This is a genomic window from Methylobacter arcticus (genome assembly GCF_050917435.1).
Taxonomy (GTDB): domain Bacteria; phylum Pseudomonadota; class Gammaproteobacteria; order Methylococcales; family Methylomonadaceae; genus Methylobacter_A; species Methylobacter_A titanis.
On record NZ_CP159583.1, the window covers coordinates 346,029 to 402,007 of the forward strand.

Genomic DNA, 55,979 nt, shown 5'->3' on the forward strand with positions numbered 1-55,979 from the left:
ACAACTCAGGAAATGGATAAGCCACGGCTATTGCTGGTGGATGATGATGAGACCTTTTGCAAGGTGCTGAAAAGCGCATTAGAAAAAAGAAATTACGAGGTACTGGTCGCTAACGATGTCAAAACCGGAATAGCATTTGCCGAGCGCTATCTACCCGAATATGCAGTGATCGATTTACGTATTGGCTATGAATCCGGGCTGGAACTGGTGAAAAAATTGATCTCATTAGATGACAATACCACCTGCGTGATGTTAACCGGCTTTGCCAGCATTGCTACAGCGGTTGAAGCCATAAAACTAGGTGCCACTCATTATTTAACCAAACCGGCCAATGCGGATGAAATTGTTAATGCTCTGCATAAAAATGAAGGCGATTCATCGGTCTTGATTAGTGAAAATCCCTTATCGGTAAAGCGCTTGGAATGGGAACACCTGCAAAAAGTGTTGATGCAGCATGAGGGCAATATTTCGGCGGCTGCCAGGGCGTTAAACATGCACAGGCGCACCTTGCAACGGAAGCTGGATAAAAAACCGGTCAGAGCATAATTCGCTTTAATCCCGATGACTTGATTTCAAGTCGTCATGTTCTAGGCTGCAATATTTTGTTGTTGAACATATCTGTTGCTTGTTCAGTTTCTTTGTCCGCCCTAAGAAAATATTGGTATTAATTTTCAATATGTTAGTTTATTTTAAGCATTGCTAATGCCCAATCAAAATTAACTTTCCTGGTATCATGAATGCGGATATGTGCGGTATTTTTTTTTATAGCTTTGACATGATGCTGTATCTCATGATAAAAAGTAGCCTGTCGTTTATTAGTTAATTCGACAAGTTACTCAATAAAGTCATTTATTGAGTAACCCCTTTGAGGAAAGGGAATAAAATAATATAATTAAATACACATTCGAGGATTTTAAAATGGCTGAAGAAAAAGAAAAAGACAACACATGGTTGATCGCTGGTGTTGCTATTGCTGCTGTTATTCTATTAGTTGTACTGCTAAAACAAGATGAAACTAAGCATTTGCAAAGTGGTGCTGTTGCTGAGCTTCAAAAAGAAACATTCTCGAACATAGAGAAGAGAAAAACCAGCAACGTTACTGGTAACGTAGGTAACTAAAAATAATACCCCCCGTCATAAAAAATGACGGGGGGTGTTGTTACATTCCAGTCAACACTCCAGTATCCTGAGTCTGCAACCGCAAGTCTATCCTGTATAAGCCACAAAAGTATCGAGCTTGTATCCTGCAAACGCTTTCAAAAACGCTCCCCTGAATAGTTCAACGTAGCTCGAAATTGAGTCAGTTAGCCTGAGTTCGTGGCATTAACTACACCTCTTTTTCCAATATCTGGATTTTTTCTTCCAGCATTTTTACTCTTTTCAATAGCTCTGGCAGTTTGCTGATTGCGATTTGCTCTTTGTAAGCCGTCTTTTTATCTTTTGCCGGACTGCCAAAAACCTGCATACCCGCCTTGACATCGCCAGCTACGCCGGAACGCGCCATGACTATAGCGCCACTACCAATTGTAACGTGATCGGCAATACCTGAACTGCCGGCCAGAATTGCATAATCTTCAATGTTACATGAGCCGGAAACGCCGGTTAAACCGCACATGATGACGTGTTTGCCGATTTTGTTGTTGTGCCCGATTTGTACCAGATTATCGATTTTGCTGCCCGCTCCAATTGATGTGCTGCCCAATGCGCCCCTGTCTATGCAGGTGTTAGCGCCAATCTCGACATTATCCTCAATGACCACATTACCGACCTGAGGAACCTTAACGTGCTGGTTATTCCTGAACTTATAACCAAAGCCATCGGCACCGATAATGGCCCCGGAATGAATAATGACATTATTGCCCACGACGACGTCGTCATAAATAACGGCATAAGGATGAATCCGACAGTTTTGACCTATCTTTACATTGCTACCAATATAGGCGCCTGCGTGGATTTCGCTGCCATCGCCTAAGTTTGAATCTTCGCCAATGACCGCATAAGGGCCGATATACAGCTTATTGCCCAAGGTCACATTAGCTCCAAGCACTGCTTGCGTTGCAATTTGCCGATCATAAGTTCTGGCAGGATGCAGTAATTCGACAGCCTTAATGAAACTGAGTTCCGGGTCTGAGCAAACTAACAGCGCCATGCCTTCAGGTACATTCTCAACACCAAAACCCTCTGCAATAAAGCAGGCGGAAGCGGTTGAGCCTTTAATGTGCCGAGCATAGCGACTGTTGGTCAGCTGTGTTACTTGACCCTGGTGTGCAGAGGTAATCTCTGCCGCTGATTCGATGGTTGCCGTTGGGTCGCCACCTTCAATTCGCGCGCTACAAAAATCGGCAAGTTCTTTTAATATAATCGGCATAGTTATCTCTGCTGTTATTCATACATAGCGCCAAATTAGTCGGCACGTTGTTGGCAATATAAGTTTAGTGTATCAAATCCAATAAACAAACACATTAGCTGGATTGGTTGCCCATATTGGTTGATAAGGGTTTTAAATGTAGCCGAATCAGTGTTATTTTTCTGCTTTCTAGCAGCCAAATATCACTGTTGATTGCAATGCCAGTGTCCCGATTTGCCACCATCTTTTTCCAGTAATCGGACTGACTGAATAACCATGCCTCTATCTACGGCTTTGCACATATCGTAAATGGTAAGCAAGGTAATCTGCGTGGCATTGAGTGCTTCCATTTCTACACCAGTTTGTCCGTTGGTTTTTACCGTGGTCTGGCAGCGTATCCGGTTGTTGTCGATTTCTGCGCTCAGCTGGATTTCCACATGCGTCAGAGGTAGCGGATGGCAGAGCGGAATCAGCTCCGCCGTTTTTTTACTGGCCATGATGCCGGCAATTCTAGCTATGGCCAGTACATCGCCTTTTTTGTGTCCGCCGTCTACGATCAATTTGAGCGTAGACGGCTGCATGTCAATATAGCCTTCGGTGACGGCGGTACGCTGAGTGATCGCTTTTTCGCCGACGTCAACCATGTGAGCTTCGCCGGATTGATTAAAGTGAGTTAATGCAGTCATTTTTCTGTAAAATTATTAATGAAAGAGGCAAGCACGTTTTATTATCTGATGTTACGCAGCCAGTAATTTTTGCAACTCTTCATAAGCTATCTGGTTCGCTTTGATAAACAGCTTAGTTCTTAGCGCAAAATGATTGGCCTTGTGTTTTATCTTCAGACATTCCAGCTTGAACACCGCATAGATCGACATGAAGACAGGGTTGTTCTGGGTAGTGACCGTACGGGTTGGTGACTTTGCCAACCCCGCATTGGATTTTAATGACTTGTGGAACTCCTCAACTTTCCACCGTTTTTGGTAGATCGTGGCGGCTTGTTCGCCATTGCACGCTAAATCACTGCATACCAGATTCAATAGGCCGATGCTGCCGTCTTTGTTTGTAAAGACCCGGCGGACGAAAAGCACCTCATGAGGAAAACCTTTCATCCAACCGCGCACCGCCTGCTGATCCGCCAATTCCAGCTGACTGATCCGTACAAAACGGCCTTCTTTCTTGTCGTCTTCTGTTAAAGCCACCCAGCGGTTATCCTTTAGGGCGCTGATGAAGTGCTTGTCTTTTTTCAGGATGAACTCAAAGTTTTCCTTGCTGGCAAACCAACTGTCTGTCAACACATAGCGGAACTTGATGGCATTCGCCACACTGGTCGCTATCATCTCCCGCATCAGCTCATTTTTGGTGAACTCACTGGCCCACTTGACCTTGCGGGTCTTCACATCACTGAACTGGTAAGGCTTGCGCACCACTTCAAAGGCGACGGGAATTGAAACTTCCCCACTATAGTATAGGGCGTTCAGCAAATTGATTCCTTTGACCGAACGCCCTTTGCAGTGATCATAGTGCCAGCACATGATTTCGTTCTCATCCGTCCAGGCCTTCTCCTGAATGGTATCGTCAAATATCAAGCAACCATCTTCCCGTTCTATCTGGCGTACTGTCGCTTTAACTTGCCCCCACAGGTCTTTGGAGGTAAATGCTTTCGATGCCAGAAAACGCGTCATCTGGTCATGGCTTATATCCCCTTCCATCATTGCCGACAATCCGGTCGCCGTCGCAAACCCGTTATTGCAGATCAGGTAGTCTGTGTATAATTCTAGTTTTATTTTTTCCATCCCGAAATAATACGCTTTTTGAAGGGTGGGTGCGTAACATCAGTTATTATAACAAAGGTTCAGAGTTCAAGGTTCAAGGCGAAATTATGCGCTTTTTAAAAAAAGCCGTTAATCGGTCTTTTTATACCCACTTTATTTTTTTGTAACTGAGTGATGATTATGTCAATTAAGGTGCGTTATTTTGCCAGTTTGAAAGAAAGTATCGGTCGCTCGAATGACCATCTGGAGATTACCGGTTTGGCTACCGTCGCTGATGTATGGCGCTACGCTAATCCGAATAAAGCATTGCCGGATAATAGTTTGGCGGCGGTGAATATGGACTATGTCGAATTGAATAGTGCCGTTAAGGACGGCGATGAAGTGGCTTTTTTTCCGCCGGTAACCGGGGGCTGATCATGCACATAAAAATCTGCGCAGAAGCGTTTGATCCCTGGAAGGAAATTCAGGCGCATCAGCATTTGGCAAAGGATTTAGCCGGAAAGTTTGGCGCAACCAGCGTTTTTATCGGTACGATGCGCGATTTCAATGACGGTGATGATGTTAAGGGCATGACGCTGGAACATTATCCCGGCATGACCGAAAAGCAGCTGGAAAAAATCGTTGCCGAAGCCTTGCAACAATGGCCGATTATCAATGCGCTGGTGGTGCACCGGGTGGGCGATATTCTGCCTAATGAGCCAATAGTGCTGGTAGCGGTATGGACGTCGCACCGTGGCGATGCGTTTGATGCGAGTCGATACATTATGGAGGCGTTAAAGTCGAGAGCGCCTTTCTGGAAAAAAGAGCGGTTAAAATCCCAAGCCGAGCGTTGGCTAGTAAAGAATACGGACGGTTATCTTTAACCGACCCGTTGTTATGAGTTTTATAGGAACCACCTGAATGCAGGGACCATTAAGAAAAATGCACGCCCGTCTGGAACCAGACAGTTTAAAGCCGGTTCAGTATGAGTTGCCGTTGGGCGTACGATTGATCGCTTTAAATCCGCTGATCGGTAAGCCGATTAAGCTGAGCTATACGGGTAAAATCTGTTGCGTACACTGCAACAGGTCAATTAAAAAGAGTTTTAATCAGGGCTACTGCTATCCCTGTTTTATTTCCTTGGCGCAGTGCGACATGTGCATTATGAAACCGGAAACCTGTCACTATGCAGCAGGTACCTGTCGGGAACCCTCATGGGGCGAGGCATTTTGTTTGCAGCCGCATGTGGTTTATCTGGCTAATTCCAGCAGTATTAAGGTCGGCATTACCCGGCAGACTCAAATTCCGACACGCTGGATAGATCAAGGTGCGGTGCAGGCGATGCCGATTTTTAAAGTGCAGTCGCGCTATATTTCAGGGCTGGTCGAAATCGCCATTGCCAAGCATGTCAGCGATAAAACCAGCTGGCAGCAAATGCTTAAAATGAAGGCCGAGCCCGTTGATCTGATGGTAAAACGGGATGAATTAATGGCTGTATGTGCTGTGGAGTTGGCTGACATTAGCCAACGTTTTGGGGTAGATGCGATTGAATTATTAGTCGATGCGTCGCCTGTGGACATTCATTTTCCGGTGGACAGTTATCCCGTCAAGGTTAAGTCGTTTAATCTTGATAAGAGCCCCGAAGTATCAGGGGTGCTGCATGGCATAAAAGGTCAATATTTATTACTGGATACCGGTGTGATTAATATCCGCAAATTTGCCGGTTACGAGGTTGAATTTTCGGCATAGGACCTGAGTCAAGGCAGCGATTCGTACCAAGCTCAAGATCGGCTTGCGCAAATCCACCGATAACACCGTTTAACAAAAACGAATAATCGGTTGTTACCGGCCAGGCAAGAATGAAAAAGGACAACAGAGGCGTGTACAATCTGACCAAAAACCTAGTAAAATGCTCACATTATGCCGCCTGAAAAGACGGCTGCCAGCAGCAGATTATCTGCCGTCTTTAAAAATTAAACCGGGTATTTGGGTTTTGAATGTTTAAAAACGCAGTTAATCGGCTTAATTCGACAATTTATTTGGGGGGTATTAGCGTGGAGCTAAACGGCGCACAAATCGTAATTCAGAGTCTTAAAAACGAAGGCGTAGAATATATTTTTGGCTATCCCGGCGGGGCGGTATTGCATTTGTACGATGCAATTTTCCAGCAGGACGATGTCAAGCATATTCTGGTTCGCCACGAACAGGGCGCTACGCACGCGGCAGATGGCTATGCCCGGGCCACCGGCAAACCGGGCGTGGTACTGGTCACTTCAGGGCCGGGCGCCACCAATGCGGTAACCGGCATCGCCACTGCTTATATGGATTCAATCCCTATGGTGATTATTTCAGGTCAGGTGCCGTCGCCGGTTATCGGCAGCGATGCGTTTCAGGAAGTCGACATGGTCGGCATTACCCGTCCCTGCGTAAAGCATAATTTTCTGGTAAAAGACGTCACCAAACTGGCTGAAACCATCAAGAAGGCCTTTTATGTGGCGACCACCGGGCGTCCGGGCCCCGTTGTCGTTGATATACCTAAAGATATAACCGATCCCAGGATAAAAATACCTTATAAATACCCTAAAAAAGTCTCTATCCGCTCTTATAACCCGGCGGTTTTCGGCGATAAAGGGCAGATTAAAAAAGCCGTGGATTTATTATTGACCGCACAAAAGCCGATCATTTATTCCGGCGGCGGCGTAGTTCTGGGTGAAGCCAGCAAAGAATTAATCGAATTTGCCCATACGCTGGGTTTTCCGGTTACCAATACCTTGATGGGCTTGGGCGCATACCCTGCAACTGACAAACAGTTCGTCGGCATGCTGGGGATGCACGGCACCTATGAAGCCAACATGGCGATGCACGAGAGCGATGTGATTATTGCTATCGGCGCACGCTTTGATGACCGCGTCACCGGCAAGCTCGACGAGTTTTGCCCGTATGCCCAAATTATCCATATCGATATTGATCCGGCGTCAATTTCCAAGACCGTTAAAGTCGCTATTCCTATCGTCGGCCAAGTTAAGCAAGTATTAGATCAGATGCTTGAAATAATTAGGGAAAGCAAAAAGAAACCCTCTAAAAAAGTCTTAGAAAGGTGGTGGAATCAAATCGACCAATGGCGGGCTGTCAAATGTCTTGAATATGATCGCGAAAGTCGGTTAATTAAACCGCAATATGTGATCGAGCAGTTATACGAAGTCACCAAAGGCGATGCGTATGTCACCTCGGATGTGGGTCAGCATCAAATGTGGGCAGCCCAGTATTACCCGTTCGACAAACCGCGCCGATGGATTAACTCCGGCGGCTTGGGCACCATGGGTTTTGGTTTGCCTGCGGCCATCGGTGTTAAACTGGCGTTTCCCGATTTCGACGTTGCCTGCGTGACTGGCGATGCCAGTATTCAGATGTGTATTCAGGAATTGTCAACTGCTTTGCAATACAAGACGCCGGTAAAAATTATCAATCTCAATAACAGTTACATGGGCATGGTTCGGCAATGGCAGGAATTTTCCTACGAAAGCCGTTACTCGCATTCGTACATGGATACTATTCCGGAATTTGTCAAACTAGCAGAGGCTTACGGTCATGTCGGTATGCGTATCGATAAACCCGAAGACGTCAGACCGGCACTAGAAGAAGCTTTTGCGCTGAAAGACCGCACGGTATTCCTGGACATCCTGACTGACCGAACCGAAAATGTTTATCCGATGATTGAATCAGGCAAAGGCCATCATGATATGACTTTACGCGTCGCACCTGGTACCTCGACCGACAGGGAGTTGGCATAATGAGACATATTATTTCTATCCTGATTGAAAATGAATCCGGTGCGTTATCGCGGGTGGCAGGCTTGTTTTCTGCGCGCGGTTATAATATCGAGTCCTTGACCGTCGCGCCAACCGAAGACCCCAGTCTGTCACGTATGACCTTGGTCACTCGCGGCAGCGAGGATGTTATTGAACAAATTACCAAACAACTGAATAAACTGATTGATGTGGTTAAGCTGATTGACTTGGCTGAGTCCGTTCATATCGAACGGGAACTGATGATGGTTAAGGTTAAAACCACCGAGCACACCCGTGAGGAAGTCAGAAGCTTGGCTGCAATATTTCGCGGCAAGATTATCGATGTGACGCCGACCACTTATGTCGTCGAAATGACCGGTCCCTCCAGCAAACTGGATGCTTTTATAGCGGCTATTGATGGCGACACCATTATTGAAGTCGTTCGCTCCGGGCCTACAGGCATTTCAAGGGGCGAAAAAGGGCTGCATTTGTAAGCGGGCGAAAAAAGCTCCTTGAGCTTTCGTCTAAATTAATTTTAAACACACCAAAAACAGGAAAAACCATGCAAGTTTATTACGACAAAGATGCCGACCTTTCAATCATCAAAGGTAAAAAAGTAGCCATTATCGGTTACGGATCACAAGGCCATGCTCACGCCCTTAATTTAAAAGAATCCGGCGTTTCAGTTGTCGTGGGTTTACGCACAGGATCACCTTCAGTCGCTAAGGCTGAAGCACATGGATTAACCGTACAAGCCGTTGCACAAGCGGTTGCAGGTGCGGACATCGTCATGATTCTGACCCCTGATGAGTTCCAATCTACTCTATATAAAGACGAAATTGAACCGAACATCAAACAAGGTGCAGTATTAGCATTTGCACACGGTTTTGCGATCCTATTCAACCAAGTTGTGCCACGCGCCGATTTGGACGTGATTATGATCGCCCCTAAAGCACCAGGGCACACTGTTCGTTCCGAGTTTGTACGCGGCGGCGGCGTTCCTGACTTAATCGCTATTCATCAAGATGCGTCAGGCACAGCGAAAGCGATTTGTTTATCGTATGCCTCTGCTATTGGCGGCGGTCGCTCAGGTATTATTGAAACCACGTTCCGCGACGAATGTGAAACCGATTTATTCGGCGAACAAGCGGTATTATGCGGCGGCGCGGTTGAACTGGTAAAAATGGGTTTTGAAACCTTGGTTGAAGCGGGTTATGAGCCTGAAATGGCCTACTTTGAATGCTTACACGAATTAAAATTGATTGTTGATTTAATGTTTGAAGGCGGTATCGCCAACATGAACTACTCAATCTCCAACAATGCAGAGTATGGCGAATATGTCACCGGCCCCAAGGTCATCAACGAAGAAAGCCGCAGGGCGATGCGCGAAGCCTTAAAAAACATTCGTAACGGCGAATACGCCAAGAAATTCATTATGGAAGGCATGACCAACTATCCTGAAATGACCGCCAAGCGTCGTTTGAATGCAGAGCATCCTATTGAAGTAGTCGGTGAAAAACTGCGCAGCATGATGCCTTGGATCAAAGCCAACCAGATTGTTGATAAAACCAAAAACTGATCTTAAGTCGGTTTAAGCGTTTAAAAAAGCCCGTCTTTATGATGGGCTTTTTTTTGCCATGCGGTAAATTTATAGGTCAAGTTACTGCTTCTTCCAAACTGGAGCAATCCTCGGTATACGCCAAGCGTCTTCGGGTCACCGTCATACCGGCAGATACCGTCTTAAATTTCGAAAGTTACCGTCCATGGCGCTGGATACCGGCATCCCTGCCAGTATGGACGACTCTGGGGCAGCTTTGTGTTTAGTAATAAAGGCTGGAGCTTAGGAATCGGCGCTAACGGAACTATTTGACCGTCGACTTCAAAAGTAATTACAATGTAATTATATTTTCTCAAGCAACAAAGAGTAGGTCAAATATGGCGCATTTAATCAAAATAGGAAATTCTCAAGGAATCAGGATACCGCAACCGCTTATTAAACAAGCCAATCTTCAAGATCAGGAGTTTGAAATTCACGTTGTCGATAACGGCTTATTAATCACGCCGATCAAAAAAAGCAGACAAGGCTGGGAAGAGCAATTCAAAAGTATTACAGCGGCTCAAATTGAGCAAGATTTTAACAACACCCATAGCAATCTTGACCATAGCGCAGAACTTCCGACCGGCGAGGCGTGGGAATGGTAGTTAAACGATTTGACGTTTATCTGATCGAACTTGATCCGGCTATTGGCAGTGAAATTAAAAAAACCAGACCCTGCGTCATCGTTTCACCCAATGAAATGAATTGCCTAAAAACTGTTTTAATCGCACCGATAACTACTAAAGGGTTTCATGCGCCCTCAAGGGTCGAACTTCAGTTTCAGGATAAGACCGGGCTTGTTTTGCTGGATCAATTAAGGTCGGTCGATAAGTCCAGGCTGGTTAAAAAGCTGGGTACTATAGATGCCAAAACACAAAAAATGATTTCAGCAACGTTGGTTAATATTTTTGAGATGTAAGGCCGATAGGGTGCTTAAACCCGAAATCCGTCACCATATTGAAGCATGGGAATGTCGGGCATAAACAGCATGCCCAACAAGACTTTTTTTTACATGGCGCAAACAGTTTCATCGGCAGCATCTACAAAGGTCCAAAGAATCTGGTATTTGTCCAGAAGCAGACGTTAAATCGACAGTAAATATAGCTGCTTGACAGGCGAAAATCGGCCAATTTCTGCCTGTCACGACCGACCGCTTTATGGAGAAATGTTGATTGAATTTGAGCATAAAAAGCATTATACGAAGTCTTTATGGTCGACTATTGATCGTTAAATCAAAATAAATAATATGACAATTACCATCTGTGGTACAAAAGGACAGCACTACTTACCCTGTCCTTGCGCTTTTGGTGAACTTTAAAAGCTCAGATAATTATATGTAGAGGCGAAAAATGCCAATCACCCCCGAACAATTATGCAAAATAATAGGCAGCGAATCACAACTAGATCTAGAGAGGCGACTCAAGAACTGTAATAAAAAACCAGAATACGCAGAACATATACCTATCATAAAGCAGGTACTTGACTCAAAATTTCCAGAGTGGAACAAACCTAAGCGAGGCCGTGGTGGAAGCAGTAGAACTATCGCGTGTTTTCAAGGGGGAGAAAGAGAGTTCAATACCGCAAAAGAAGCATACATCTGGCTCGTAGAGTGCTTCGGGAAGACAACCCCAACACTCTTCACCGACGACATAGGGCGGAAAACTCGTGAGGTTTTTGCTGGACAAATAACTGCCGAGAACAGTGTTAAACGGATGTTCTTTGCCAAATCAAAGGAAAAACTTTTCATAGAAACCCCAGAACTTGCAGACGATCAAAAAAACTCTCATAAGCTTACAAACGGCTGGTATGCAAACATGGATATAAATACTTGTGAAAACTTCGAGAGACTATGCGGCCTTGCAAAACTGTGCAATCTAAAGCATCCGGATGACTGGGAATTTATGCCATTGAATCCAACAAAACAATTTCTAGATGCGCGATCAAAAAATGAAGAAAATAAGAAGCTGGATGAAATGCTCTAGCAGGTTGTTCAGAATTAGTATTTTCAAATGATTAAAAGCAGTAAAACATAAAAGAAATAACCAAAATAAAAAAGACTTCGCATAATGTAGCCTATGCAAAAAAGCCGGGGTGGTTTTTTATTTTTCACAGGGGGTTTACAAAGCCGGAATGTCAGTAATGGATCGATAGTGCTACTTTGCCAATGACCGCTATTAGGAAGGTTAAATCCATATCCGAATGTCTCAAAGGGGTTACTATGTTAATCTACACATAGCGACCCGTAGCCGTAACCTGAGGTTAACGGCGTTACGTGCATTCCTGAAATTTGCAGCACGTCGCGATGTATCTTCATTCTACGTCATTGAACAGGCGCTAGGTGTACCGATGAAGCGTTTCGAACGACCGATGCTTGGTTTTCTGACGCGAGATGAGATGCTAGCGGTATTGGGGGAACCCGGTAATACTTGGACATCTAAGCGTGATCATCTGCTGTTGACTATGCTCTACAACACCGGGGCGCGTGTCTCCGAAATTATCGGCGTAAAAGTGAGTGATGTGGTTATGGATGAATCAGCCTGTGTTCATCTACGCGGCAAGGGGCGCAAACAACGATCGACACCTTTGTGGAAGAGTACGGTTCAGGAGATTCGCTTTTGGCTGAGACTCAATCCAACATTGGGAGCAGATGCGGCATTATTGCCTAACAGAGATGGTAATGCGATGACGCGTTTCAACGTCACTCAGCGCCTCAACATCGCAGTGAACCGGGCGGTTCAGGTACAAAGTAGCCTTTCCAATCGGAGCATCTCTCCCCATACAATAAGGCATACAACAGCAATGCATCTGCTACAGGCAGGGGTCGCATTTAGCGTGATTGCGCTATGGTTGGGACATGAAAGTACAAACACTACGCATCGCTATGTCGAGGCGGACTTGACTATGAAGGATAAGGCACTGGCTAGGCTACAAGAACCCGAGGTACAAACATGCCGCTATCAGCCACCCGATGATGCGCTGATGCAGTTCCTTAAATCGCTATAACTATGTGAAGATCTAGGTCGGCTCAATGCTTCTAGTATAAGGGCCGACCAAGGAGATGACACTGCAACTTCACATAGTTTGGATCTACACATAGGGGTTGAAATTCGCCCTTCGCATCCCATCGTTCCAGGTGTCCGCTATATGCCCGTAAGCAACTGGTAACGTTTCCATATGCCTTAGATACCCTCAAATAAAATGCTCTGCTAGTTTCCTAACCAGGCATTTTTTAGCCTCAAATCACCCTCAATAAAGCAACACATTTTCAGAGTGATTTGCTTTGTGGTAGGCTTTTTTTGCTGGTTCCGTACAAAAATGAACAAACCAATGCTTGCTTCAAGCCGGAGTATTCCCTATGATTTTACTTTCACTCGATCGATAGCAGCACCACAAGGTTAGTATGATTTCAGCTAAATTATCCAGCAAATTCCAATTGGCAATACCCAAGGCTATCCGGGATCAACTTGACCTGAAAGCGGGGCAACAGTTTACCCTGATCGCTAAAGGCGACATTATTGAGCTGGTTCCGGTTCGCTCTTTAACAGCCGCCAGGGGTAGCTTCAAAGGCAGTAACCCTAACGATTACAGGGATCATCAGGACGGAATCTAATGGCCGGTCTGGTTGACACCTGCGGCTGGATTGAATGGTTAACCGACGGACAGTTAGCAGATGCCTTTGCGCCCTATCTGGCCGATCCGGCTGAATTGATCATCCCCACTACGCTGCAATTTGAACTGTATAAATGGGCAAAGCGGGAAAAAAGCGAGGTTGAAGCCTTGAATGTTATCGCTTTAACCGAACAATGTCGGGTCTTGCCGTTGACTACCCGGCTGTCTCTGTATGCAGCAGACCTGGCTTGCAATATCGATTATCGTTTGCCGACGCGATTATTTATGCTTCCGCAAGACTGGTTGATGTGCCGCTGATAACGGCGGATGACCATTTTAAGGACTTGCCGGAAGTCATTTATTTCTCAAAAAAACGACCCACCGCTTAACCTCGATACAAGAACATCAATGAAACAGAAGATGACTGATGAATAAATTACTGAAAAACGCTGTCTGGATACTGATCGCCGCGCTCGGTGCGGCAGCCGTCGGCGGTATCGCTTTAAATCGCGGCGAGAGCATCAACGCGCTGTGGTTTGTTACCGCCGCGCTGTGCGTATATGCCATTGCCTATCGCTTTTATGCGGCGTGGATTGCCGCCACGGTGCTGGCGGTTGACGAAACGAGGGCGACTCCGGCCGAGCGGCTGGATAATGGCCGCGATTTTGTGCCGACCAATAAATGGATCGTGTTCGGTCATCATTTTGCGGCGATTGCTGGGCCTGGGCCGTTGGTGGGGCCGACGCTGGCTGCGCAGTTCGGCTATTTGCCGGGCACGCTGTGGATTTTGTTCGGCGCGGTATTGGGCGGTTGCGTGCAGGATATGGTGACCTTGTTTTTGTCCACCCGACGCGATGCCAAAAGCCTGGGGCAGATGGCGCGCGACGAGCTGGGCGCATTGGGCGGCACGGCGGCGCTGATCGGTACCTTTGCGATTATGATCATCCTGATTGCGGTGCTGGGACTGGTGGTGGTTAACGCGATGAAGCACAGTCCGTGGGCGACGGCTACGGTGACTGCGACCATTCCGATTGCGATGATCGTCGGTCTGTACATGCGCAGTTTTCGCCCCGGTCAGGTGCTGGAAGCCTCCGCTTTGGGGGTGATTTTATTATTGCTGTCGGTGGTGGGCGGCGGCTGGATTGATAGCAATGAAACTTTGCGGGTCTGGTTCGATCAAGAAGGCTTAACGCTGGCTTGGTGGGTTATGGCTTACGGTTTTGCGGCCGCCATTATGCCGGTTTGGCTGTTGTTGGCGCCGCGCGATTATCTGTCGACTTACATTAAATTGGGCACTATCACCTTGCTGGCGGTGGCGATTATTATGTTGCAACCGGAAGTAAAAATGCCCGCAGTGACGCAGTTCATCGACGGCACCGGGCCTATTTTCGGCGGCAAGTTATTCCCGTTCATGTTTATTACCATCGCTTGCGGCGCGATTTCCGGCTTTCATGCGCTGATCGCTTCCGGCACTACGCCAAAATTACTGACCAATGAACGCGATATCCCTATGCTCGGTTACGGCAGCATGATGCTGGAATCTTTTGTCGCGATGATGGCGATGATAGCGGCAACGGTACTCGATCCCGGCGTATTTTTTGCAATTAACAGCCCGGCAGGCGTGGTCGGCAAGGAAGCTGTCGATGCTGTTGCGGTGATTTCATCGTGGGGTTTTCCGGTTACGGTTGATCAGATGCAGCTGCTGGCCAATCAAATGGGCGAGGCAACCTTGTTCGCCCGTACCGGCGGCGCACCGTCCCTGGCTGTGGGCATGGCGAGTATCTTCGGCAGTGCGTTCGGCGAGAGCATGCTGGCCTTGTGGTATCACTTTGCGATCATGTTCGAGGCTATTTTTATCCTGACCACGCTGGATGCCGGAACCCGGGTCGGTCGCTTCATGTTGCAGGATATGCTGGGCAATATCTGGCCGAAAATGGGCGAAACCTCGTGGACGCCGTCGGTGGTTTTGACCAGTGCGCTGGTGGCGGCGGCTTGGGGTTATTTTCTGTATATCGGCGTGATCGACCCGAACGGCGGGGTCAATATTTTGTGGCCGCTGTTCGGCATTGCCAATCAGATGCTGGCAGCGATTGCGCTGAGTGTCGCGACCGGTATCTTGGTTAAATCGGGCAAACTCAAATACGCCTGGGTGACCGGTTTGCCTTTAGCGTGGCTGGTGACGATTACCAGTGCGGCAGCTTGGGAGAAAATTACCAGCGACAATATTCGCATCGGTTTCTTTGCGGCGGCCAACGATTTGGCGGACAAACTGGCGGCAGGCGTTTTGCCGCCGGAGAAAGCCGCTATTGCACCGCATTTGATCTTCAATTTGCATCTGGACGGTTGGCTGACGCTATTTTTTGTGGCTTTATTGTGGCTGATCGTGCTCGACATGTTGCGCGTTTGCAGTCGTTACCTGACCGGAAAGCCGGTGCTGCCGCTTTCGGAATCGCCACACAGCCCGAGCCGCTTGGTCGAAGATTGGGTGAGGGATTGATGTTAAGCAAAATCAAAGCGTTTTGGCGTGGAGTGCGTCATCTTTCCGGCGACGATGCTTACGAGCGTTATTTACGGCATCATGCAGCGCATCATCAAGCCGATATAGCCTTAAGCAAGGCTGCTTTTTTCAAGCAGTGGCAGGATGAAAAGTGGAATGGGATTAAGCGCTGTTGTTAGAGCGCCGGTAAACAGCATCGTAGGAGCGGGCCATGCCCGCGATTTGTCGCGGGCATGGCCCGCTCCTACGTAGTGATATTTTATTTTTAACAAGGCAGCTTATGACGACTCACACCCGGCAACCCAACCGCCAGACGCTTTATGTCGCTATAGCGCTGGTGCTCGGCATCATCGTTGGTGAGCTGCTTAACCTGACGCTGGGCGAAACTGGAGCCATGAAACAGGTAATCGGGATTTTCGCCGCACTGACGGATATTTTCCTGCGACTGGTCAAGATGATCATCGCGCCGCTGGTTTTCTCCACGCTGGTGGTGGGCATGGCCAAAATGGGCGATATTCACACCGTCGGGCGGGTCGGCATCAAGGCGATGCTGTGGTTTTTCTCGGCTTCTATTTTCAGTCTGTTGCTGGGTATGTTGCTGGTGAATGTGTTTGAACCGGGCAGTTCTTTGCATATGGCGCTGCCTGAGGTGGGAGCCAAGACCGGATTGCCGGAGACTGCGCCGACACTGAGCAATTTTGTCTCGCATATGTTTCCGAAAAGCATCATCGAAGCCATGGCGGCCAACGAAATTTTGCAGATCGTGGTGTTTTCGATGTTCTTTGGCGTGGCCTGCGCCTCGCTGGGCGAATTGGCTCACCCGACCGTCAAGTTGCTCGATTCGTTAACGCACATCATGTTGAAAGTCACCGGTTACGTGATGCACACTGCGCCGGTTGCGGTATTTTCGGCGGTGGCCTCGGTCATCGCGCAAAACGGCATTGGTGTGTTGTTGTCTTACGGCCAATTTATCGGCGAGTTTTATTTAGGCTTGCTGCTGCTGTGCGCTGCGCTGGGCTGCATCGGCTTCCTGTTTTTGGGACACAGAATCCTGTCCCTGATTCGTCATATCCGCGAACCGATGCTGCTGGCTTTCGGCACCGCCAGCAGCGAGAGCGCTTACCCGAAACTGTTGCAGCAACTCGAGCGCTTCGGTTGCGACGAGAAAGTCTGCGGCTTGGTGCTGCCCTTGGGTTATTCGTTCAATCTCGACGGCAGCATGATGTACATGACCTTTGCGGTGCTGTTTATCGCCCAGGCCTACGGCATCGACATGGCGCTGGGCGATCAGCTGATCATGCTGCTGACGCTGCTGTTCACCAGCAAGGGCGTGGCCGGAGTGCCCCGCGCTTCGTTGATCGTCATTGCGGCCACGCTGTCGATGTTCCATATCCCCGAGGCCGGTTTGCTGTTGCTGCTGGCCGTCGATCAGGTTCTGGATATGGGCCGTAGCGCAACCAACGTGTTCGGCAACAGCATAGCCGCCGCACTGGTAAGCCGCTGGGAAAAAGCCCTGCGATAGCGTTTTTAGTGTTGGGCAAAAAGTAAGGGGACAACAGACAAAAGAATATCTTTGTTCAAATAACAAAAAATAGTTACTATCAACCTAATGTTAACTTTGTAGCGGAAAAATATGCCGTATAGATGTTTTAAAACCAGTAAACCAAAATCCACCATTACCATACTTCCTAATTTGGGCATGTCTGAGCAAGACTTTGTGGCCGATTTCAAACGTTATTATAGTCACCGTCTGGGACGTGATGAAAACTGTAGGTCGCCCCATTATGCTTATGAAGCGTTGTCGATGGCTATCAGTGACCGACTCATAGAGCGTTGGAAAAGAACTTACAATACTTATAAAGATACGGATTGCAAGCGGGCCTATTACCTGTCGATGGAATTTTTAATGGGCCGCACCTTAAGTAATGCGATGCTGAATCTGGGCATTACCGAGGCGGTTGAACAGGCCATGTATGATTTGGGCCTAGAGATTGAAGAGTTGGCTGAAAGCGAGCCGGATGCCGGTTTAGGCAATGGCGGTTTAGGCCGTTTAGCGGCCTGTTTTATCGATAGTTGCGCAACCTTGAAGTTGCCGGTGACTGGCTATGGCTTGCGTTATGAATACGGGATGTTTTCGCAGGATATAGTGAATGGCGAGCAGATCGAAAAACCGGATCATTGGCTGCGTAACGGCAATGTCTGGGAAATTGAACGTCCCGAATACACGTTCAGGATTAAATTTGGCGGGCGTACCGAGACCCATATTGATGAGTTCGGCAAGAAGCGAACCAGTTGGGTCGATACGCAAGATATCCATGCGGTTCCTTACGATACGCCGATTCCCGGCTACCAGAACGGCACGGTAAACACCTTGCGTTTATGGAAAGCCACGGCGACTGAAGAATTCAATTTGCAGGAATTTAATGCCGGTGATTACGCAGAATCGGTCGCGGCAAAAAATACTGCCGAAAATATAACGATGGTGCTGTACCCGAATGACGCCAACGAAAACGGTAAGGCATTACGCTTGCGCCAGCAATATCTGCTTGCTTCTGCCAGTTTGCAGGATGTGATCGCTACCTGGGTGGGTCGTCACGGGAGTAATTTTTCCGAGTTTGCGGCGAAAAATACTTTTCAATTAAACGACACTCATCCGAGCATAGCGGTTGCCGAATTAATGCGCCTGCTGTTGGATGTCCATGGTTTAACCTGGAATGATGCCTGGGCTATTACCCGTAAAACTATGGCCTATACCAATCACACCTTATTGCCTGAGGCGCTTGAAAGGTGGTCGGTTAACCTGTTCAAGCAGATGTTGCCGAGGCTGATGGAGATCATCTTCGATATTAACGCCCATTTTATGGCCGAAGTCTCGGCGCATTGGCCGGGTGATGTCGAGCGTTTAGCGCGTATGTCTATTATTGAAGAAGGCGGCGAGCAACACGTCAGAATGGCCTATCTGGCTATCGTCGGCAGCTATTCGGTTAATGGCGTTGCCGCATTGCATTCGAAATTATTGCAGCAAGGTTTATTCCGGGATTTTTATGAATTTTGGCCGGAAAAATTCAATAATAAAACCAATGGTGTTACTCCGCGTCGTTGGCTGGCAGCATGCAATCCCGAACTAGCCGAGCTGATTACGACGACCATAGGCGATGGCTGGCTGACCGAGTTATCGTTATTAAAGAAGCTTGAACCTTTTGCCGAAGACAAGGAATTTCGCAAGCGCTGGCGTGAAATCAAGCAAAGTGCAAAGCAAAAATTGATTGATTTCAAGAAGCTTGAGCATGATGTCGATTTTAATGTGGACGCTATTTTTGATGTGCAGGTTAAGCGCGTTCATGAATATAAACGGCAATTGTTGAATGTGTTGCATGTGATTCATCTGTATGACCGTATTAAGCGAGGTGATACGTCGAACTGGACGGACCGTTGCGTATTGATAGGCGGCAAAGCTGCGCCGGGCTATTATATGGCGAAAAAGATCATCAAGCTGATCAATAATGTTTCGACTGTTGTTAATGCCGATCCTGATGTGGGCAAAAGATTAAAGCTGGTTTTCCTGCCTAATTACCGGGTTTCCGCGATGGAAAAAATCTGTCCGGGCGCCGATCTTTCCGAGCAAATTTCAACGGCCGGCAAGGAAGCGTCGGGCACCGGCAATATGAAGTTTATGATGAACGGCGCGTTGACTATCGGTACCCTGGATGGCGCCAATATTGAAATTCTCGAAGAAGTCGGGGACGATAATTTCTTTCTGTTCGGCTTGACCGAAGAGCAGGTTGAAGCCATGAGTCAGCACTATGATCCTGTTGCGATCATCAATCAGGATGAGGATTTGCAAAGAGTGATTAAACTGCTTGAATGCGGGCATTTTAATCAATTCGAACCGGGGCTTTTCGACGATATATTAGCGTCGATAAAAAGCCCGCATGATCCCTGGATGACGGCAGCGGATTTCCGCAGTTTCATCGATGCACAAAAACGGGTAGAAGCGGCTTATCAGGATCAGGAAAACTGGACCAAAATGAGCATTGTAAACTGCGCCAATAGCGGTAAATTTTCTACCGACAGAACCATCACCGAATACAACGATGAGATCTGGAAGCTGAAGCCGGTCAGTATCGATAACTCGTTTTAAGCGTGTTTCATATTGTTTTGTTTGAGCCGGAAATTCCCGCTAACACCGGCAATATTATCCGGCTTTGCGCAAATACCGGCGTGCAGTTGCATTTGATCAAGCCCCTGGGTTTTGAGTTGGACGACAAAAAATTGCGCAGGGCAGGTCTGGATTACCATGAATGGGTGGCGGTTAAAGAGCACGATTCATTGGCTGAATTTGTCGATAGTGTTAAGCCGGGACGGATTTTTGCACTGACGACCAAAGGTACGCAAATATACAGTGAGGTCAGTTTTCAAGCGGAGGATGCTTTGTTGTTCGGTCCCGAAACGCGCGGCTTGCCTGCTGACGTGTTGGCAGATTTGGGTGTCGAACGCTGTTTATATTTGCCGATGCAGGCGGAAAGCCGGAGTTTGAATTTGTCCAATACCGTTTCTATTGTGCTGTACGAGGCTTGGCGGCAGTTGGGTTTTGCGGGGGCGGCGATAAAATAATGATTGATTGTGGCGGCGATTTTAGTCGCCCCCACAATCAATCATGCCTTAATGGCTGTGACCCTTCGCCTGTATACAGTTGTGTCATCGGTGCTGCTACGACTCGGCTTTTTGTTCGCGGGCCAATAAATTTTGCACAGCCGCCAGCGGGGCTAAGCCTTCATATAAAACCTTGTAGGTTTGTTCGGTAATAGGCATGTCTACGCCGTATTTTTTAGCGAGTAAATAGGTCTCTTTTGCGGCTGAAATGCCTTCTATTTCCTGGCCGATTTCCTGTGCAGCGGCTAGGGTGTTTTTGCCTTGTCCCAAAGCCAAACCAAAACGTCGGTTTCTGGATTGGTTGTCGGTACAGGTTAGGATCAGATCGCCTAGGCCTGCCAAACCCATAAAGGTTTCCTGTTTGCCCCCGAGTTTAACGCCCAGACGAATGATTTCGTTTAGCCCGCGGGTAATTAACGCCGCCCGGGTGTTGGCACCAAAGCCGAGACCGTCGGCAATACCGGCGGCTATCGCCATGACGTTTTTTACTGCACCGCCGACTTCTACGCCAATCAAATCTGAGTTGGTATAGGTTCGAAAGCGCTCACTATGAAGGATGTCGGCTAAATGGTTGGCAAAATCCGGTTGGGACGATGCAATAGTGATGGCTGTCGGTAGATCTGCCGCTACTTCTTTTGCAAAACTGGGGCCTGAAAGCAAGGCCGCTGGGGTTTGTGCAGAAAAAATGTCGGCGACGACTTCGTGTAGCAGGCAGCCATCATCAGGATTAAAGCCTTTGGTTGCCCAAGCTATTTGTACCTCATGAGTTAAATGTGCCTTGAATTTAAGCAAGGTATCTTTAAAGGCATTACTGGGTACGGAAACCAGTATTAGGCTGGAAAAAGCGGCAGCCTCAGCCAAGTCTGACGTGACGCTGAGGTTTTCAGGGAAAACCAAGCCGGGTAAGTAACGTTGGTTTTGGCGATCTTGTGCAAGCAAGGCTATGTGTTCCGGATTATGACCCCATAACAGCGTCCGGCAACCATTTCTAGCTGCCAGAATTGCCAGAGCCGTTCCCCATGAACCTGAACCCAGAACGGCTATTTTTTTATTCATCAAGCGAATTTTTCGACATGCTCAGGACAGTTTAATTGATAGCGTCAGAACCGGGCGCTTGTTGCAATTGTTGTGAGTATAAGGCATCAAAGTTTACCGGGGCTAATAGCATCTGCGGAAAGCCGCCTTTGGTGACGAGGTCGGAAATAGCTTCTCTTGCGTAGGGAAATAAAATATTGGGACAAAAGCTGCCAATCATTGGCCCCATTTCTGCATCGGTAAAACCGCTTAAAGAAAAAATACCTGCCTGATTGACTTCAACAAGATAGGCTGTTGCGTCGCCATTTTTTACGGTGATGGTCACTGTGAGGGCAACTTCGTACATTGAATTTTCTAAGGGCAAAACATGGGTGCCCAGATTAAAGTCGACCGCAGGTTCCCATTTTTCGGTAAAAACTTTGGGCGAGTTGGGGGTTTCAAAAGACATGTCTTTAGTATAAATTTTTTGGATAGAAAATTGTTTTTCTACTTCGTTGTTTTTTTCGCTCATGATGAATTTCTAAGGTTAGGGATTAATGAATGTGAGGTCTACTCGGAACACTGATTTAGCTTTTGTGCTTGCCCGTTGATTTGATGGGTAATTTATAGTCCTTTTCCCAGGCTTGCATGCCGCCGGTAATAACGAAAACCTGCTCGAATCCTGCTTTAGTCAATATTTTTCCGGCTGAGGCAGAGCGCGTTCCGGTTTGGCAGGCAATAAGGACGGGTTTATTTTTGTGAATTTCCAATTTTGGCAGATGGGTGGATAAGTTACCCAGTGGGGTGTTGATCGAGTTTTCAATATGACTTTTAAGAAACTCTTCCGGTTCGCGTACGTCGATAACAAGGGTGTCGGTGTCGTTCATTTTGGCAACAGCGAGTAATGGCGATACGGCACCAAATTTTTTGAATGCGGTATCGAATAATTCCTGGATGAGTAAATAAGTAACGACTGCCAAAGCGAGAGATAATATGTAGTGATTTAAAATGAATTCTAGATAACGGTCCATGGATAGATTTGTTAAGTTAAGTTAAGTGAATGGAGAAAAATAAATTAGTTGTTGGAGCAAAAAACATCCTGCATCATTTTAATCAGCAGCAGCATCCGAGCATCGTCAATAAAGTAATAAACACGGTTGGCCTTTTTTTTAGAGCCGAGAATGTTTTTTTTTCTGAGTATGGCCAGGTGCTGGGAAATGTTGCTCTGGCTGGTACCAACTTGTTCGACAATTTGTTGTACGCAGATTGCATCATTGCCCAGAATGCACAATATTTTTAAGCGCAATGGGTGTGACATTGCTTTTAAGCAGTGAGCCGCTATAGCTATATTGGCATCATCTGTGCTTGTGTACGGGTGTTTAATTTTCATTGGTCTGCTTAATGCTTCTAGTTTGTTGAATTTGATTAAAAACAACCCGTGAAGAATTATTTATACACAACTATACACAACGTGTATTAATATAATGCCTACTTGATTGGGCAGCTGGCATGTTGCCAAAATACAAAAAACCAGTGAATCTGGCAAAATAATACATCACTACGACCATTTTGGGTAATGAAGAATCAAATGGTGTACAAAGTGATTTATTTTGTATGTGAAGTGGTGATGCAGATTTTTTTTAGTATCGGGAGATAAAGATAAACATGTTTAAGCGGCCAAAACCGGTGGTATTACTGATCCTTGACGGGTTCGGTTACTCGTTGGACAAAGAAAATAATGCCATTGCAATGGCTAACACACCTTGTTGGGATCAGTTGCAGAAAGACTGCCCAATGACTCTGCTCAGTTGTTCCGGTGCCGTCGTAGGATTGCCTAGCGGACAAATGGGTAATTCAGAAGTGGGACATGTTCATATAGGCACGGGTCGTTACGTTCCTCAGGACTTTTCTAAGGTCAATGACGCAATAATTGACGGTAGTTTTTATTCTAATCCGGTTCTTTGTCGAGCCGTGGATATTGCCAAAGAAAAAAATAAAGCCCTGCATATCATGGGATTGTTATCGCCTGGCGGTGTACATAGTCATGAAGAACAGATTGCAGCGATGGTCGAGTTAGCCGCCAAACGGGGCCTCGATAAAATTTATTTGCATGCTTTTCTGGACGGACGGGATGTTCCGCCCAAAAGCGCAATGGCATCTCTTGAATTACTGCAGGCAAAATTTGCGGCGCTGGGTGTGGGTCGTATCGCCTCAATTGTTGGGCGTTTCTACGCAATGGACAGGGATAATCGTTGGGACCGGGTAAAGCTGGCTTATGACTTGATTGCAAAAGGTGAGGCTGAGTTTAGTGCTGATTCTGCGCTACAGGGTTTGGCAGCAGCTTATGACCGAGGTGAAACGGATGAATTCGTTTTGCCGACGGCTATTGTGGATGCCGAGCATCAGTCGATCGCTCTTGACCCCGAAGACTCGGTGGTGTTTATGAATTTTCGCGCTGACCGTGCCCGCGAGATTTCTCTGGCATTAACGGCAACAACATTCGACGCATTCGATAGAAACCGTGCGCCTCACACAGGTTATTATTGTACGTTAACGGAATATCAGCAGGATTTTGATTATGACGTGGCCTATCCGCCGACTGACATAAAAAATTGTCTAGGCGAATATCTCTCCAAGTTGGGTATGACTCAATTGCGACTGGCAGAAACTGAAAAATATGCCCATGTGACGTTTTTTCTTAATGGCGGTATAGATGCTGCTTTTCCAGGAGAAGACCGGATATTGGTGCCGTCACCCCAGGTCAGAACTTATGATTTGCAGCCGGAAATGAATGCGGCAGAGGTTACGGATAATTTGGTCAATGCCATAACTGGCGGTAAATATGATGTCATTATCTGTAACTATGCTAATTGCGACATGGTCGGGCATACCGGCATAATTGATGCGGCAATTTTAGCTGTGGAAGCGGTCGACGCTTCATTACAACGCGTAGTTGATGCTTTAAAATCGGTGGACGGGCAAATGTTGATAACTGCCGATCATGGTAATATCGAGCAAATGGTGGATAAAAACAGCGGGCAGCCGTACACGGCTCATACTATAAATCCAGTACCTTTGGTTTATGTCGGTGGTGATCAGTCATTAGACTCCGGTGGTAGTTTGTCGGATTTAGCGCCAACAATTCTGGCAATGCTAGGGCTTGAGCAACCTGTTGAAATGACGGGTCGATCACTTATCAAGATTGCTTAATCTGTGGATGAGAAAGAGATTAATTTGTTGTTTTTTATTGAGTGCATTTGTCCGTGAGGGCAATACAGAAGTCTCGATAACCAACGAGGAACTCAATCAAGTTCAGTCGGGTATTGAAGCGGCGAGCGAAAATAGGCAGCGTATTCAATTGCAAAAGAATACGTTAAACACGCAGTTGGGTGAAGTTGAAACGCTCTATGGAAGGACAGCCGTTTTATTAAGGACATTGCAACAACAGGTTGAACAAAAGCGCCAGAATTTGAATAAAATTCAGCAAGAAATACATGATTCTAAGATTGAAGTCGTTAGGCAAAATAAAGAATTGGCGGGGCAAATAAAAGCGGCCTATGCAATGGGGAAAAAGGAAAAGTTGAAGCTGTTGCTTAATCAGCAAGATCCTGCATTATCCAGTCGAATGTTGGTGTATTACGATTATCTTAATAAGGCTCGTCTGACAAAACTGGCTGTCATTTCGGAGTCTATGCAGCATCTGGAAAGGTTGAATAAGCAACAACAGCTTGAAACCGAACTTTTAGAGAAAGATCTCGAGCGTAAAAAAACAGAGCAGATAGCCATAGACCGTGTTAGGCAACGAAGGTCTGGGTTATTAATGCAATTAAAAAAAGATTTTTCTTCAAATGAGCAACAAATCATTCACTTGAAAGAAAGTGAGAATAAGCTGAAAAATCTGGTATCTTCATTACAGAGATCGACCAGCGATCTTGCTGTTGAGATTGAGCAAACAAAAAAAGCGCATCAGTCTGATGAGGTTTCGTCCGAACCTGCCAAAATTTTGCCGAATTCCGGGGATGATTTTTCTAAACTTAAGGGCGATTTTTCTACGCTTAAGGGACAACTGCCTTGGCCTGTCAAGGGGCGATTGACTAATAAGTTCGGTAGTATTCGAGCAGAGAGCACTCAGACAATTTGGGATGGAGTATTAATTGATGCCCGTGAGGGAACCGAGATTCGGGCAATTACCAGAGGAAAAGTGGTGTTTTCTGATTGGCTGCGCGGTTACGGTTTGTTGATTATTATGGATCACGGTAACGGCTTCATGACTCTTTATGCGTTTAATCAGAGTTTATATCGACAGGTTGGTGAATGGGTGGATGTTGGCGAGGTCATTGCTTCTGTTGGACAAAGTGGTGGTCGTAGCCATTCCGGGTTATATTTTGGAATACGCAGCAAAGGTAAGCCCGTTGATCCGCTTGAGTGGTGCCGAAAGTAATCGGGGATCAAGTTAGTTAGCAGTGTATGAGCCTATTTTTGGAAATCAAGCGTTTGGAGTTATAAGGTACATGTTAAAAAAGAAAAATATTTTCATTTTGTCCTTAGGGATTATGTTGGGTGTTTTTATGGGCATCTGCGCTAGCGTCTTTGCGGAGCAGGAGCCTGTTGGGCCTGTACCGGATACAGAGGTCCTGCCTTATGAGGAATTGCGCGCCTTCACAGAAATTTTTGGCCGAATTAAACGGGATTATGTCGAGCCCATTTCGGATAAAAAATTATTGGAAGATGCTATTCGCGGTATGTTAAGCGGACTCGATCCCCATTCTGCTTACTTGGTTGCCGATGAATATGAACAATTAAAAGAAGGCACAACAGGACGATTCGGCGGTTTAGGTATCGAAGTTACCATGGAAAACGGCCTTGTTAAGGTAGTTTCCCCTATTGATGATACCCCGGCGCAGAGAGCAGGCATTAAAACTGGAGATCTGATTGTCAGGCTTGATGATCAGCCGGTAAAAGGCATGGCCTTGGGTGATGCTGTCAAGCTTATGCGTGGCGAGCCAGGTAGTAAGATTTTACTCACGGTGATTCGTGAGGGGGAAGGCGCTCCGTTAAAAATCACTATAACTCGGGACATCATAAAAGTTAAAAGTGTAAAAAGTCGAATGCTCGAAAAAGGTTATGGCTATGTACGTATTAGTAGCTTTCAATCTGGAACGGGTGACAACCTTAAGGAAGCCCTAACTTCACTGAAAAAGGAAAATACGGGCAATCTAAAAGGCTTGGTGCTGGATTTAAGAAACAATCCAGGCGGGGTGTTGAATGCGGCAGTTGAGGTGAGTGACGCCTTCATAAAGAGCGGTCTCATTGTTTACACCGAGGGCCGTATTGAAAATTCGGAAATGCGCTTTAATGCCGCTCCGGGTGATCTTATAGAGGGTGCGCCGATGGTCGTGTTGATTAATGCCGGATCTGCATCAGCCTCGGAGATTGTAGCCGGAGCTCTGCAGGATCAAAAGCGTGCAGTCATCATGGGCGAGAAATCGTTCGGTAAAGGTTCGGTACAGACTATATTACCAACCAGCAATGGTTCGGCAGTTAAATTGACTACGGCCAGATACTATACGCCTTCAGGGCGATCTATCCAGGCCGAAGGTATTGAACCGGATATCACTTTGGCTCGAGTCAAGCTGGAGACATTGGAAAAATCCGAGTTCAATCCGGTCAAGGAAGCGGATTTGTCGCATCATTTACAAAACGGTAAGGATAAGGAGGCGCTGGATAAAAAGCTGGATAGTGATAAAGATAGCCTAGAAGCGGACTATCCTTTATATCAGGCGCTGACCTTGCTAAAAGGCATCAGTATTATGAGTAAATAAGCTTTAGCTGATAGCGCTAATCAAAACCCGGATTTTGGCAGCCACAGGTGGTTGCTGGGATTCGGGTTTTTTATGTGTTGAAATTTGTTAGGGTGAGATTATTGTTTAGGTTTACCTGAAAGGTTGTTCTTAATTAACCGATATAGCATCATCGCTAACGGATTTCTCGGGTGGCTTTTACGCCCTGGATTGAAAATGAATATGTACCTAAAAAGGTGCTTACTTATAGTTAGGCAGATCGTTTAAGAAATCATTCCACCAAAAGCGAGACGACCTTAGTTTTAAGAAAGAACTTGTATATACCGAAATCTCTCAGAAGGTGGTTTCCATTCTTTACAGCGAGTTTAATGAGGATATGGGGCGCCCCGCCTTTTCTTGGGATTTAAAGTATGATCTTCTCGGAAAGCAATATTATTGGCTACCGTGGAGCACGATTTGAAATAATCAAGGCAACTAATCAAGAGCTAATCTATAAGACATTGAAACAACTCGATTGACAGCACGGATGGGTAGAGCGTAGCGAAACCGATCTCATGGGATGGTGTTGGATATGATGGGTTTCGGCTGCTGCCTCTACCCATCCTACGCCGTCTCCGTATTAATGAATCGATTTCTGATAATTGACGCTAAAGTCATTCAAGGTAGATAGTGCAGCATACAGGTCTTCAGTTTTTTCAAGGCTAAACGCATTAACGCCGACCCGTGATAAATAAAACACCTGATCCGGCATGAAGTGACCGGTTGCCCTGATTTCGCCTTGATAGTGGTAACGGCCTCTGAGCAGCCAGGCATGAGAAAAAATGCGGCCATCGGCAAAGGCGGGAAAATCCAGCTCGATTAACGGGATGTCTTTTAAATCAGCAGCGATGTCTTCAACAGAATCGGCGGGGCCGATTCTGACACCTGTCTTGCTAGTAGACTTAAGCAATTGTCGTTTGTCTTTTTTCCAGCGGGACAATGAAACACTGATGTCACCGTCTTTTAATTCAGCATCATCGGCAACATAATGCCAGCTGTCGTCAACAATCTGTTTGTCTTTAATTATTTGCATAGACTTGTTCTTTGAATGGGGTGATTCCGACGCGTTTTACCATGTTCAGAAAGGACTCGTCATCCAGACGTTGCTTAATATAAACATCCAAAATGGTAGTAATTGCTTGAGTGATTTGGTCTTTGGCAACGGCAGGTCCAAGGCGTTCGCCGATAGCGGCCTCGTTTTCCGAGGAGCCGCCCAGGGTCAGTTGATACCATTCAGCGCCTTTCTTATCGACGCCCAGTATTCCGATATGTCCTACGCTTTGGTGTGCGCAACCGTTCATGCAGCCGGACATGTTGATTTTTATCTCGCCTATATCGTGAATGTAGTCCAGATCGTCAAGCGCTTCATTGATTTCTTTGGCTATGCCGATAGATCCTGCATTGGCAAGCGAGCAAAAATCGAGGCCGGGACAACAAATCATATCGGTTGCGGTGCCGATATTGGCTGTGGCCAGCTTCAAGATGTCGAGCTGTTGCCACAACACGAATAGATCGGCCTGTTTGACATCGGCAAAAATCAGGTTTTGTCGGTGCGTACTTCTGATTTCACCAAAGCTGTAAAGGTCTGCTAGGTCTGCGACAGCGTCAAGCTGAGTATCGGTCATGTCGCCTGGAGGTGCGTCCGGCGCTTTTAGCGATAGGAATACCGCGCGATAGCCGGGTACTTTGTGATCGGCAGTATTGTATTTAACCCAGGTGGCAAACGTTTGGTTTTCGAGTTGATGCTGTGCAAAGCGGGTGTCCTGTGCGGCATCTGTCTCGTAGGCAGGTGGAGCAAATTGAGCCTTTATAGTCGTTATATAATTGGAGTCTAGCTCCAGGTTATCCCGAATTAGCAGCCATTCTTTTTCAACTAACTCGGAGAATTTCTCCAGGCCGGATTCTTTGACCAGAATTTTAATACGCGCCTTGTATTTGTTATCACGGCGTCCGAACAGATTGTAAATCCGCAGTATGGCTTCCAGATAAGACAACAGATGTTGCTTTTCCAGATAGGGTTTGATGATTTGCCCTATGATCGGGGTGCGTCCCAAACCGCCACCGACGAGCACTCTAAAGCCGATTTCGCCGACATCATTTTTAACCAGATGCAGACCGATATCATGAAGTTGGGTTGCTGCACGATCAAGCTTGGCGCCGCTGACGGCAATCTTGAATTTGCGCGGCAAGTAGGCGAACTCAGGATGCAGGGTAGTCCATTGGCGGATGATTTCGCAATAAGGACGTGGATCTTCAATCTCATCAATACAAACACCGGCCAAATGATCCGATGAGGTATTCCTAAGGCAATTGCCGCTGGTTTGAATGGCATGCATTTGAACACTGGCCAATTCTTCAAGAATATCGGGAATTTTTTCCAGTTGAGGCCAGTTAAACTGGACGTTTTGCCGGGTTGTAAAATGGCAGTAGTTTTTATCGTAGGTACGGGCAATATGGGCCAGTTTACGAAATTGTCTGGAGTTAAGCAGGCCATAAGGGCCGGCAATTCTCAACATCGGGGCGTGAGTTTGAATATAGACGCCATTCATTAAGCGCAATGCGCGAAATTGGTCGTCTGAGATGTCGCCTTTTAAAAAGCTTTCCGTTTGCCTTCTAAATTGGGCTACCCGTTGATCAACGAGTGTCTGGTCGGTGTCGTTATACTGATACATAAATGAGCGCTTAAAGTCTGTCCAGGCGAGTAATTACGGCTAATAATCATATACCGTAGGTCATAAAATGACAAAGGTTATTGTATGATGCTAATATTGGCGGCTGAATTTTTGGTGTCTGGGTTATTTTTTTTTGAATAAAAGCAAGGGGGTTATTTTGGTTCGGTCATTGTTTGTCTTGTTGTCTCTATTGTTGTTGCCTGAAATGGCGATGGCAGGCGGTTTTGAAAGTCTCGGTTTGACGGGAACGGAACGGGGTATTTATACAGTTCTGATATTTATTATTGCCTATGGCTTCGTTATGGCAGAAGAATTTACTCATCTGAGTAAATCTAAGCCGGTTATTTTGGCTGCCGGTATTATTTGGGCAAATGCTGCAGTATTAGCAACTCAGGCAGGTGTTTCCGTCGAAGATATGCATGAGGCTTTCGAATACAATTTGAAAGAATATGCGGAGTTAATGTTATTCCTGCTGGTTGCGATGACTTATATTAATTCAATGGCTGAACGTAACGTGTTTGAGGCTTTGCGTTCTTGGTTAGTAAGGAAGCAGCTGGGTTATAGAAAGCTGTTTTTGATTACCGGTGTGATTACCTTCTTCTTGTCTGCGGTGGCGGATAACTTGACGGCGGCTTTATTAGTCGGCGCAGTAGTCATGGCCGTGGGCGCGGAGAATCCGAAGTTTATCAGTATCGGCTTGGTTAATTTGGTGGTTGCAGCTAATGCGGGTGGTGCATTCTGTCCATTTGGCGATATTACAACTCTAATGGTGTGGCAAGCTGAGTATGCCGAGTTCTTTGATTTCTTTAAGCTGTTTATTCCATCAGTTGTGAATTACGCGATACCTGCAGGGATAATGTATTTTGCAGTGCCCGATGAGCAGCCTAAAGTCTCTAATGAAGTTGCGGTGCAGTTAAAGCCGGGCGCAATTCAAATTTGTGTGCTGTTCTTGTTGACTATCGTTACAGCGGTAAGTTTTAAACAAGCACTGCATCTGCCACCATTTATGGGCATGATGGTCGGTCTTTCTGTGCTGATGCTTTACGGCTATCGTTTAAAGACAGTTTTTCACGTTGAAGGCGATGACCATTTCGATATTTTCGACAAAGTACGTCATGCCGAATGGGACACCTTGTTGTTTTTCTTTGGTGTGGTATTTGCGGTCGGTGGTTTAGGTTATATCGGCTATCTTGAGCTGCTGTCCGGTGCGATGTATGACGGTTTAGGTGCGACCACGGCGAATATCTTAGTGGGTGTAATCTCGGCAGTTGTTGATAACATTCCTGTTATGTTTGCCGTGCTGAATATGAATCTGGGCATGGATTTATATCAGTGGTTATTAGTGACGTTAACAGCGGGTGTTGGTGGTTCAATGCTGTCGGTGGGTTCGGCTGCCGGTGTGGCATTAATGGGGCAGTCTGACCATAAATATACATTTTTCAGCCATTTAAAATGGACGCCTGCAATTGCCGCTGGTTATGCCGCCAGTATTCTTACTCATTATCTGGTTAATGGTTGATAATTTGACTATGCACCGCACTTTCTGTGCGGTGTTCGCAGTTACATCGCTGTTTCAGTTACGACTGAGTCTTTCTTGTTCTTGGGATTGTGCCTTCGGCATAATCCACAGGGATGTAGTCGGCTCGCATACAGTCGCATCAAAAGCAGGCGCTTTAGGTGAGATATTTGTGCGTTTTTCAGGGAAGGCCGATGGCTAGCGATAAAAGATGGCGGTCAGCCTTTTCAATCTATGCTCAGCCGCGAGTGCGGAGCATGATCTTTCTTGGTTTTTCCGCCGGTCTTCCTTTTTTATTGGTTTTTTCGACATTATCAGCCTGGTTAAGGGATGAGGGTGTGGAGCGATCAGTTATAGGCTTTTTTAGCTGGGTCGGGGTTACTTATTCAATAAAGGTTTTCTGGGCTCCGGTTATTGACAGGCTGCCGTTGCCATTGCTAACTAAATGGATGGGGAAAAGACGTAGCTGGATGTTGCTCGCGCAGTTGGGGATTGTTGTCGGTCTGATGGGTATGGGAAGTTCGGATTCACATACTCAATTGCAACAGATTGCCCTGTTATCTGTTTGGGTGGCATTTTGTTCGGCTACCCAGGACGTTGTTATCGATGCTTATCGAATTGAATCTGTAAGCCCTGAATATCAGGGCGCTATGGCAGCAACTTATGTACTGGGGTACCGGATTGCTTTATTGATGGCGGGAGCGGGTGCTTTTTATATCGCGGATTATGCCAGTTGGAAAGTGGCTTATTTTGTGATGGCGTCGTTTATGGTTGTAGGGCTGATAGCGACACTTTGCCTTAAAGAGCCGGAGCATAAGCCTGTTGATGTGATGAAGTTGCGCGAGAATGCAGCTGTTAAGGGGCAAAATATTTGGCAACGATTTTTGACGGGCTTTATGGGCGCAGTATTGAGTCCGTTTGTAGAGTTTTTTAATCGCAATGGTAAAGTTGGCTTATTGATTTTGATGCTTATTGCCGTTTATAAAATGAGCGATATCACCATGGGGGTTATGGCGAATCCATTTTATCTTGATTTGGGATTTAGCAAAAAAGATATTGCCGATATTAGTAAGATCTTTGGCTTTTTCATGACTATTGTTGGTGCAGCAGTGGGAGGGGTACTGGTTGTTAGGTACGGAATTATGCGGCCTCTACTGCTTGGGGCGGTAATGGTGGCGGGTACCAATCTGCTATTTGCCGTTTTGGCAGTCAGTGAACCCAGTCTTGTATTGCTGTCCGGCGTTATAAGCGCAGATAATTTAAGTGGTGGTATTGCGACATCAGTATTCATTGCCTATCTGTCCAGTTTAACCAATACTGCCTATACCGCAACGCAATATGCGCTATTCAGTTCGTTAATGACTTTACCTGCTCAGTTATTGGGGGGGTTTTCCGGGGTGGTTGTAGATAGTTACGGCTACACTGTTTTTTTTATTTATGCGTCAACAGTTGGGTTGCCGGCAATAGTGCTGGTGCTTTTATTGATGCGCTATCAAGGTCGGGTTAAAGCAAATAATTATAATCCAGAATAAGCGGAGCGTAATCGGAAAAACGCTCATCTTTGTAGATGGATACTGCTGTTATTTTATCTTTAAGGGTCTTGCTGATTATTTGGTAAGCAATGCGCCAACTGACGTTTTTTGCCCAAGGCGGGTCTCTGTTCGACCACTAAGAGTATTTTTGGCTGGTTGATTAATTAAGTCTGAGCGCGTTACTTTAATAATCATCTGTAAATAATTGATCCAGTCGCACTCTTTCTGCAGGTAAAAATTCCGAGTCCCTTCGGTTTCCACGCCAGTTTTTTAAGTCAATTTCTTTGTGGGCAATGTTTCAATAGCCATTATATTATATAGTTACGGCCATTTTGTAAGCATTCTTATAAATAAGAAGTGAACTTCTCCATGAATCTAAACTTGAAGGCTTATCGTTCATCTCCAGATGAGTCGGAAGGTAAATAAAGCGAGATAATGCTTAAATTGCCAAATTGAGGCTCAATAAAGCGATGATCCTTTACGTCGACATATTGTCAGCCTATGCCGCTAATGTTTTTGCAATATAACGCTACTTCGCTATAGTCTTTTTTCTGCGTCATGGTAAAAAACGGTAATAGTTCGTGGGACTGAAGAGATCAGAACTAAGTTGATGCAGTTGAACTTTTGTTTCTTGTATGCAAATAATGTCAGCATTTTGTTGCTGCATTCAAGTGAAGAAATCTTTGCGTTCTACGGAGCGAATGGCCTTTGTATTTAAAGTAATAATGCGCGCAAATATAAATTGAGTTGCGAACTTTTAATGAAATACGTATTATACGGGGTTCTTTAATAAAGTATGTAGCCCGTTTCGGGTAATGTGAAAGTGATATGAAACCAGAAATTCATCCAGAATATAAGCAAATTACTGTGACCTGCGGTTGCGGTAATAAATTTGAGACAGGTTCTGTATTGGGTAAGGATTTGCAGGTTGAGGTTTGTTCTGCATGCCATCCTTTTTATACAGGAAAACAGCGTGTTGTTGATACGGCAGGTCGTGTTGATAAATTTCGTAAAAGATACGGAAAATAAATTTTTGTGGGTATTTGCTTGGATAGTTGATCCCGGCATAACCACAAGAACGTTAGTTAAGCGTAAAAAATATAGCGAATAAAATGGGGTTGCGTGAGTAAGTAAAGAAATGCGTTAAGCGTTTTTATTTTGCACAGTATTCATAAAACAAAAAGCCAGTACAACATGTTGTACTGGCTTTTTGTTTTATGAATACTTGCTTTGGACGATGCCGCCTAAGTTGTTAGGCAGCTAAGGCCGCTTCGCTATGTTTTCTAAATAGAATCCAGGCCAGACAATCCTTCAATGGACCAGTTGGCAAAATCAAGGGAGCCTTCGTCGTTGTCGCCGTTTTTATAGTTAATGCGGCAGGCATATTTTTTAGTGATTGTGCTTGCAGTGGTGCTAGTGATATCAATCTCGGCATTAATAACATATTGGTAGTTCCCTAGACTCCATGCATTAAGAGGCTTATCGGCAAAACTTACAGATACATCGGATCCAAGCGTAGACTTGATATAATTATTACAATGCATAAAAGCGATCTCTGATAGCGGAGTGGATATGGGTAATTGGCTTCCTTGATCTTTACTGTCAACAAGGAATAAATCGGATTGAATTACCTTGTAAACGAAAGGCATGATGACTTTATGTTGAAATAAAATTAGAGCTACCAAGCTGACGATAAAAATTAAGATGGAGTATTTCTTCATGGGATGTAAGTTAGCTAAGTTGGATTAATTAGTATTAATTTTAACAGGAATCAGTGTCTTAAGTGTATAGGAATTTAGCAGGTAAAGCTTGGGTTCAAGGAAATGTATTGAGTGCTAGTTTTTGACTTGACAAGGCTAATCGAACTGGTAGACTGACAGCTCACTAAATTGACTTGGTGTTGCTTGGTACTTAAGTTTTTTAAGTACGGGTGAGAAAATGGAGTTGTAACTATAGCCCTTGGCCATAACCAGCTGGGGATTTTATAATTTTAGGAGGTAGAAATGGCAGCTACAACTGAATCAGTGCGAGCTGATGCTGCGGAAGCACCGCTTTTAAATAAAAGAAATATGTTCCTTGGAGCAACGCTGTATGTAGTGTTCTATGGTTGGGTTCGTTGGTATGAAGGAGTCTATGGCTGGTCAGCTGGTCTAGATTCATTTGCACCTGAATTCGAAACATATTGGATGAACTTTCTTTATATCGAGTTTGTTTTGGAAGTAATAACCGCAGGTCTTTTGTGGGGTTACTTGTGGAAAAGCCGTGATCGTAAAGTAATGTCAATCACACCAAGAGAAGAGTTAAGAAGACACATGACTCATTGGACTTGGTTGGTAATGTATGGCATCGCTATTTATTACGGCGCTAGCTACTTTACAGAGCAAGATGGAACATGGCATCAAACTATCGTTCGTGATACTGACTTTACACCAAGTCACATCATCGAATTCTACTTGAGCTATCCTATATACATCATTACTGGTGGCGCTTGTTTCTTATATGCAAAAACAAGACTTCCTACTTACCAGCAAGGTCTGCATCTTCAGTATATGGTTGCAATACTTGGTCCTTTCATGATTCTGCCAAATGTTGGTTTGAATGAGTGGGGTCATACTTTCTGGTTTATGGAAGAGTTGTTTGTTGCTCCTTTACATTATGGCTTCGTATTCTTCGGATGGGCAGCTTTAGGTGTAATGGGTGTTGTGAACACAGAAGTTGCAGCGATTGCTAAACTTCTGAAAAAAGACTTAGCTTAATATAAGTCTTTGGCTGTAATTACTATCTCCCTCCGGCTGTTTCGCTTTTTTTCAGGGCGAAACAGCTAAGGCTGAAGATAGTCATTAATAAAAATAATTTAAATCCTTTAGGAGGTAAGCTAATGAGCGCATCTCAATCAGCTGTACGTTCACGCGCTGAAGCCGTAAAAGTTTCACGCACGTTCGACTGGCTAATTCTGTTTACATTGTTCTTCGTTGTACTTGGTGGTTATCACATTCACTATATGTTAACCGGTGGTGACTGGGATTTCTGGACTGACTGGAAAGATAGGCGTCTATGGGTAACCGTAGCGCCAATCGTTTCAATTACTTTCCCAGCAGCTGTTCAAGCTGTGATGTGGTGGCGTTACCGTTTGCCTTTCGGTGCGGTAATGTGTATCTTAGGTCTGCTCTTAGGTGAGTGGGTTAACAGATATTTGAATTTCTGGGGTTGGACTTACTTCCCAGTAAATTTCTGCTTCCCATCAAACTTGATGCCAGGTGCAATTGTACTTGACGTTGTGTTGATGCTGTCAGGTAGTATGACAGTAACAGCAGTACTGGGCGGTATGGCTTGGGGTCTTTTATTCTACCCTGGCAACTGGCCAATTATTGCTCCATTACATGTTCCTGTTGAATATAATGGCATGATGATGACACTAGCTGATTTACAAGGTTACCACTACGTAAGAACTGGTACACCTGAGTACATCAGAATGGTTGAAAAAGGTACATTAAGAACTTTCGGTAAAGACGTTGCTCCAGTATCAGCGTTCTTCTCGGCTTTCGTGAGTATTTTGATTTACTTCTTGTGGCATTTCTTTGGTAAATGGTTCGGTGGTACTTCATTCACCCAGAGCGCGTAAGCACTCGGTTGTAGGAAAACACACAAAAAGACTGATGTTACCAATACAATTTATGCTGTTGACATCAGATACTCTGAAAACTATAGATTCTCTATTATAGAGGAGGATATATGAAATTAATTAAAGACAAGGTTGCTAAATTATCCTTTGTCGCACTGCTGGTAACTGTTACAGCAGCGATGTTTTACACACCAACTGCATCTGCTCATGGTGAAAAGTCGCAAGCCGCATTTATGCGTATGCGTACAATTCACTGGTTTGACCTGAACTGGTCAAAAGATACTGTGCCTGTGAATGATACTATGACGATTTCTGGTAAATTCCACGTTTTCGCGGGATGGCCTGAAACTGTTGATAAACCAGAAGTGTCTTTCTTGAACATTGGTATTCCAGGACCTGTTTTTATTCGTCAAGGTTCATGGATCGGTGGTCAATTAGTTCCTCGTTCTGTTTCTCTTGAACTGGGTGAAACTTATGAGTTTAAAGTATTGTTGAAAGCACGTCGTCCAGGCGATTGGCACATTCACACTATGATGAACGTTCAAGGTGGTGGTCCAATCATCGGTCCAGGTAAATGGGTAACCGTTACTGGTTCTATGGGATCATTCGTTAATCCAGTTACTACGTTGCTAGGCGATACTATCGATTTAGAAACATATAACTTGGGTAACGTTTACTTCTGGCACGCTTTCTGGTATGCATTAGGTTTGGCTTGGTTGGCATATTGGGTTCGTAAACCTGTATTCGTTCCTCGTTTCCTTGCAATTGAAGCCGGTAAAGCAGACTCTTTGATCAGTGCTACTGATAGAAAAGTTGCTATGGGTTTTGCAGTTGCTACTATTGGCATCATTGCTTTTGGTATGAGCAGCACAAATGCAGCCTATCCAGTAACAACTCCATTGCAAGCTGGTTTGATTCGTGGCATGAAGACTCTTGAAATGCCTGCAAGAACTGTTAACGTTAAAGTTGAAGATGCAACTTATCGTGTGCCAGGTCGTGCTATGCAAATGACACTGACTATCACTAACAATGGTGATTCAGCAGTGCGTTTGGGTGAGTTCAATACTGCTGGTGTTCGTTTCTTAGATCCTGCTGTACATGAAGATGAAACAGGCTATCCAGATGACTTGTTGGCTGAAGAAGGTTTGACTGTTAGTGATAACAGCCCAATCGCTCCAGGTACTACAAGAACTGTGCAAGTTACTGCTTCTGACGCTGCTTGGGAAGTTTACCGTTTAGCTGACTTGATCTATGATCCAGACAGCCGTTTTGCTGGTCTGTTATTCTTCTTTGATGAAGCTGGCGACCGTCAAATGGTTACTGTAGACGCTCCATTAATTCCATCTTTCATTTAATGAAATAATTAGCTAATAATTTCGATTATCAGCTAAGGAATTGAAAAGACCCCCGCTACCAATAGGTAGCGGGGGTTTTTTTTTGATGAATTTGAAGCATCAGGTGTGATTTCGTTATATGAGGCTATGGGCAACTGTCAGTATGGTATCTATATCGGCGAAGCCCCTGAATATGTTAAAGCCACTTTCACCGAATGACTGTAGCGGGAAACCATCCCAATTAAAAAACAATATCCTTCAGTGCTTTATTTAGGTATTGCGGATGGATGGAGCGAAAAAACAATTGGAGCTTTTTGAAAAAACACACAGGTCTACAGCTTCTAGACTTTTTTCATGCCTACGAATATCTAGCTTAGGTAATTCGTAATAAATATCCCCTAATTTTTTCGGAATACCCTCTGAAAACTTATGTATTTTATGAATACATAGATTCACACATCATCGCTAAAAACATGATCACCTTATCGGAACCCGGCATTTCGTATACCCACCGCTCGTGGAATCGGGCCCATGATCAAGTTTTTTAGCATCGGGAATGCTTCCATGGCAGCATGCATTGAAACAGGCGCAAGGGCTTCCCTAAAACACTATGGCAGCAAGCTACCGAACCATTTAAGGCTGGTGTAGGTATGTATAACGAATTTGGAATAGGCGAGTTGATATGATAGAGCGGGTGATTCTGTAGGACGGAGAAAAACGTACCGTATCTATAGGTCAAGCCGTTAAGGCGATGGTATTAAACGGCCTCGGTTTCACCAATCGTGCTCTGTATTTGACGCCCTTGTTCTTCCAGAATAAGCTGGTAAGCCGGTTAATAGGCGAAGGCATTGAAGCCGAGCATCTAAACGACGATGTACTTGGACGATCCTTGGGTGATTCTGTATGCGTATGGATTAGAATCCTTATAAGTAGTTACGCAAAAGTTATTCGGAATTTTTCACCGATGTCACTCAGGATTTCCAACACTCACTTTTTCAAGTGGCGGTAACTTTGATAGGCATCAAGTGGCAACTATTCGTACTTAACTTTACGTCAGAGTATTTCGATCAGGTTCAGCTCAGGGCGGTAAGGTGGAAGAAAATGTAAGCACACACCATGTTGTTGCGAGCTTCTGGACTTGAAGGACTAAAAGAATCGCCTCGAAGTGGCGCAAAGCGCAAACTCAAAGGTAGCCAAGAACTCGACTTTAAAAAAGTGGTTATTGAACTTCAAGAAAATCGCTCTGGAGGCCAAATAACTGGGCATGATATACAGCTCTCTCCTTGAAGAGCAGTTTCACGTTAAGTGTTGTTTCAATAGTGCATACAACCTACTTAGATGTTTAGGTTAATTTGGATAACTGTTCGTTCAAAACACCCAAAATAAAGCCAAGAGAAGCAAGATACGTTTAAAAAAACTTTCGCGACACGGCAATAGACTTACTACCGAAAGGTATCGATGTAAAGCAGGTTAAAGACTGGTTTCAAGATGAGGCGCGAGTCGGACAACGTGGGACAGTCAGTCGTATTTGGCCATAAAAAGGCACTCGCCCCGTATTGTTCAACAGCAACAATTTACAGCGGCTTATATTTTTGGCGGCGTATGTCCTAAGAATAGCAAAACCGCAGGCTTGATCATGCCAAAATCGAATACTGGAGCTATGCAGCCTGATGCCACTGCCCCTTATTTGCCAGAACTCAATCCAGTCGAATAAATTTGACAGCAATTACGGCGTACAGACTTCTCGAATCGGTGTTTTGAAAACTATAATGAAATTGTAACGCTATGCTGCCAAGCATGAAATATTTTTGCTAAATATCCCGAGATTATTCATTCTCTATGCTCCCGCCAGTGGACATCATTGGAGTAAATATTTATTTGGATGGGTATAGGGTAAACTTAAGGAGGCGTCAATTGGGGGTTTATTTATTGCGAGTTGCCTAAAGGTGTGGGGGCATCACTTTTAAGTTAAGCCGAAAATAGTTATGGATGGGTGCCTATAGCGCGAATAAATTATATTCCTAAGCCGGACGGGGCAAAATACCCCGTCAGAATGTTCCTGTTTTCTGCCCCGAAGACTGACTAAACAGCGGCTAAATAATACAAGCCGCTGCTTAAGCAGGCTAATGAAAACAGGTAGTTCATACGCTTGCCTGTACTTAGACCTAATACGCCGCCAGCCAGGCAAATAACCAGACTCATCAGCATTAACGACGAAAAATACATCAAGGCGCTGGAATCGGCTGGAATTTCTGCGGCATGGGCATAGCCATGGAAAACAGCAAAAAATGATACGCCCAAAAAGAGTATCTTAGCGCGTTGTTTTTGGCTGATAGTGACCAACAAGCCAAACGCCACCAACGATAAAGCGATGAATGCTTCAACAAACGGTATTTGCACCGCATAAACATTAAACAATGCTCCAGATGCCATCAATGCCAGAAAAATAGCCGGAAAGGTAAGCACCGCTTTGCCGCCCTGTTTAGCCGCAATCCAGCCCACCGCCATTAAGACCAACAAGTGGTCGATACCGGTTAAAGGATGCAGTAAACCGCTCATCAAGCTGTGCTCGATATGGCCGCCGGTATGCGCATAAAGCGACGGAGATACAAGGCATAAGGTGGCAATTAGCCCGTTTTTTATACGCATAAATGAAGTCCTCTTTAAAGTTGTTAAATCGATGAACAATGGTCTGCAAGCTTGCTGGCTATCATTGCTGTAAAAAAAGCCCAGTCTATTAACTGACTTGGTGTCTGTCAACGCTTTATCAGGTAATTGCCTTAATTGCGTCGGCTAGCAGTCTGTCTAAGCTGATGCAGGAACTCGGATGGTCGATGCTGTCGGTGCTCCAGATGGTTTTGACGCCGGATTTAAGGATATGGGCGTAGGCATCGTCGCAAAACAGTGCATGAGTGACAACGGCGTAAATGTCTTTGCAACCTGCGGCTTGCAGCAGTTCGGCTGCTTTGGCGAGCGTCCTGCCGGTGCTGGCCATGTCGTCGATGATGATCACGGCTTGCTTGCTGTAATCGCTATCAGGCAAGGTCATTTCAACCTGTTTATCGCCGAGCCGATTTTTATTGGCAATCGCGTAATCGAAACCGATGTTGTCTGCGATAGCCCCGACCCATTGTTTCGATTCGCTGTCTGGTCCTAACAGTACAGCATGGTCGAATTGTTGTTTTAAAAAAGTTCCGATTTCATCGGCGGCGGTAAGACTGATCGCGTTTTTTATCGGAATCGCCTGAGTTAATGAAGAGATACGGTGCAAATGCGGATCGACAGTCAGCACATCGTCAAACAGCTCTGCAAGCAGTTTGCCGATGATGTGCTGGCTGACCGCTTCGCCGGGCTGATTGGCGATGTCCTGGCGCATATAACTTAAATACGGGGCAACCAACGTCAGGCGTTTAGCGCCTAATTCCCGTGCGGTGGTGGCGCACAGTAACAACTCGATTAGCTTGTCGTTGGGCTGATTAAGGCTGCGGCAGACAATCAGGTGTTCAGGTAATGACGGCGGCAAGCGGATCAAGCTTTCGCCGTCTGGAAAATGATGCAGGGCGACTTTGGTTAGCGGCACATTAAGATAGTCGGCCAAGCGTTGTGCCTGGCTTAAATAGTCTGGGAAGGCGAGTATCATCATAGGATTGTTCCTGATTAAAAGGCAATCAGCGACTTAATGATTTGTTCTTCGCTGCCTATCGTGTAGCCGTTATTGTGGGCGGCCAAATCCTGAGAGAATTTAAAATCGGCCGGGAATTCGGCATAAATGCGGTATAAGGTTTCACCTTCCTTTACCGGACTGCCCAGCTTCTTTAACAAATCGACGCCTGCTTTTTTCATCATCGGCGCACCGGCAAGCCGGGCGATTTTTGCCATTTGAAAGTTGTCGATACTGGTGACTATTCCGGCACTATCGGCCAGAACCTCATGACAAAGACTGCCCGGATGCAGGTCTATCGTTTTTGCGCCTTGCGCCTGAATCAATGCATTCATTTTAGCTCCGGCCCGGCCCGATTCGAGTATGTCTCTGGCAATCGCGTAGCCTTGGCCGCCGCGCACGTCGGGATCGAATTCAATGATCCTGCCGGCCAGCTGCAAGGACTTCTGGCGCAAATCGAACGGCGCATCAGGATCATTTTGCAACACCTGCATAATGTCCCGAGCTTCCAATATCGGGCCTATGCCCCGACCTATTGGTTGGCGGCCGTCGGTAATCATCACTTCCAGATGAATATTGAGTCGGTCGCCGACAAATTCAAACAGCTTGCGCAAGGCCAGAGCCTGATTCATGTGCCGTACCTTGGCGGTGGGGCCGACCGGAATATCGATAAGCAAATGCGTGGAACCGGCGGCCAGTTTTTTGGACAGAATCGACGCCACCATTTGCCCCTGTGAATCGATGCCCAACGGACGTTCAACAGAAATCAGCATATCATCGACCGGCGCGAGTCTGGCCGTGCCACCCCAGGCCAGGCAGCCGCGCTCCTGGCGCACGATGTCGTGCAGCTGGTCCGGCGTCAGGTTGACCTCGGCCAGCACTTCCATGGTATCGGCCGTACCTGCCGGTGAGGTGATCGCGCGGCTGGAGGTTTTCGGTATCAACATGCCGTGCGCGGCAACAATAGGCACGACCAGCATCGAGGTGCGATTGCCGGGGATGCCGCCGATGCAATGCTTATCGGCAACCAGCGATTCATGCCAGTTCATGGTGTCGCCGGATTGCAACATCGCGCGGGTAAGGAAAAACAGTTCATCGCGATCCAGATTGTTTTGCCCGGTCGCGACCAGGAATGCCGCCATTTCCATTTTTGAATAACGGGCTTCAACAATATCGTTGGTTATATTGTTGAAGTCATCCTGATCGAGGCGTTCGCCGTTGATTTTGCGGCGCACCGCATCCATGGACTTGGGCGCTTCCGCATGATTGACGGTGACCAGAGAGCCTTCAGCAACATTAAGCTGCGCGAAGGCCTGCTCTGACAGCCCCAATTCACCCGGCTGCACGATGGAACTATCATCGACTACGTTAAGGACGGCGAGTACCTTGGAGCCGTTATTGCTCACCTGGATTTTAGACAGCGCCTGAAAACCTTCAGCCCGGTAAATGCCGCATTCGCGATGCAGATAAGCGACGTTTTCATGATAAGTATCGATAGCGATACGACGGATTTGCAGGTTGTCATTGCTCATGGGTTAAAATAGCCGGTAGATAACATGAATTGATGATGCGGTTTGATGTGGATATTGTCAACCCGCTGGACATCAACTTAATAGTGGTAATAAGAAACACAAAAAACTTTAACATCGGGAACACCAATGAAAAAATGCACATGGGCGCTGTCCAGCCCTAATGAAGAGCAATATCACGATCTCGAATGGGGCGTGCCGGTGCATGACGGCCGGCTACTGTTCGAGTTCCTGATTCTTGAAGGCGCCCAAGCCGGTTTAAGTTGGTCGACTATTTTGAATAAACGCGAAGGATACCGCTTAGCCTTCGATAATTTTGATGCCGAAACGGTTGCGGGGTACGATGACAAGAAAATCAACGAACTGCTGGCTAACCCGGCCATCATAAGAAACAAACTGAAGGTCAATGCAGCCGTCATCAACGCGCAGGCTTATTTAAAAGTTCAGCAGGATTTTGGCAGTTTCGACGGCTATATCTGGCAATTCGTCGACGGCAAACCGCTGCACAATGCCTGGAAAAGCCACGCCGAAATTCCCGCTTCTACGCCGACATCCGAGCTGATCGGCAAGAATCTTAAACAGCGCGGCTTTAAGTTTGTCGGCAGCACCATTTGTTATGCTTATATGCAGGCGACCGGCATGGTCAACGATCACACCATCGATTGTTACCGGCATGCTGAAATTAAAACCCAATATTCATAAGGAGTAACACGATGCGTTATCTACATACCATGGTTCGGGTTCGTGACCTGAACGAATCCCTCGATTTTTATTGCAACAAACTGGGGCTGGCCGAAAGCCACAGAATGGACAGCGAAGCCGGGCGTTTTACGCTGGTCTACCTGCATGCGCCGCAGGATGCCGGTCAGGCTAAAAAGATGCATGCACCGTTGCTGGAACTGACTTATAACTGGGATACCGAAGATTATCAGGGCGGCCGTAACTTCGGCCATCTGGCTTATGAGGTCGATAATATTTACGAAACCTGCCAGAAACTGATGGATGCCGGTGTACTGATCAACCGTCCGCCGCGTGACGGGCATATGGCGTTTATACGTTCGCCGGACAAGATTTCTATCGAGCTTTTGCAAAAAGATGCGCCGCTTGCCCCTGCTGAACCGTGGCTTTCTATGGAAAATACCGGGACTTGGTAAGCGATGTCTATTTTATTCCATTAGTCCAGAATACCAGCAAATGGACAATAACCTAATGGTGCGTTGCCGTTGCTCCTGCTGGTGATGTTGTCGTTTAAAAAATGGTTTCCGACTTAAACCGGAGCAGTTGACATCATTTTAAATAGCTGTCCCGGCTTAAATGAAAAGCCTAGAAAATTCACCGGATATTTGATCATGATCGGATTTATTCTTTGCAGCTTGTCGCTGGCGGCTCTAGTTCATAGCCAAAACGAATTTCTAAGGCTACTCGCCACGCCTATGGCCCTGGGTATCGGCCTGACGATGATGACAGCCAGTTTGCTGGTCGGCTATTTGAAAAAAGCCTCCACCGTTGCTTGGCACGATGGCTTTGCGACCAGCTGTTTGTTGGTCTGGTATGGCTATTGGACATCGAAGTTCAACGACAATGCGCCGATGTTCTTTTTCTTCCCGCTGTATTATGCGCTGTTAACCTCAATCGTCACGCTAACCCTGATCAACAAAAGCGAACATTTCGATCATGAATCTATCGTGCAATTGCGTTATCTGGAAAAAAGCACGCGTTTCCATATCGGTGTGCTTGTGGGTCTGGTGCTGATCAGTCTGCTGATCACCCGCCATTACACGCTTTACCCGATAGCCATGACTCTTTTCATCGTCCGTCATACGATGATCGCCTGCCTTGAAATTATTGACCGCTGATAATGCCGGTTCAGCCATAGATATTTTTTAAGCCATATCCAAAAAGGCAAACTTTGTCATGCATCGGCGTAACCCATCAAAAATTCCGGGATACGCTGTTCGAGCCAATATTCAGGTCTAAACGGAATGAACCCCGAGATAAAGCCGACATGACCACCGTGTCGGCTAAGTTCCAATTGTACCTGTGGGGATAACTCATTCAGGCCGGGCAGGGCTGCTGTGGTCATAAACGGATCGTCAGCCGCCTGAATCAATAGTGTGGGCACCGCGATTGACTTGAGATATTGTCTGGAGCTTGCGCGCCGGTAATAATCGTTAACATCGTTAAAGTCATGCAATTTGGCTACGACTTGATCGTCATATTGCCAGAACGAGTTGATGTTCGATAAATCGCCCAGTGCTTTGATCTTCATGGCTTCTTCGGTTTGGCCTATGCGTTCCAAATGGTGCAGTTTGCTGTGTATATAGGCTTTTAACTCCCGCAGTAAATTGACGCGGTAGAGCTTTGAAAAACCGTGATCCAATTTTGTCGCGCAAATATCTAACAGCAACGGTACGGAAACGGCCACAGCGGCAAACAAATCTAACTGATTGCCTTGTTCTCCCAGCCACTTTAAAACCACATTGCCGCCTAATGAAAAACCTACGACGCCTAAAGGCGTATCGGGTTCGCGCAGTCGCAAGGTTTGATAGAGAAAATCAATGTCCTCGGTTTCGCCCGAATGATAACTGCGCGCCTTGTTATTGGATGAGCCGCTGCAACCGCGAAAATTAATGGCGACACTGCGAAAGCCTTGTTTGAGCAGTGCGCTTTGCAAGCCTTTGATATAACCCGATTGCGAGCTGCCGGTTAAGCCATGCACCAGCATAATCAGCGGTTGTTTGCCGGTTCCGCAATAATCGATGTCGATAAAGTCCTGGTCGGGCGTGGTTAATCTTTCGCGGCGATAATCGGGCGGATTGGGCGTTTTTCTTAATAAGGCCGGATAAAGCGTCTGTAAATGGCTATTGCATAACCACCAGGCGGGCTTGAATGTTGTTTTGGACGGCATGATTTATGGATTTTCGTGACAATAACGCCTGATTGTAATAGTTATCAGTTTCGTAGAAAACTATAATGATACGATGCCGGTCACCGGATGCCTCAGTTAATCGATAATCTCGGCTGGTTTTTGGCGCGGTTAAGCCGGTAACAAGCAGTTCTTAACTTTTTCGCAATCGATTGTAGATATCGTTTTGCCGCGCCTGTGTTAAAAAGCTTTTGCTCAATGGTTTAGTTGTTCAAAGACATCAGGCCGATCAAATTCTTTGATCGTTATGATGGCATAATAAAATTATGCTGAGATAACTGGTCGATAAACCAGCGCAAGACCCTGCCTTTATTGGTTGTTTTCCAGGCCATAGTTATGGTCTCTATGGGTATGGTATTTTCTACCGGTAACGCGATAAGCAGACCTTGTTCAAGCTTGTCCTGAATCCGGTGAGCGGGTAAAAAACCGACACCTAAGCCTAAACATTGAGCCTGTATTTTTTCTGTTATCGACTGCACGCTTAATACCGGACGCTTGCTGAATACCCGATGGCTTTGTGGCGCTTGGTTTCTGGATGAATCCCTGACTACGATAAAACGGTGCTGTTCAATCAGCTGTCGGGAAAGCGGCTGTGATGCTTGGGTCAGCTCATGTCCCGGTGCAACGGCGAAAATCCATTCAATTTGCCGGATATTTTGATAGTTAATGCCCTGGCTCGGTGTGGCTTCAACGCCTGCGCTTATGACCAGATCAGCCCGGTTGCTGGTTATCGCTTCTTGCGCGCCGCCCAATACTTCCTCATAAATATTGATTTCAATAGTCGGCAGTACCGTGTAAAACTTGGCTATTAACGGATAGATAAAATCAAAGTTTAAAATTGAATCTATCGCGATATTGAACACAGGCTCCCAGCCGCTATGGGTTTTTTTGGTAGCGATAGCCAGGCGCTCCGTTGCCTCCAGTATTTCCCTGCCTTGTTCAAGCAACAGTTTTCCGGCCTGCGTTAATACGGCTCTTCTGCCTTCCTTGCGAAACAAGACCACATCCAGATCCTGTTCCAGTTTCTGTACGGTATAAGAAATTGCCGAAGGAACCCGATACAATTCATTAGCTGCAGCGGCAAAACTGCCTTTCCGGTCAATTGCATCGAGTACTTCCAGCGCATCAAGAGTGATAGGATATTTCATGTTTTCTATTGGTTATTATTGTTCAAATATTTTGAATCTATTAAGCAAAATCTATCGCTTTTTATTCTTTCAGGCAATCTTATAATGTTTCAATCCACATCCGACCTCATCCGTCGAGTGACACCCGCCGACGGATAGAGGTCGGTGGATTTTCCTCCCCGTGAACGAGGAGGTTACCAAAAAGGATAACGATGCCAGTGCATCGTTGTCAAACTCAAATAATGGGAGGTTTCAGACCAGCGAAGAAATTTGATAATGAACTCGACGTTTCCAATTATTAAACATTTAAGAGGGTATTATGAAAAATTTAATCCAAAAAGCACTTATTTCTGACGCGGGTTTGGAAGTCGTCATATTGCGTGTTCCTATCGGTTTAATCCTGGCTGCGCATGGCAGCCAAAAATTATTCGCTTGGTTTGGCGGGTACGGATTGGACGGCACCGGACAATGGATGGCATCGGTGGGTTTACATCCGGGGTTTGCCATGGCTTTATTGGCGGGCAGCGCTGAATTTTTTGGCGGTGTTGCGTTAATTCTGGGTTTATTAACGCGTCCGGCGGCAACGATTAATGCGGTGACGATGCTGGTTGCGTTGTTTTTGGTGCATTGGGGCAACGGCTTTTTTCTGGATACCCATGGCATTGAATATGCGTTGGCTTTATTATCAGCAACCACGGCACTGATATTTATGGGCGGTGGACAGTATTCGCTGGACGCTCTGATCGGGACAAAACTACTGGAGGCTAAAGATGAATAAGCAAATACGACAACTCGCGGCCGTTATCACTGGGCAAAATACCTCGGATGGCGTCGGTGTCAAATTGAAGCGTATCGTCAGTCAGCAGCAACAAAACGCTTTTGACCCTTTTATCTTATTGGATGAATTCGGTTCGGATGAGCCGGGCGACTACATCGGCGGCTTTCCCGATCATCCGCATCGCGGCTTTGAAACCGTGACTTATATGCTGGCCGGCGCGATGTTGCACCGTGATCATATGGGAAATGAAGGCCATCTGAGAGCGGGTGACGTGCAATGGATGACTGCCGCGCACGGCATTATTCATTCGGAAATGCCGGAACAGGAAAACGGCTTGTTACATGGCTTTCAGCTATGGATTAATCTGCCTGCTAAAGAAAAAATGAATCCGCCGCATTACCAGGAATTTGCCGCCGCGAAAATCCCTCAGGTTGAATTGGCAGAAGGCGGCTATATCAAGGTCATCGCCGGGGACTACGTTGCCGAAACCCAAACAATATCCGGCCCGGTAACGGGGGTATCGACTCGGCCCTTGTATTTCGATGTGTTGCTAAGTCCCCAGCAACAGCTGGATATACCGATAGACGTACAACATACGGTCTTAATTTATGTTTACCACGGTGAACTGGCTGTCGGCGCAACGGATAAGGTTTTAAAGGCCGGGCAGCTGGGGCAATTAATTAGCGGCGATAATATACGGCTGGCAACTCAAGCTCAGTCGGCGCAATTTCTGGTGTTGGCCGCACTGCCGTTGCAAGAGCCGGTGGTGCAATCAGGGCCGTTTGTGATGAACAGCCGGGAAGAAATCGAACAGGCGTTTCGTGATTATCGTGATGGCGTATTGACACGGTAAATCAGTTTTTATCTAATCAAATAAAGGATGCAAACATGCAGCAGAAACCGGCAATAACCCGTGTAAAAATCCACGACATTATTCAGGCGCGTTGGAGTCCCCGAGCCTTTGATCCTGACAAGCCAGTGAGTCATGACGATTTGCTGTCACTGCTGGAAGCCGCCCGCTGGGCTCCATCCTGTTTTAATGATCAGCCTTGGCGTTTTGTGGTCTGCGATAAAGCCACCGATGAAACCGGCTGGCAGCATGCGTTTTCAATTTTGGCTGAAAAAAACAGGCGATGGGCCAATAACGCGCCGGTGCTGATGCTTGCCGTCGCCATGGAAAATTTCAATCATAATGGCCAAGCCAATCGCTGGGCGATGTACGACACCGGCGCCGCCAGCGTCAGCATGTGCTTGCAGGCTACTGCGCTAGGCATGTGTGTGCATCAAATGGGCGGCTTCGATGCTGAAAAAGCCCGCGAGGTTTTTAACCTTCCGGGCGATTGCAAGCCGATGGCGATGATGGCCGTCGGTTATCAGGCCGAGGTGAATATGCTGGATGATGACTTTAAGGAAGCCGAATTAGCCGCGCGTTCCAGGGCCGCGCTGAATGAACAATTTTATGCAGGGCAATGGGGCAGGGGAATTGAATGATTGTTTGATGAACCGAAGCAAGAAGTCGCATGATGACTGGAATTGAACTGAATGGCATTAGGGAGTTGAATCAGCCAAGTTTGTTAAGAAGCTGTATAATTTATACAATTTACAATGACACGGTAATCCGATGAAACTACTGATACGCAATCTCGCCCGCACTACCACAGAAGAAGAGCTTCGCGCTATGTTCGCGGCTCACGGCACCGTGCAGTCTTGCACCCTGGTTATCGACAAAGACACCGGCAGTTCCAAGGGGTTTGGCTTTGTCGAAATGCCCAAGCAAGGCGAGGCCAAGGCGGCAATAAGTGTCCTCAATGGCCAGAATGTGGGCGGCAGCAAGATCCGCGTTAAAAAGAGCGAATAGAGCTGCGGGACTTATTACAATATATGATGCTAGTTGCGGTTTAACGCGGCGGCGGCATCCTGCTCGTTACCGGCCAGATGTGCGTCGCGGGGCGGCAATACGTCTGCGACAACTTCCAGACGTTTCCAGGCCGGTGCCGGTGTTTCGCAATGTTGTTTGGGTACGAATGCGGACTCTTCGACCAGGGTCATTTTGTGGATATAACGCGGACAGTTGGGAAACATTTCCCGCAGTTTTACCCGCAACACCAGTTGCGCTTCCGGCCAGTGATTCATCAAAGGATCGTTGTCCAGTATGAAGGCGCTGCCGTTTAAGCGAAGACGGGCTTGGCGCTGAAAGTCGATGAACAACAGGCTGACATGCGGGTTAACCAATACATTCCCGGCTGACAGGTACATGCCGTTACCGTCGTAGAGCGGAAAAGCCAGGGTGTATTCATCGACAACCTTGACCAACCCGACGCTGCCGCCTTTGTAGGAACAGTTAGGGCGTCCTGCAGAATCAACAGTGGCGAGGAAAAACATGTTCTGTTCTTCGATAAATACCTTGTCTTCCGGGCTGATCTGATCACTGATAATCAGATCGACCTGACGGTCGGCTATGCGTCGTGTCTCGAAGCGGTCTTGCAGTTGTCGGTTACCTTCATGGAAAAATTCACTCATTGCTGCTCTCCTGGGTTGCTGGTTGGTAAAGAGGTGTCGGGAATATCGATTATGCTGTGTTCGATAAGAATGATAGCGGCCTGCTTGGCTTGTTCGGCGGAACCTGAATGACGCTTCATCTGTTCCGAGACTATCGCGCCTTCGAGCAGCAGACTTAATTGCAGCGCTAGACTTTCCGGGGACTTTGAACCGCACTGCTCTGCCAGATCGGCAATGTAGCGTCGAAAATGATCATAAAACTCGGCGGATACCTGGAGCACCGGGTTACCTGCCAGCGGAAATTCGGCGGTGGCATTGATAAAGGCGCAACCGCGAAATTTGGGGGTAGCCATCCATTCGTCAAGCACATCAAAAACCGCCAATAACTTGGCCTTAGGCGTATCCGCCTTGCGATCAACCTGATCGACAAACCAGCCTCGGAAATCCTCATCCCGCTTATGTAAAAAGGCAAGAACCAAGTCGTCTTTGGACATGAAGTACTTATAAAGACTCATTTTCGTGGTGTTTGCCGCCTTGACGATGGCATCGACCCCGGTCGCCCTGATACCCTGGCTATAGAATAGCTCTGATGCGGCTCGCAGGATTTTTTCTTGCAAATTTAAAGACATAGGCGGTAGTCATAAAAACAGATTGATTGGGGCTATACCGGTCGGTATACTGTGATAGCGATATACCGACCGGTATAGTCTATTATTTTTTTATAAACAATAACAAATAGGATAACACGATGGAAATATTATTAATTGGCGCGGTATTGATGATCTTTGCTGTTTTGGTATCGGCATGGCTGATGACCTTTGCAAGATGGTTTCCAATTAAGGGCATTGATGGCAAATTCCTGACAGACTATAAGACCCTGATCAGGGCACATATCGATTTTGCCTTAATGGCATTGTTCTGTCTTGGGTTTTATGCCGTTAAAGTGCCGTTATCGGTTACCGCCTGCTGGCTGGTGGTGATCGGGGGCATCACCAATCCTTGCGTCTTTGTTGTTGCTGCATTCGATCCGGTCTTTTGGGAAAAAACAATCTGGAAAGTTTATTCGGCTATCAGTTTTATCATCACAACGATAGGTTTTGGCTGGGTTTGCATCAGTTTGTTGCGTTACGCCGGATAAATTTTTATTTTCGACCTCGGGTATAATAAAAATTCAGAGCAATAATAATTAAAAAAGAGGAATTCAATGCCGGTCGATATATTTTACTATTGCCGTTCATGTTGACGTTGACATAAGGCCAGAGGAAGGCAGTCAAATAGGCATTGATCTGGGCTTAAAAACCACCGCCACCTGTTCCAATGGCGATACCTTGGCAAGACAGGATTGCTACCGGAATAGCGAAGCCAAGCTGGGCATAGCGAACGGGCTAGGGATAAAAAGCGCATTAAGGCGATTCATGCCAAGATTAAGCATCGACGCAAGGATGCAATCCACAAATTCAGCAACAAAGTAGTCAAAGAAAACAGTTTAATTGTCGTTGGCAACGTCAGCGCGTCCGGTCTGGCGAAAACTAAAATGGCAAAGTCCGTTTTAGATGCAGGCTGGGCGATGCTGAAAACACAACTTGAATATAAGTCGATAGCGACGCAAGGCGTGTTTATAGAAGTCAACGAGTCGTACACTACCCAAGCCTGTTCGTGCTGCGGCTGCATAAGCGCCAGTAGTCCGAAAGGTAGAGCAGGGCTTGGAATAAGAGAATGGACGTGTGCCGAGTGTGGCACTACGCATGATAGGGATATTAATGCGGCAAAGAACATTCTCGCGCTTGGGCATAAGCGTCTAGCGGTAGGAATCTCTGTCCTTTAGGTCGGGGAGGATGTCAAGGTGTCATTTGCAGACAAGGTAAGCTTTGTTCAGGTTGCTGTGGTATTGTTCTTATTGACGGAAGAAATGTTTTATACCGGGATTGGTAATGCAAAATATTTGCCGCATTTTTGTTTGCATCCGGCGTTTTATTAATGATAATGATGAAGTCATTGTGAATTACCCCGACCTAAAGGACGGGGCTTCTAACGTCAACGGCACGAGCAAGAACAGAGGATTTAAGTCCCCTGACTTGGCTAACAGTGCCTCAGTTAGCAGTACCGGCGATTCCCGCCGCTATGGAAGTATCATGCTAACTTAGGGCGACTAGCGCCATCAGCACGAAATGAGCATACAACTCTGAAAAAGAAAAATCAAGAGCACCCTTATATCCCCGACCTGAAGGAAGGGGTTTTACAGACAAACTGATAAAATTGGAGAGAGAAATGAAAGAGTGGGTTAAAAAGCTGTTGAATTATTTCCTGATCGGTATTTTTGCCGTTATTCCTATTGTTATTATTTTACAAATTATGATTTTTGTAAAAGATCGGGTTTCCGATTTGTTTCAATTGGTTTACGGTTATGCGGACAGTTATCTTTATACCAGCTTGGTATTTGCGGTTAGTTTTATTATTTTGGTGTACATCGGTCACAAATTAGTCCGAGAAGGCCGGTCTTGGGTTATTGCCGCTTTTGATCATATTATTGAGAGAATTCCCTTGTTGAACACGGTTTATCGGGTGCTTAAAAAAGTGATTAATATGTTTTCGACCCATGATCAGTCTATCGCTAAGGAAGTGGTTTATGTCGAATACCCAAAAGAAGGCCTTTGGGTGCCTGCATATGTGACCAACAGACTGGGTGATAAGTATGTGTTGTATGTTCCTACGTCGCCTAATCCGACATCCGGTTTTACGGTCATTGCCGATAAATCAAGAATCGTTAAATCGGCAATGAATATTGAAGAGGCTAGCAGCTTTGTGATCAGTGTGGGTGTTGATTACAGTAAGGCTTCGGAAATGAGCCAATTATCCTGAGCCTGATTTCTGGTATTTTAAGCATGGCAGGTATTTAAAAAACGGCTAGGCGACCAGGTTGGTCGCCTGTCCTCATTAACTGATGGTTTAAGTCAACGGCTATTGTTGCCGTGATTACTTCACCAAGCTCAACAAAATTCCCGCTGCTACCGCAGAACCAATTACCCCGGCGACATTAGGCCCCATGGCATGCATCAGCAAGAAATTATGCGGGTTGCTTTCCAGCCCAACTTTGTTGACTACCCTTGCTGACATTGGCACTGCGGAGACACCGGCGGCACCGATCAGTGGATTAATCGGGGTGCTGCTGAATTTGTTCATGATTTTCGCCATAATCACCCCCGAGGCTGTGCCGATACTGAAAGCAATCGCTCCCAAGCCTAAGATACCCAATGTTTTGACTTGTAAAAAAGCTTCAGCGCTGAGCTTTGAACCTACCGCTAATCCCAAGAAAATAGTGATAATATTGATCAGTTCGTTTTGTGCGGTTTGACTCAAGCGTTCTACCACGCCACACGCGTTCATCAGATTACCCAGTGCGAACATGCCGATTAACGGTGCGGCCGACGGTAACAGCAAGGCGCAAATAACCAGCAACATTAACGGGAAGACGATTTTTTCGGTCTTGCTGACTGCCCGCAGTTGCTGCATCTCGATTTTACGTTCATCCTCAGTCGTTAATGCACGCATGATCGGCGGCTGTATCAGCGGCACTAAAGCCATGTAGGAATAGGCCGCAACCGCAATGGCACCCAATAAGTCAGGTGATAGTTTCGAGGCGACATAAATAGCCGTCGGGCCATCCGCACCACCGATTATGCCAATCGCGGCGGCATCTTGTAAGGTAAATTCCAATCCGGGTATGGCATTAAGCGCCAATGCTCCCAGCAGTGAGGTAAAGATACCGAATTGCGCCGCTGCGCCTAACAACAAGGTTTTGGGATTGGCCAGCATCGGGCCGAAATCGGTCATTGCGCCTACGCCCATAAAGATGAGTAGCGGGAAAATACCGGTTTTAATGCCGAAATACAGGTAGTACAAAATGCCGCCTTCCTCGGCGATACCGGCAATCGGAATGTTGCTGAGTATTGCGCCAAAGCCTATCGGCAGTAGCAGCAAGGGTTCAAAGCCTTTTTTGATCGCCAGAAACAGCAGCAAAAAGCCGATCAGCATCATGAACACTTGGCCACCGGTAAAGTTGTAAATACCGGTGCTATGCCAGAGTAAAGTGAGATTTTCCATGGGATGACCCTTTAATTAAATCATGTAGGGGCGACCGGATGAGTCGCCCTTGTTCAGACACAGGCGACCGGCCGGTCGCCCTTTATGCCCACGGGTACTACGGTTCTTTACGCTCTTTGTGCTTGTTCTTTATAAGGAAATTAACACATCCCCGCCGGCAACGGCACTGCCTTCTTTGACATAGATAGTGCTGACGATACCGGTCGTTTTGGAGCGGACTTCAGTCTCCATTTTCATGGCTTCCATGATGACCACGACATCGCCTTCGGCAACGATGCTGCCGACATCGACCAGGACTTTCAGAATATTACCGGCCATCGGCGACTCAACTGTGGCACCGCTGCTGGCTATCAGTGCGGCATGAGGTGTGCTGGCATTCGGTTGAATGCTCAAGGCAGTGTTGTTGGGGCCGACCATGACGCTGAAATTTCTGCCGTCGACATTAACCGTATAGGTTTCGGTTTGTGGCGGGGTAGTTGCGTTGACGGCGTTAGCTGTCGGCGCATTAGCAAACGTTTCCGCATTAGGTGCGGCTTCAAAAGCGGCCGGATTGCCCCGGTTAACCAGGAATTTCCAGCCGATTTGCGCAAACAAGCCGTTAATTAATGCATCTTCTTCGATGTTGGCAGCGAGGGTTACGCCTTCGGCCTGGGCTTTTTCCTGAACTTCGGCAATCAGTTTGTCCATTTCCGGTGCGATTAGATCGGCCGGACGACAAGTAATGGCTAGCTCGCCGTTCAGCACTTTGTCTTGTAAGGCTTTGTTGACCGGCGCAGGCGTAGCACCGTATTCGCCTTTTAAAACACCGGCAGTTTCTTTGGTGATGTTCTTGTAACGTTCGCCGTTCATTACGTTGATTACAGCTTGACTGCCGACGATTTGTGACGTGGGCGTGACCAGGGGGATAAAGCCTAAATCTTCACGCACACGGGGAATTTCCAGCATGACCTCGTCGAACTTGTCGGCGGCACCTTGTTCTTTCAGCTGACTTTCCATATTGGTCAGCATACCGCCCGGTACTTGGGAAATCAGGATGCGGCTATCGACACCTTTTAAGCTGCCTTCGTATTGCGCATATTTTTTGCGAATATCCCGGAAATAGGCGGCGATATGTTCCAATTCGACCAGATCCAGGCCGGTATCGCGCCCGGTACCGTCCAAGCTGGCGACGATGGTCTCGGTGGGACTGTGCCCGTAAGTCATGCTCAGTGATGAAATAGCGGTATCGACATTATCCACGCCCGCTTCGACGGCCTTGATAATGCTGGCGACACTCAAGCCGGTGGTTGCATGGCAATGCAAATGGATGGGTATATCAGTACTGGTTTTCAGACGACTGACCAGTTCAAAGGCGTCGTAAGGTTTGAGTAGTCCGGCCATGTCTTTGACACAAATGGAATGCGCGCCCATGTCTTCGATCTGTTTGCCCAGCGCTACCCATAAGTCCATGGTGTGTACAGGACTGGTGGTGTAGGAGATGGTGCCTTGCGCATGGGCGTCGGTACGGAGTGCGGCTTTGACGGCATGCTCGATGTTGCGCATGTCGTTCATCGCGTCAAAGATGCGAAACACATCGATACCGTTGA

Annotated in this window: 57 protein-coding genes and 2 pseudogenes (3 of these 59 running past the window's edge); 40 read left to right on the forward strand and 19 right to left on the reverse strand. The window is 46.4% G+C overall.

The features are described from left to right. Window positions 1-20: the 3' portion of an ATP-binding protein gene (locus ABXJ76_RS01680; RefSeq protein WP_432743501.1), read on the forward strand. The gene continues 1,363 nt to the left of window position 1, outside the view; 20 of the gene's 1,383 nt are visible here — the last part of the coding sequence; its start codon lies off the left edge, out of view; the stop codon is at window positions 18-20. Next, a protein-coding gene (locus ABXJ76_RS01685) for a response regulator transcription factor (RefSeq protein WP_432743503.1) crosses the window boundary here: on the forward strand, window positions 1-546 show its 3' portion. The gene continues 3 nt to the left of window position 1, outside the view; the window shows 546 of its 549 coding nt (coding positions 4-549); its start codon lies off the left edge, out of view; its stop codon occupies window positions 544-546. Before ABXJ76_RS01680 ends, ABXJ76_RS01685 begins: the two co-directional genes overlap by 23 nt. 372 nt (window positions 547-918) lie before the next feature. Beyond that, entirely contained in the window at window positions 919-1,119 is a 201-nt protein-coding gene (locus tag ABXJ76_RS01690; protein WP_432743505.1) for a hypothetical protein, read from the forward strand. A gap of 208 nt (window positions 1,120-1,327) precedes the next feature. On the opposite strand, the gene lpxD is transcribed toward ABXJ76_RS01690, so the two are convergent. The 3 genes from lpxD to ABXJ76_RS01705 form a co-directional block, all read right to left on the reverse strand. Beyond that, the gene (gene lpxD / locus ABXJ76_RS01695) at window positions 1,328-2,368 is read right to left on the reverse strand and encodes a UDP-3-O-(3-hydroxymyristoyl)glucosamine N-acyltransferase (RefSeq protein WP_432743508.1); all 1,041 of its coding nucleotides are present in this window, start codon (window positions 2,366-2,368) and stop codon (window positions 1,328-1,330) included. Between the two features lie 182 nt (window positions 2,369-2,550). After that, entirely contained in the window at window positions 2,551-3,033 is a 483-nt protein-coding gene (gene moaC, locus ABXJ76_RS01700; RefSeq protein ID WP_432743509.1) for a cyclic pyranopterin monophosphate synthase MoaC, read from the reverse strand. 51 nt (window positions 3,034-3,084) lie between these two features. After that, window positions 3,085-4,140 carry an IS701 family transposase gene (locus ABXJ76_RS01705; protein WP_432743511.1) on the reverse strand — a complete coding sequence of 352 codons (1,056 nt, stop codon included), beginning with the start codon at window positions 4,138-4,140 and terminating at the stop codon, window positions 3,085-3,087. A gap of 159 nt (window positions 4,141-4,299) precedes the next feature. Between ABXJ76_RS01705 and ABXJ76_RS01710 the strand changes: the two genes are divergently transcribed. The 17 genes and pseudogenes from ABXJ76_RS01710 (at window position 4,300) to trmL (ending at window position 20,203) form a co-directional block, all read left to right on the forward strand. Further along, on the forward strand, window positions 4,300-4,533 hold the full coding sequence (locus tag ABXJ76_RS01710; RefSeq protein WP_432743513.1) for a MoaD/ThiS family protein: 234 nt from the start codon (window positions 4,300-4,302) through the stop codon (window positions 4,531-4,533). A gap of 2 nt (window positions 4,534-4,535) precedes the next feature. Next, window positions 4,536-4,982, forward strand: coding sequence for a molybdenum cofactor biosynthesis protein MoaE (locus tag ABXJ76_RS01715; RefSeq protein WP_432743515.1), 447 nt, complete (start codon window positions 4,536-4,538; stop codon window positions 4,980-4,982). Between the two features lie 37 nt (window positions 4,983-5,019). After that, window positions 5,020-5,847, forward strand: coding sequence for a DUF2797 domain-containing protein (locus ABXJ76_RS01720; protein ID WP_432743517.1), 828 nt, complete (start codon window positions 5,020-5,022; stop codon window positions 5,845-5,847). A gap of 305 nt (window positions 5,848-6,152) precedes the next feature. After that, on the forward strand, window positions 6,153-7,889 hold the full coding sequence (locus ABXJ76_RS01725; protein ID WP_432746415.1) for an acetolactate synthase 3 large subunit: 1,737 nt from the start codon (window positions 6,153-6,155) through the stop codon (window positions 7,887-7,889). Then, window positions 7,889-8,380 carry an acetolactate synthase small subunit gene (gene ilvN, locus ABXJ76_RS01730; protein WP_432743519.1) on the forward strand — a complete coding sequence of 164 codons (492 nt, stop codon included), beginning with the start codon at window positions 7,889-7,891 and terminating at the stop codon, window positions 8,378-8,380. The genes ABXJ76_RS01725 and ilvN overlap by 1 nt, the downstream gene beginning before the upstream one ends. Window positions 8,381-8,448: 68 nt before the next feature. Then, entirely contained in the window at window positions 8,449-9,465 is a 1,017-nt protein-coding gene (gene ilvC, locus ABXJ76_RS01735) for a ketol-acid reductoisomerase (RefSeq protein ID WP_432743521.1), read from the forward strand. A 356-nt stretch (window positions 9,466-9,821) separates the two neighbouring features. Continuing rightward, window positions 9,822-10,088: an AbrB/MazE/SpoVT family DNA-binding domain-containing protein gene (locus ABXJ76_RS01740; protein ID WP_432743523.1), complete on the forward strand. Its 267-nt coding sequence runs from the start codon at window positions 9,822-9,824 to the stop codon at window positions 10,086-10,088. Continuing rightward, the gene (locus ABXJ76_RS01745) at window positions 10,082-10,402 is read left to right on the forward strand and encodes a type II toxin-antitoxin system PemK/MazF family toxin (RefSeq protein ID WP_432743525.1); all 321 of its coding nucleotides are present in this window, start codon (window positions 10,082-10,084) and stop codon (window positions 10,400-10,402) included. The genes ABXJ76_RS01740 and ABXJ76_RS01745 overlap by 7 nt, the downstream gene beginning before the upstream one ends. A 430-nt stretch (window positions 10,403-10,832) precedes the next feature. Then, a complete protein-coding gene (locus ABXJ76_RS01750; protein WP_432743527.1) occupies window positions 10,833-11,465 on the forward strand; it encodes a hypothetical protein in 633 nt (210 codons plus the stop codon). Between the two features lie 217 nt (window positions 11,466-11,682). Next, window positions 11,683-12,486, forward strand: coding sequence for a tyrosine-type recombinase/integrase (locus ABXJ76_RS01755; protein ID WP_432743528.1), 804 nt, complete (start codon window positions 11,683-11,685; stop codon window positions 12,484-12,486). 397 nt (window positions 12,487-12,883) lie between these two features. After that, entirely contained in the window at window positions 12,884-13,093 is a 210-nt protein-coding gene (locus tag ABXJ76_RS01760; protein WP_432743530.1) for an AbrB/MazE/SpoVT family DNA-binding domain-containing protein, read from the forward strand. Then, window positions 13,093-13,481, forward strand: a pseudogene (locus ABXJ76_RS01765) (type II toxin-antitoxin system VapC family toxin). The gene ABXJ76_RS01760 and the pseudogene ABXJ76_RS01765 overlap by 1 nt, the downstream one beginning before the upstream one ends. Window positions 13,482-13,519: 38 nt before the next feature. After that, window positions 13,520-15,589: a carbon starvation CstA family protein gene (locus ABXJ76_RS01770; RefSeq protein WP_432743532.1), complete on the forward strand. Its 2,070-nt coding sequence runs from the start codon at window positions 13,520-13,522 to the stop codon at window positions 15,587-15,589. Next, window positions 15,589-15,768, forward strand: coding sequence for a YbdD/YjiX family protein (locus ABXJ76_RS01775; RefSeq protein WP_432743533.1), 180 nt, complete (start codon window positions 15,589-15,591; stop codon window positions 15,766-15,768). Before ABXJ76_RS01770 ends, ABXJ76_RS01775 begins: the two co-directional genes overlap by 1 nt. Before the next feature lie 101 nt (window positions 15,769-15,869). Continuing rightward, entirely contained in the window at window positions 15,870-17,111 is a 1,242-nt protein-coding gene (locus ABXJ76_RS01780) for a dicarboxylate/amino acid:cation symporter (protein WP_432743535.1), read from the forward strand. 111 nt (window positions 17,112-17,222) lie between these two features. Continuing rightward, on the forward strand, window positions 17,223-19,730 hold the full coding sequence (locus ABXJ76_RS01785) for a glycogen/starch/alpha-glucan phosphorylase (RefSeq protein WP_432743537.1): 2,508 nt from the start codon (window positions 17,223-17,225) through the stop codon (window positions 19,728-19,730). Window positions 19,731-19,732: 2 nt separating this feature from the next. Continuing rightward, window positions 19,733-20,203 (forward strand): tRNA (uridine(34)/cytosine(34)/5-carboxymethylaminomethyluridine(34)-2'-O)-methyltransferase TrmL, encoded by a 471-nt coding sequence (gene trmL / locus ABXJ76_RS01790; protein WP_432743539.1) that lies wholly within the window; start codon window positions 19,733-19,735, stop codon window positions 20,201-20,203. Between the two features lie 96 nt (window positions 20,204-20,299). On the opposite strand, the gene ABXJ76_RS01795 is transcribed toward trmL, so the two are convergent. From ABXJ76_RS01795 to ABXJ76_RS01810, 4 genes are read right to left on the reverse strand one after another with little or no spacing between them, the layout of a single operon-like run. Continuing rightward, window positions 20,300-21,298 carry an NAD(P)H-dependent glycerol-3-phosphate dehydrogenase gene (locus ABXJ76_RS01795; protein ID WP_432743540.1) on the reverse strand — a complete coding sequence of 333 codons (999 nt, stop codon included), beginning with the start codon at window positions 21,296-21,298 and terminating at the stop codon, window positions 20,300-20,302. 31 nt (window positions 21,299-21,329) lie between these two features. Continuing rightward, window positions 21,330-21,788, reverse strand: a complete 459-nt coding sequence (gene secB / locus ABXJ76_RS01800) for a protein-export chaperone SecB (RefSeq protein WP_432743542.1) — start codon at window positions 21,786-21,788, stop codon at window positions 21,330-21,332. A 55-nt stretch (window positions 21,789-21,843) separates the two neighbouring features. Further along, entirely contained in the window at window positions 21,844-22,287 is a 444-nt protein-coding gene (locus tag ABXJ76_RS01805; RefSeq protein ID WP_432743544.1) for a rhodanese-like domain-containing protein, read from the reverse strand. Between the two features lie 44 nt (window positions 22,288-22,331). After that, window positions 22,332-22,646, reverse strand: a complete 315-nt coding sequence (locus ABXJ76_RS01810) for an ArsR/SmtB family transcription factor (RefSeq protein WP_432743546.1) — start codon at window positions 22,644-22,646, stop codon at window positions 22,332-22,334. Window positions 22,647-22,921: 275 nt separating this feature from the next. Between ABXJ76_RS01810 and gpmI the strand changes: the two genes are divergently transcribed. The 3 genes from gpmI (at window position 22,922) to ABXJ76_RS01825 (ending at window position 27,078) form a co-directional block, all read left to right on the forward strand. Beyond that, window positions 22,922-24,466 (forward strand): 2,3-bisphosphoglycerate-independent phosphoglycerate mutase, encoded by a 1,545-nt coding sequence (gpmI, locus tag ABXJ76_RS01815; RefSeq protein WP_432743548.1) that lies wholly within the window; start codon window positions 22,922-22,924, stop codon window positions 24,464-24,466. 37 nt (window positions 24,467-24,503) lie between these two features. Continuing rightward, window positions 24,504-25,697, forward strand: coding sequence for a murein hydrolase activator EnvC family protein (locus ABXJ76_RS01820; protein WP_432743550.1), 1,194 nt, complete (start codon window positions 24,504-24,506; stop codon window positions 25,695-25,697). A 70-nt stretch (window positions 25,698-25,767) separates the two neighbouring features. Continuing rightward, the gene (locus tag ABXJ76_RS01825) at window positions 25,768-27,078 is read left to right on the forward strand and encodes a S41 family peptidase (RefSeq protein WP_432743552.1); all 1,311 of its coding nucleotides are present in this window, start codon (window positions 25,768-25,770) and stop codon (window positions 27,076-27,078) included. 598 nt (window positions 27,079-27,676) lie between these two features. Here the strand turns inward: ABXJ76_RS01825 and ABXJ76_RS01830 are convergent. Continuing rightward, window positions 27,677-28,129: a DUF934 domain-containing protein gene (locus ABXJ76_RS01830; RefSeq protein WP_432743554.1), complete on the reverse strand. Its 453-nt coding sequence runs from the start codon at window positions 28,127-28,129 to the stop codon at window positions 27,677-27,679. Further along, a complete protein-coding gene (locus ABXJ76_RS01835; protein WP_432743556.1) occupies window positions 28,116-29,768 on the reverse strand; it encodes a nitrite/sulfite reductase in 1,653 nt (550 codons plus the stop codon). The genes ABXJ76_RS01830 and ABXJ76_RS01835 overlap by 14 nt, the downstream gene beginning before the upstream one ends. 211 nt (window positions 29,769-29,979) lie before the next feature. Between ABXJ76_RS01835 and nhaD the strand changes: the two genes are divergently transcribed. The 3 genes from nhaD to rpmE all read left to right on the forward strand — a co-directional run bounded on the left by nhaD (window position 29,980) and on the right by rpmE (window position 33,845). After that, complete coding sequence (nhaD, locus tag ABXJ76_RS01840; RefSeq protein WP_432743558.1) at window positions 29,980-31,287, forward strand: sodium:proton antiporter NhaD; 1,308 nt, start codon at window positions 29,980-29,982, stop codon at window positions 31,285-31,287. A gap of 191 nt (window positions 31,288-31,478) precedes the next feature. Further along, on the forward strand, window positions 31,479-32,816 hold the full coding sequence (locus ABXJ76_RS01845) for an AmpG family muropeptide MFS transporter (RefSeq protein ID WP_432743560.1): 1,338 nt from the start codon (window positions 31,479-31,481) through the stop codon (window positions 32,814-32,816). A gap of 828 nt (window positions 32,817-33,644) precedes the next feature. Beyond that, a complete protein-coding gene (rpmE, locus tag ABXJ76_RS01850; RefSeq protein WP_432743561.1) occupies window positions 33,645-33,845 on the forward strand; it encodes a 50S ribosomal protein L31 in 201 nt (66 codons plus the stop codon). 254 nt (window positions 33,846-34,099) lie between these two features. Here rpmE and ABXJ76_RS01855 read toward each other — a convergent pair whose 3' ends face one another. Then, on the reverse strand, window positions 34,100-34,537 hold the full coding sequence (locus ABXJ76_RS01855; protein ID WP_432743563.1) for a hypothetical protein: 438 nt from the start codon (window positions 34,535-34,537) through the stop codon (window positions 34,100-34,102). A 282-nt stretch (window positions 34,538-34,819) separates the two neighbouring features. On the opposite strand from ABXJ76_RS01855, the gene amoC reads away from it, so the two are divergent. From amoC to ABXJ76_RS01875, 4 genes and pseudogenes are all read left to right on the forward strand, one after another. Continuing rightward, entirely contained in the window at window positions 34,820-35,572 is a 753-nt protein-coding gene (gene amoC, locus ABXJ76_RS01860; RefSeq protein WP_340122379.1) for a bacterial ammonia monooxygenase, subunit AmoC, read from the forward strand. A 122-nt stretch (window positions 35,573-35,694) separates the two neighbouring features. Next, complete coding sequence (gene amoA / locus ABXJ76_RS01865) at window positions 35,695-36,438, forward strand: bacterial ammonia monooxygenase, subunit AmoA (RefSeq protein WP_340122380.1); 744 nt, start codon at window positions 35,695-35,697, stop codon at window positions 36,436-36,438. A gap of 110 nt (window positions 36,439-36,548) precedes the next feature. Beyond that, on the forward strand, window positions 36,549-37,793 hold the full coding sequence (gene amoB, locus ABXJ76_RS01870) for a bacterial ammonia monooxygenase, subunit AmoB (protein ID WP_432743566.1): 1,245 nt from the start codon (window positions 36,549-36,551) through the stop codon (window positions 37,791-37,793). A gap of 703 nt (window positions 37,794-38,496) precedes the next feature. After that, window positions 38,497-38,664 (forward strand): annotated as a pseudogene (locus ABXJ76_RS01875) (DUF4277 domain-containing protein); the annotation flags it as partial. Window positions 38,665-39,854: 1,190 nt separating this feature from the next. On the opposite strand, the gene ABXJ76_RS01880 reads toward ABXJ76_RS01875, so the two are convergent. From ABXJ76_RS01880 to ABXJ76_RS01890, 3 genes are all read right to left on the reverse strand, one after another. Then, window positions 39,855-40,421, reverse strand: a complete 567-nt coding sequence (locus ABXJ76_RS01880; RefSeq protein WP_432743568.1) for a HupE/UreJ family protein — start codon at window positions 40,419-40,421, stop codon at window positions 39,855-39,857. A 118-nt stretch (window positions 40,422-40,539) separates the two neighbouring features. After that, a complete protein-coding gene (locus ABXJ76_RS01885) occupies window positions 40,540-41,415 on the reverse strand; it encodes a ribose-phosphate diphosphokinase (RefSeq protein WP_432743570.1) in 876 nt (291 codons plus the stop codon). Between the two features lie 14 nt (window positions 41,416-41,429). Beyond that, window positions 41,430-42,965: a thymidine phosphorylase family protein gene (locus tag ABXJ76_RS01890; RefSeq protein ID WP_432743572.1), complete on the reverse strand. Its 1,536-nt coding sequence runs from the start codon at window positions 42,963-42,965 to the stop codon at window positions 41,430-41,432. A 126-nt stretch (window positions 42,966-43,091) separates the two neighbouring features. On the opposite strand from ABXJ76_RS01890, the gene ABXJ76_RS01895 reads away from it, so the two are divergent. From ABXJ76_RS01895 to ABXJ76_RS01905, 3 genes are all read left to right on the forward strand, one after another. Beyond that, window positions 43,092-43,664: a DNA-3-methyladenine glycosylase I gene (locus ABXJ76_RS01895; RefSeq protein ID WP_432743574.1), complete on the forward strand. Its 573-nt coding sequence runs from the start codon at window positions 43,092-43,094 to the stop codon at window positions 43,662-43,664. Between the two features lie 11 nt (window positions 43,665-43,675). Continuing rightward, window positions 43,676-44,116, forward strand: coding sequence for a VOC family protein (locus ABXJ76_RS01900; protein ID WP_432743576.1), 441 nt, complete (start codon window positions 43,676-43,678; stop codon window positions 44,114-44,116). A gap of 195 nt (window positions 44,117-44,311) precedes the next feature. Beyond that, entirely contained in the window at window positions 44,312-44,818 is a 507-nt protein-coding gene (locus tag ABXJ76_RS01905) for a hypothetical protein (protein WP_432743577.1), read from the forward strand. Between the two features lie 56 nt (window positions 44,819-44,874). On the opposite strand, the gene ABXJ76_RS01910 is transcribed toward ABXJ76_RS01905, so the two are convergent. Together ABXJ76_RS01910 and ABXJ76_RS01915 are read right to left on the reverse strand one after the other, a co-directional pair. Next, window positions 44,875-45,870 (reverse strand): hydrolase, encoded by a 996-nt coding sequence (locus tag ABXJ76_RS01910; RefSeq protein WP_432743579.1) that lies wholly within the window; start codon window positions 45,868-45,870, stop codon window positions 44,875-44,877. A 263-nt stretch (window positions 45,871-46,133) separates the two neighbouring features. After that, window positions 46,134-47,036, reverse strand: a complete 903-nt coding sequence (locus ABXJ76_RS01915; RefSeq protein WP_432743581.1) for a LysR substrate-binding domain-containing protein — start codon at window positions 47,034-47,036, stop codon at window positions 46,134-46,136. Window positions 47,037-47,334: 298 nt separating this feature from the next. Here ABXJ76_RS01915 and ABXJ76_RS01920 point away from each other — a divergent pair, with 298 nt between their 5' ends. The 4 genes from ABXJ76_RS01920 (at window position 47,335) to ABXJ76_RS01935 (ending at window position 49,651) form a co-directional block, all read left to right on the forward strand. After that, complete coding sequence (locus tag ABXJ76_RS01920; RefSeq protein ID WP_432743582.1) at window positions 47,335-47,793, forward strand: DoxX family protein; 459 nt, start codon at window positions 47,335-47,337, stop codon at window positions 47,791-47,793. Further along, window positions 47,786-48,646, forward strand: a complete 861-nt coding sequence (locus ABXJ76_RS01925; protein ID WP_432743584.1) for a pirin family protein — start codon at window positions 47,786-47,788, stop codon at window positions 48,644-48,646. The genes ABXJ76_RS01920 and ABXJ76_RS01925 overlap by 8 nt, the downstream gene beginning before the upstream one ends. Before the next feature lie 35 nt (window positions 48,647-48,681). Then, a complete protein-coding gene (locus tag ABXJ76_RS01930) occupies window positions 48,682-49,284 on the forward strand; it encodes a nitroreductase family protein (protein ID WP_432743585.1) in 603 nt (200 codons plus the stop codon). Between the two features lie 130 nt (window positions 49,285-49,414). After that, window positions 49,415-49,651 carry an RNA recognition motif domain-containing protein gene (locus ABXJ76_RS01935; protein ID WP_432743586.1) on the forward strand — a complete coding sequence of 79 codons (237 nt, stop codon included), beginning with the start codon at window positions 49,415-49,417 and terminating at the stop codon, window positions 49,649-49,651. A gap of 29 nt (window positions 49,652-49,680) precedes the next feature. Here ABXJ76_RS01935 and ABXJ76_RS01940 read toward each other — a convergent pair whose 3' ends face one another. Together ABXJ76_RS01940 and ABXJ76_RS01945 are read right to left on the reverse strand one after the other, a co-directional pair. Continuing rightward, on the reverse strand, window positions 49,681-50,313 hold the full coding sequence (locus ABXJ76_RS01940) for a pyridoxamine 5'-phosphate oxidase family protein (RefSeq protein ID WP_432743588.1): 633 nt from the start codon (window positions 50,311-50,313) through the stop codon (window positions 49,681-49,683). Continuing rightward, window positions 50,310-50,921 carry a TetR/AcrR family transcriptional regulator gene (locus ABXJ76_RS01945; protein ID WP_432743589.1) on the reverse strand — a complete coding sequence of 204 codons (612 nt, stop codon included), beginning with the start codon at window positions 50,919-50,921 and terminating at the stop codon, window positions 50,310-50,312. The genes ABXJ76_RS01940 and ABXJ76_RS01945 overlap by 4 nt, the downstream gene beginning before the upstream one ends. A gap of 119 nt (window positions 50,922-51,040) precedes the next feature. On the opposite strand from ABXJ76_RS01945, the gene ABXJ76_RS01950 reads away from it, so the two are divergent. From ABXJ76_RS01950 to ABXJ76_RS01960, 3 genes are all read left to right on the forward strand, one after another. Further along, entirely contained in the window at window positions 51,041-51,430 is a 390-nt protein-coding gene (locus tag ABXJ76_RS01950) for a hypothetical protein (protein WP_432743591.1), read from the forward strand. Window positions 51,431-51,703: 273 nt separating this feature from the next. Next, a complete protein-coding gene (locus ABXJ76_RS01955) occupies window positions 51,704-52,117 on the forward strand; it encodes an RNA-guided endonuclease InsQ/TnpB family protein (RefSeq protein WP_432746416.1) in 414 nt (137 codons plus the stop codon). A 443-nt stretch (window positions 52,118-52,560) separates the two neighbouring features. Further along, the gene (locus ABXJ76_RS01960; RefSeq protein WP_432743593.1) at window positions 52,561-53,151 is read left to right on the forward strand and encodes a DUF502 domain-containing protein; all 591 of its coding nucleotides are present in this window, start codon (window positions 52,561-52,563) and stop codon (window positions 53,149-53,151) included. 114 nt (window positions 53,152-53,265) lie between these two features. On the opposite strand, the gene ABXJ76_RS01965 is transcribed toward ABXJ76_RS01960, so the two are convergent. Together ABXJ76_RS01965 and oadA are read right to left on the reverse strand one after the other, a co-directional pair. Continuing rightward, window positions 53,266-54,393 carry a sodium ion-translocating decarboxylase subunit beta gene (locus tag ABXJ76_RS01965; RefSeq protein WP_432743595.1) on the reverse strand — a complete coding sequence of 376 codons (1,128 nt, stop codon included), beginning with the start codon at window positions 54,391-54,393 and terminating at the stop codon, window positions 53,266-53,268. A gap of 129 nt (window positions 54,394-54,522) precedes the next feature. After that, window positions 54,523-55,979: the 3' portion of a sodium-extruding oxaloacetate decarboxylase subunit alpha gene (gene oadA, locus ABXJ76_RS01970; protein WP_432743597.1), read on the reverse strand. It continues 334 nt past the right edge of the window; only the last 1,457 of its 1,791 coding nucleotides appear in the window; its start codon lies beyond the right edge, outside the window — the gene reads right to left on this strand; its stop codon occupies window positions 54,523-54,525.

What these genes read in the sequence shown, in the direction of transcription:
- ABXJ76_RS01690 (WP_432743505.1), top strand. Translation starts at nt 919, where the DNA reads ATGGCTGAAGAAAAAGAAAAAGACAACACATGGTTGATCGCTGGTGTT.
- lpxD (WP_432743508.1), bottom strand. Translation starts at nt 2,368, where the DNA reads ATGCCGATTATATTAAAAGAACTTGCCGATTTTTGTAGCGCGCGAATT.
- moaC (WP_432743509.1), bottom strand. Translation starts at nt 3,033, where the DNA reads ATGACTGCATTAACTCACTTTAATCAATCCGGCGAAGCTCACATGGTT.
- ABXJ76_RS01705 (WP_432743511.1), bottom strand. Translation starts at nt 4,140, where the DNA reads ATGGAAAAAATAAAACTAGAATTATACACAGACTACCTGATCTGCAAT.
- ABXJ76_RS01710 (WP_432743513.1), top strand. Translation starts at nt 4,300, where the DNA reads ATGTCAATTAAGGTGCGTTATTTTGCCAGTTTGAAAGAAAGTATCGGT.
- ABXJ76_RS01715 (WP_432743515.1), top strand. Translation starts at nt 4,536, where the DNA reads ATGCACATAAAAATCTGCGCAGAAGCGTTTGATCCCTGGAAGGAAATT.
- ABXJ76_RS01720 (WP_432743517.1), top strand. Translation starts at nt 5,020, where the DNA reads ATGCAGGGACCATTAAGAAAAATGCACGCCCGTCTGGAACCAGACAGT.
- ilvN (WP_432743519.1), top strand. Translation starts at nt 7,889, where the DNA reads ATGAGACATATTATTTCTATCCTGATTGAAAATGAATCCGGTGCGTTA.
- ilvC (WP_432743521.1), top strand. Translation starts at nt 8,449, where the DNA reads ATGCAAGTTTATTACGACAAAGATGCCGACCTTTCAATCATCAAAGGT.
- ABXJ76_RS01740 (WP_432743523.1), top strand. Translation starts at nt 9,822, where the DNA reads ATGGCGCATTTAATCAAAATAGGAAATTCTCAAGGAATCAGGATACCG.
- ABXJ76_RS01745 (WP_432743525.1), top strand. Translation starts at nt 10,082, where the DNA reads ATGGTAGTTAAACGATTTGACGTTTATCTGATCGAACTTGATCCGGCT.
- ABXJ76_RS01750 (WP_432743527.1), top strand. Translation starts at nt 10,833, where the DNA reads ATGCCAATCACCCCCGAACAATTATGCAAAATAATAGGCAGCGAATCA.
- ABXJ76_RS01755 (WP_432743528.1), top strand. Translation starts at nt 11,683, where the DNA reads ATGTCTCAAAGGGGTTACTATGTTAATCTACACATAGCGACCCGTAGC.
- ABXJ76_RS01760 (WP_432743530.1), top strand. Translation starts at nt 12,884, where the DNA reads ATGATTTCAGCTAAATTATCCAGCAAATTCCAATTGGCAATACCCAAG.
- ABXJ76_RS01770 (WP_432743532.1), top strand. Translation starts at nt 13,520, where the DNA reads ATGAATAAATTACTGAAAAACGCTGTCTGGATACTGATCGCCGCGCTC.
- ABXJ76_RS01775 (WP_432743533.1), top strand. Translation starts at nt 15,589, where the DNA reads ATGTTAAGCAAAATCAAAGCGTTTTGGCGTGGAGTGCGTCATCTTTCC.
- ABXJ76_RS01780 (WP_432743535.1), top strand. Translation starts at nt 15,870, where the DNA reads ATGACGACTCACACCCGGCAACCCAACCGCCAGACGCTTTATGTCGCT.
- ABXJ76_RS01785 (WP_432743537.1), top strand. Translation starts at nt 17,223, where the DNA reads ATGCCGTATAGATGTTTTAAAACCAGTAAACCAAAATCCACCATTACC.
- ABXJ76_RS01795 (WP_432743540.1), bottom strand. Translation starts at nt 21,298, where the DNA reads ATGAATAAAAAAATAGCCGTTCTGGGTTCAGGTTCATGGGGAACGGCT.
- secB (WP_432743542.1), bottom strand. Translation starts at nt 21,788, where the DNA reads ATGAGCGAAAAAAACAACGAAGTAGAAAAACAATTTTCTATCCAAAAA.
- ABXJ76_RS01805 (WP_432743544.1), bottom strand. Translation starts at nt 22,287, where the DNA reads ATGGACCGTTATCTAGAATTCATTTTAAATCACTACATATTATCTCTC.
- ABXJ76_RS01810 (WP_432743546.1), bottom strand. Translation starts at nt 22,646, where the DNA reads ATGAAAATTAAACACCCGTACACAAGCACAGATGATGCCAATATAGCT.
- gpmI (WP_432743548.1), top strand. Translation starts at nt 22,922, where the DNA reads ATGTTTAAGCGGCCAAAACCGGTGGTATTACTGATCCTTGACGGGTTC.
- ABXJ76_RS01825 (WP_432743552.1), top strand. Translation starts at nt 25,768, where the DNA reads ATGTTAAAAAAGAAAAATATTTTCATTTTGTCCTTAGGGATTATGTTG.
- ABXJ76_RS01830 (WP_432743554.1), bottom strand. Translation starts at nt 28,129, where the DNA reads ATGCAAATAATTAAAGACAAACAGATTGTTGACGACAGCTGGCATTAT.
- ABXJ76_RS01835 (WP_432743556.1), bottom strand. Translation starts at nt 29,768, where the DNA reads ATGTATCAGTATAACGACACCGACCAGACACTCGTTGATCAACGGGTA.
- nhaD (WP_432743558.1), top strand. Translation starts at nt 29,980, where the DNA reads ATGGCAGGCGGTTTTGAAAGTCTCGGTTTGACGGGAACGGAACGGGGT.
- ABXJ76_RS01845 (WP_432743560.1), top strand. Translation starts at nt 31,479, where the DNA reads ATGGCTAGCGATAAAAGATGGCGGTCAGCCTTTTCAATCTATGCTCAG.
- rpmE (WP_432743561.1), top strand. Translation starts at nt 33,645, where the DNA reads ATGAAACCAGAAATTCATCCAGAATATAAGCAAATTACTGTGACCTGC.
- ABXJ76_RS01855 (WP_432743563.1), bottom strand. Translation starts at nt 34,537, where the DNA reads ATGAAGAAATACTCCATCTTAATTTTTATCGTCAGCTTGGTAGCTCTA.
- amoC (WP_340122379.1), top strand. Translation starts at nt 34,820, where the DNA reads ATGGCAGCTACAACTGAATCAGTGCGAGCTGATGCTGCGGAAGCACCG.
- amoA (WP_340122380.1), top strand. Translation starts at nt 35,695, where the DNA reads ATGAGCGCATCTCAATCAGCTGTACGTTCACGCGCTGAAGCCGTAAAA.
- amoB (WP_432743566.1), top strand. Translation starts at nt 36,549, where the DNA reads ATGAAATTAATTAAAGACAAGGTTGCTAAATTATCCTTTGTCGCACTG.
- ABXJ76_RS01880 (WP_432743568.1), bottom strand. Translation starts at nt 40,421, where the DNA reads ATGCGTATAAAAAACGGGCTAATTGCCACCTTATGCCTTGTATCTCCG.
- ABXJ76_RS01885 (WP_432743570.1), bottom strand. Translation starts at nt 41,415, where the DNA reads ATGATGATACTCGCCTTCCCAGACTATTTAAGCCAGGCACAACGCTTG.
- ABXJ76_RS01890 (WP_432743572.1), bottom strand. Translation starts at nt 42,965, where the DNA reads ATGAGCAATGACAACCTGCAAATCCGTCGTATCGCTATCGATACTTAT.
- ABXJ76_RS01895 (WP_432743574.1), top strand. Translation starts at nt 43,092, where the DNA reads ATGAAAAAATGCACATGGGCGCTGTCCAGCCCTAATGAAGAGCAATAT.
- ABXJ76_RS01900 (WP_432743576.1), top strand. Translation starts at nt 43,676, where the DNA reads ATGCGTTATCTACATACCATGGTTCGGGTTCGTGACCTGAACGAATCC.
- ABXJ76_RS01905 (WP_432743577.1), top strand. Translation starts at nt 44,312, where the DNA reads ATGATCGGATTTATTCTTTGCAGCTTGTCGCTGGCGGCTCTAGTTCAT.
- ABXJ76_RS01910 (WP_432743579.1), bottom strand. Translation starts at nt 45,870, where the DNA reads ATGCCGTCCAAAACAACATTCAAGCCCGCCTGGTGGTTATGCAATAGC.
- ABXJ76_RS01915 (WP_432743581.1), bottom strand. Translation starts at nt 47,036, where the DNA reads ATGAAATATCCTATCACTCTTGATGCGCTGGAAGTACTCGATGCAATT.
- ABXJ76_RS01920 (WP_432743582.1), top strand. Translation starts at nt 47,335, where the DNA reads ATGAAAAATTTAATCCAAAAAGCACTTATTTCTGACGCGGGTTTGGAA.
- ABXJ76_RS01925 (WP_432743584.1), top strand. Translation starts at nt 47,786, where the DNA reads ATGAATAAGCAAATACGACAACTCGCGGCCGTTATCACTGGGCAAAAT.
- ABXJ76_RS01930 (WP_432743585.1), top strand. Translation starts at nt 48,682, where the DNA reads ATGCAGCAGAAACCGGCAATAACCCGTGTAAAAATCCACGACATTATT.
- ABXJ76_RS01935 (WP_432743586.1), top strand. Translation starts at nt 49,415, where the DNA reads ATGAAACTACTGATACGCAATCTCGCCCGCACTACCACAGAAGAAGAG.
- ABXJ76_RS01940 (WP_432743588.1), bottom strand. Translation starts at nt 50,313, where the DNA reads ATGAGTGAATTTTTCCATGAAGGTAACCGACAACTGCAAGACCGCTTC.
- ABXJ76_RS01945 (WP_432743589.1), bottom strand. Translation starts at nt 50,921, where the DNA reads ATGTCTTTAAATTTGCAAGAAAAAATCCTGCGAGCCGCATCAGAGCTA.
- ABXJ76_RS01950 (WP_432743591.1), top strand. Translation starts at nt 51,041, where the DNA reads ATGGAAATATTATTAATTGGCGCGGTATTGATGATCTTTGCTGTTTTG.
- ABXJ76_RS01960 (WP_432743593.1), top strand. Translation starts at nt 52,561, where the DNA reads ATGAAAGAGTGGGTTAAAAAGCTGTTGAATTATTTCCTGATCGGTATT.
- ABXJ76_RS01965 (WP_432743595.1), bottom strand. Translation starts at nt 54,393, where the DNA reads ATGGAAAATCTCACTTTACTCTGGCATAGCACCGGTATTTACAACTTT.